General features: G+C 62.8%; 50 protein-coding genes, 3 pseudogenes and 1 riboswitch (2 of these 54 cut by a window edge). Of the genes and pseudogenes, 27 read left to right on the forward strand and 26 right to left on the reverse strand.

The features are described 5' to 3' along the window. Positions 1-138, forward strand: the 3' end of a protein-coding gene (gene metE / locus L8U58_RS05350) for a 5-methyltetrahydropteroyltriglutamate--homocysteine S-methyltransferase (protein ID WP_269954857.1). The gene continues 2181 nt to the left of window position 1, outside the view; 138 of the gene's 2319 nt are visible here — the last part of the coding sequence; its start codon lies off the left edge, out of view; it ends in the stop codon at positions 136-138. A 356-nt stretch (positions 139-494) separates the two neighbouring features. On the opposite strand, the gene L8U58_RS05355 is transcribed toward metE, so the two are convergent. Together L8U58_RS05355 and L8U58_RS05360 are read right to left on the reverse strand one after the other, a co-directional pair. Beyond that, positions 495-1631, reverse strand: a complete 1137-nt coding sequence (locus L8U58_RS05355; RefSeq protein WP_269954858.1) for a nucleoside hydrolase — start codon at positions 1629-1631, stop codon at positions 495-497. A 70-nt stretch (positions 1632-1701) separates the two neighbouring features. After that, the gene (locus L8U58_RS05360) at positions 1702-2661 is read right to left on the reverse strand and encodes a histidine phosphatase family protein (protein ID WP_269954859.1); all 960 of its coding nucleotides are present in this window, start codon (positions 2659-2661) and stop codon (positions 1702-1704) included. Positions 2662-2730: 69 nt separating this feature from the next. Here L8U58_RS05360 and L8U58_RS05365 point away from each other — a divergent pair, with 69 nt between their 5' ends. From L8U58_RS05365 to L8U58_RS05375, 3 genes and pseudogenes are all read left to right on the forward strand, one after another. Further along, on the forward strand, positions 2731-3372 hold the full coding sequence (locus L8U58_RS05365; RefSeq protein WP_269954860.1) for a TetR/AcrR family transcriptional regulator: 642 nt from the start codon (positions 2731-2733) through the stop codon (positions 3370-3372). Between the two features lie 129 nt (positions 3373-3501). Further along, entirely contained in the window at positions 3502-4401 is a 900-nt protein-coding gene (locus L8U58_RS05370) for an SDR family oxidoreductase (RefSeq protein WP_269954861.1), read from the forward strand. A gap of 6 nt (positions 4402-4407) precedes the next feature. Further along, positions 4408-5127 (forward strand): annotated as a pseudogene (locus L8U58_RS05375) (acyl-CoA dehydrogenase family protein); the annotation flags it as partial. A 170-nt stretch (positions 5128-5297) separates the two neighbouring features. On the opposite strand, the gene L8U58_RS05380 reads toward L8U58_RS05375, so the two are convergent. Beyond that, positions 5298-5729 (reverse strand): pyridoxamine 5'-phosphate oxidase family protein, encoded by a 432-nt coding sequence (locus L8U58_RS05380; RefSeq protein ID WP_034969277.1) that lies wholly within the window; start codon positions 5727-5729, stop codon positions 5298-5300. A gap of 222 nt (positions 5730-5951) precedes the next feature. On the opposite strand from L8U58_RS05380, the gene nrdI reads away from it, so the two are divergent. Both nrdI and nrdF read left to right on the forward strand, forming a co-directional pair. Further along, on the forward strand, positions 5952-6395 hold the full coding sequence (nrdI, locus tag L8U58_RS05385) for a class Ib ribonucleoside-diphosphate reductase assembly flavoprotein NrdI (RefSeq protein WP_034969281.1): 444 nt from the start codon (positions 5952-5954) through the stop codon (positions 6393-6395). Positions 6396-6453: 58 nt separating this feature from the next. Continuing rightward, positions 6454-7470 (forward strand): class 1b ribonucleoside-diphosphate reductase subunit beta, encoded by a 1017-nt coding sequence (gene nrdF, locus L8U58_RS05390; protein ID WP_051873853.1) that lies wholly within the window; start codon positions 6454-6456, stop codon positions 7468-7470. Positions 7471-7481: 11 nt separating this feature from the next. On the opposite strand, the gene L8U58_RS05395 is transcribed toward nrdF, so the two are convergent. Then, positions 7482-8771 carry an adenylosuccinate synthase gene (locus tag L8U58_RS05395; RefSeq protein ID WP_034971680.1) on the reverse strand — a complete coding sequence of 430 codons (1290 nt, stop codon included), beginning with the start codon at positions 8769-8771 and terminating at the stop codon, positions 7482-7484. A gap of 160 nt (positions 8772-8931) precedes the next feature. Between L8U58_RS05395 and L8U58_RS05400 the strand changes: the two genes are divergently transcribed. Beyond that, positions 8932-9798: a hypothetical protein gene (locus L8U58_RS05400; protein ID WP_269954862.1), complete on the forward strand. Its 867-nt coding sequence runs from the start codon at positions 8932-8934 to the stop codon at positions 9796-9798. Between the two features lie 12 nt (positions 9799-9810). On the opposite strand, the gene L8U58_RS05405 is transcribed toward L8U58_RS05400, so the two are convergent. The 12 genes from L8U58_RS05405 to gcvP all read right to left on the reverse strand — a co-directional run bounded on the left by L8U58_RS05405 (position 9811) and on the right by gcvP (position 26720). Next, positions 9811-12627, reverse strand: a complete 2817-nt coding sequence (locus tag L8U58_RS05405; protein WP_269954863.1) for a Rib/alpha-like domain-containing protein — start codon at positions 12625-12627, stop codon at positions 9811-9813. A gap of 113 nt (positions 12628-12740) precedes the next feature. Further along, complete coding sequence (locus L8U58_RS05410; RefSeq protein ID WP_269954864.1) at positions 12741-13979, reverse strand: FUSC family protein; 1239 nt, start codon at positions 13977-13979, stop codon at positions 12741-12743. Positions 13980-13989: 10 nt separating this feature from the next. Continuing rightward, on the reverse strand, positions 13990-14934 hold the full coding sequence (locus tag L8U58_RS05415) for an endonuclease/exonuclease/phosphatase family protein (RefSeq protein WP_035002728.1): 945 nt from the start codon (positions 14932-14934) through the stop codon (positions 13990-13992). A 53-nt stretch (positions 14935-14987) separates the two neighbouring features. Beyond that, positions 14988-15482, reverse strand: a complete 495-nt coding sequence (locus tag L8U58_RS05420; protein WP_269954865.1) for a DUF3151 domain-containing protein — start codon at positions 15480-15482, stop codon at positions 14988-14990. Positions 15483-15496: 14 nt separating this feature from the next. Further along, entirely contained in the window at positions 15497-16531 is a 1035-nt protein-coding gene (gene fbaA / locus L8U58_RS05425) for a class II fructose-bisphosphate aldolase (RefSeq protein ID WP_269954866.1), read from the reverse strand. Between the two features lie 111 nt (positions 16532-16642). Beyond that, positions 16643-17740 carry a glycoside hydrolase family 76 protein gene (locus L8U58_RS05430; RefSeq protein ID WP_269954884.1) on the reverse strand — a complete coding sequence of 366 codons (1098 nt, stop codon included), beginning with the start codon at positions 17738-17740 and terminating at the stop codon, positions 16643-16645. A gap of 1236 nt (positions 17741-18976) precedes the next feature. Continuing rightward, positions 18977-19660, reverse strand: coding sequence for a TrmH family RNA methyltransferase (locus L8U58_RS05435; RefSeq protein WP_070550753.1), 684 nt, complete (start codon positions 19658-19660; stop codon positions 18977-18979). Between the two features lie 8 nt (positions 19661-19668). After that, positions 19669-20226, reverse strand: a complete 558-nt coding sequence (gene pyrE, locus L8U58_RS05440; RefSeq protein ID WP_187401850.1) for an orotate phosphoribosyltransferase — start codon at positions 20224-20226, stop codon at positions 19669-19671. Positions 20227-20274: 48 nt separating this feature from the next. Further along, positions 20275-22026: a type III secretion system chaperone family protein gene (locus L8U58_RS05445; RefSeq protein ID WP_269954867.1), complete on the reverse strand. Its 1752-nt coding sequence runs from the start codon at positions 22024-22026 to the stop codon at positions 20275-20277. A 25-nt stretch (positions 22027-22051) separates the two neighbouring features. Next, on the reverse strand, positions 22052-22435 hold the full coding sequence (gcvH, locus tag L8U58_RS05450; protein WP_034974814.1) for a glycine cleavage system protein GcvH: 384 nt from the start codon (positions 22433-22435) through the stop codon (positions 22052-22054). A gap of 91 nt (positions 22436-22526) precedes the next feature. Continuing rightward, a complete protein-coding gene (gcvT, locus tag L8U58_RS05455; RefSeq protein ID WP_035007564.1) occupies positions 22527-23696 on the reverse strand; it encodes a glycine cleavage system aminomethyltransferase GcvT in 1170 nt (389 codons plus the stop codon). Between the two features lie 48 nt (positions 23697-23744). Then, positions 23745-26720, reverse strand: a complete 2976-nt coding sequence (gcvP, locus tag L8U58_RS05460; RefSeq protein ID WP_269954868.1) for an aminomethyl-transferring glycine dehydrogenase — start codon at positions 26718-26720, stop codon at positions 23745-23747. A gap of 48 nt (positions 26721-26768) precedes the next feature. After that, positions 26769-26878, reverse strand: a riboswitch (glycine riboswitch). 227 nt (positions 26879-27105) lie between these two features. Between gcvP and L8U58_RS05465 the strand changes: the two genes are divergently transcribed. Continuing rightward, positions 27106-28014, forward strand: a complete 909-nt coding sequence (locus L8U58_RS05465) for an SDR family oxidoreductase (protein ID WP_269954869.1) — start codon at positions 27106-27108, stop codon at positions 28012-28014. 37 nt (positions 28015-28051) lie between these two features. Here the strand turns inward: L8U58_RS05465 and L8U58_RS05470 are convergent, their stop codons facing one another. The 4 genes and pseudogenes from L8U58_RS05470 to L8U58_RS05485 form a co-directional block, all read right to left on the reverse strand. After that, positions 28052-28510 (reverse strand): hypothetical protein, encoded by a 459-nt coding sequence (locus tag L8U58_RS05470; protein ID WP_035007566.1) that lies wholly within the window; start codon positions 28508-28510, stop codon positions 28052-28054. Positions 28511-28543: 33 nt separating this feature from the next. Continuing rightward, positions 28544-29026, reverse strand: a complete 483-nt coding sequence (locus L8U58_RS05475) for a PTS glucose transporter subunit IIA (RefSeq protein ID WP_034971642.1) — start codon at positions 29024-29026, stop codon at positions 28544-28546. A gap of 11 nt (positions 29027-29037) precedes the next feature. Then, positions 29038-29925 carry a sulfurtransferase gene (locus tag L8U58_RS05480; protein WP_187401855.1) on the reverse strand — a complete coding sequence of 296 codons (888 nt, stop codon included), beginning with the start codon at positions 29923-29925 and terminating at the stop codon, positions 29038-29040. Between the two features lie 20 nt (positions 29926-29945). Beyond that, positions 29946-31297: pseudogene (locus L8U58_RS05485) on the reverse strand (sodium/glutamate symporter). Between the two features lie 318 nt (positions 31298-31615). Between L8U58_RS05485 and L8U58_RS05490 the strand changes: the two are divergent. Then, on the forward strand, positions 31616-31993 hold the full coding sequence (locus L8U58_RS05490) for a DUF4333 domain-containing protein (protein ID WP_034969335.1): 378 nt from the start codon (positions 31616-31618) through the stop codon (positions 31991-31993). A gap of 593 nt (positions 31994-32586) precedes the next feature. On the opposite strand, the gene clpB is transcribed toward L8U58_RS05490, so the two are convergent. Further along, entirely contained in the window at positions 32587-35250 is a 2664-nt protein-coding gene (clpB, locus tag L8U58_RS05495) for an ATP-dependent chaperone ClpB (RefSeq protein ID WP_269954870.1), read from the reverse strand. Between the two features lie 260 nt (positions 35251-35510). Between clpB and L8U58_RS05500 the strand changes: the two genes are divergently transcribed. From L8U58_RS05500 to L8U58_RS05515, 4 genes are all read left to right on the forward strand, one after another. Continuing rightward, positions 35511-36638, forward strand: a complete 1128-nt coding sequence (locus L8U58_RS05500; RefSeq protein WP_034969341.1) for a TRAP transporter substrate-binding protein — start codon at positions 35511-35513, stop codon at positions 36636-36638. Continuing rightward, complete coding sequence (locus L8U58_RS05505) at positions 36635-37252, forward strand: TRAP transporter small permease (protein WP_034969343.1); 618 nt, start codon at positions 36635-36637, stop codon at positions 37250-37252. The genes L8U58_RS05500 and L8U58_RS05505 overlap by 4 nt, the downstream gene beginning before the upstream one ends. Positions 37253-37255: 3 nt before the next feature. Continuing rightward, complete coding sequence (locus L8U58_RS05510; RefSeq protein WP_269954871.1) at positions 37256-38542, forward strand: TRAP transporter large permease; 1287 nt, start codon at positions 37256-37258, stop codon at positions 38540-38542. 103 nt (positions 38543-38645) lie between these two features. Next, positions 38646-39296: a hypothetical protein gene (locus tag L8U58_RS05515; protein ID WP_070551272.1), complete on the forward strand. Its 651-nt coding sequence runs from the start codon at positions 38646-38648 to the stop codon at positions 39294-39296. 4 nt (positions 39297-39300) lie between these two features. Here L8U58_RS05515 and L8U58_RS05520 read toward each other — a convergent pair whose 3' ends face one another. After that, positions 39301-40074, reverse strand: a complete 774-nt coding sequence (locus L8U58_RS05520) for an IclR family transcriptional regulator (protein ID WP_269954872.1) — start codon at positions 40072-40074, stop codon at positions 39301-39303. A gap of 150 nt (positions 40075-40224) precedes the next feature. Between L8U58_RS05520 and L8U58_RS05525 the strand changes: the two genes are divergently transcribed. The 3 genes from L8U58_RS05525 (at position 40225) to L8U58_RS05535 (ending at position 43845) form a co-directional block, all read left to right on the forward strand. After that, positions 40225-41391, forward strand: a complete 1167-nt coding sequence (locus L8U58_RS05525) for an acyl-CoA dehydrogenase family protein (RefSeq protein WP_269954873.1) — start codon at positions 40225-40227, stop codon at positions 41389-41391. 63 nt (positions 41392-41454) lie between these two features. Then, a complete protein-coding gene (locus tag L8U58_RS05530; protein ID WP_034981666.1) occupies positions 41455-42561 on the forward strand; it encodes a CaiB/BaiF CoA transferase family protein in 1107 nt (368 codons plus the stop codon). Between the two features lie 105 nt (positions 42562-42666). Then, the gene (locus L8U58_RS05535) at positions 42667-43845 is read left to right on the forward strand and encodes an FAD-binding oxidoreductase (RefSeq protein WP_269954874.1); all 1179 of its coding nucleotides are present in this window, start codon (positions 42667-42669) and stop codon (positions 43843-43845) included. A gap of 25 nt (positions 43846-43870) precedes the next feature. Here the strand turns inward: L8U58_RS05535 and L8U58_RS05540 are convergent, their stop codons facing one another. Next, entirely contained in the window at positions 43871-44785 is a 915-nt protein-coding gene (locus L8U58_RS05540; protein ID WP_034969364.1) for a carbon-nitrogen hydrolase family protein, read from the reverse strand. Between the two features lie 264 nt (positions 44786-45049). On the opposite strand from L8U58_RS05540, the gene L8U58_RS05545 reads away from it, so the two are divergent. Continuing rightward, positions 45050-45292, forward strand: coding sequence for a hypothetical protein (locus L8U58_RS05545; RefSeq protein ID WP_237744130.1), 243 nt, complete (start codon positions 45050-45052; stop codon positions 45290-45292). Then, positions 45289-46656, forward strand: coding sequence for an alpha/beta hydrolase (locus tag L8U58_RS05550; RefSeq protein ID WP_269954875.1), 1368 nt, complete (start codon positions 45289-45291; stop codon positions 46654-46656). The genes L8U58_RS05545 and L8U58_RS05550 overlap by 4 nt, the downstream gene beginning before the upstream one ends. Here the strand turns inward: L8U58_RS05550 and L8U58_RS05555 are convergent. Beyond that, positions 46653-47141: a methylated-DNA--[protein]-cysteine S-methyltransferase gene (locus tag L8U58_RS05555; RefSeq protein WP_269954876.1), complete on the reverse strand. Its 489-nt coding sequence runs from the start codon at positions 47139-47141 to the stop codon at positions 46653-46655. The two genes, L8U58_RS05550 and L8U58_RS05555, sit on opposite strands and share 4 nt — an antisense overlap. An 89-nt stretch (positions 47142-47230) precedes the next feature. Between L8U58_RS05555 and L8U58_RS05560 the strand changes: the two are divergent. Next, positions 47231-48110 (forward strand): annotated as a pseudogene (locus tag L8U58_RS05560) (LLM class flavin-dependent oxidoreductase). A 141-nt stretch (positions 48111-48251) separates the two neighbouring features. After that, positions 48252-49745, forward strand: a complete 1494-nt coding sequence (locus tag L8U58_RS05565) for an amino acid permease (protein WP_034974959.1) — start codon at positions 48252-48254, stop codon at positions 49743-49745. 35 nt (positions 49746-49780) lie between these two features. Here L8U58_RS05565 and L8U58_RS05570 read toward each other — a convergent pair whose 3' ends face one another. Together L8U58_RS05570 and dnaJ are read right to left on the reverse strand one after the other, a co-directional pair. Further along, entirely contained in the window at positions 49781-50206 is a 426-nt protein-coding gene (locus L8U58_RS05570; RefSeq protein ID WP_043012036.1) for a heat shock protein transcriptional repressor HspR, read from the reverse strand. Further along, positions 50203-51411: a molecular chaperone DnaJ gene (dnaJ, locus tag L8U58_RS05575; RefSeq protein WP_269954877.1), complete on the reverse strand. Its 1209-nt coding sequence runs from the start codon at positions 51409-51411 to the stop codon at positions 50203-50205. The genes L8U58_RS05570 and dnaJ overlap by 4 nt, the downstream gene beginning before the upstream one ends. A gap of 285 nt (positions 51412-51696) precedes the next feature. Here dnaJ and L8U58_RS05580 point away from each other — a divergent pair, with 285 nt between their 5' ends. The 7 genes from L8U58_RS05580 to L8U58_RS05615 all read left to right on the forward strand — a co-directional run. Then, on the forward strand, positions 51697-52803 hold the full coding sequence (locus tag L8U58_RS05580; protein ID WP_269954878.1) for a hypothetical protein: 1107 nt from the start codon (positions 51697-51699) through the stop codon (positions 52801-52803). A gap of 399 nt (positions 52804-53202) precedes the next feature. Continuing rightward, positions 53203-53391 carry a hypothetical protein gene (locus tag L8U58_RS05590; RefSeq protein ID WP_034971614.1) on the forward strand — a complete coding sequence of 63 codons (189 nt, stop codon included), beginning with the start codon at positions 53203-53205 and terminating at the stop codon, positions 53389-53391. A gap of 80 nt (positions 53392-53471) precedes the next feature. Further along, the gene (locus tag L8U58_RS05595; RefSeq protein WP_034971611.1) at positions 53472-54782 is read left to right on the forward strand and encodes an enterochelin esterase domain-containing protein; all 1311 of its coding nucleotides are present in this window, start codon (positions 53472-53474) and stop codon (positions 54780-54782) included. A gap of 149 nt (positions 54783-54931) precedes the next feature. Further along, entirely contained in the window at positions 54932-55249 is a 318-nt protein-coding gene (locus L8U58_RS05600; protein ID WP_269954879.1) for a hypothetical protein, read from the forward strand. Beyond that, positions 55246-55983 carry a Fe2+-enterobactin ABC transporter substrate-binding protein gene (gene fepB, locus L8U58_RS05605; protein ID WP_269954880.1) on the forward strand — a complete coding sequence of 246 codons (738 nt, stop codon included), beginning with the start codon at positions 55246-55248 and terminating at the stop codon, positions 55981-55983. Before L8U58_RS05600 ends, fepB begins: the two co-directional genes overlap by 4 nt. Next, positions 55976-56992: a FecCD family ABC transporter permease gene (locus tag L8U58_RS05610; RefSeq protein ID WP_034971609.1), complete on the forward strand. Its 1017-nt coding sequence runs from the start codon at positions 55976-55978 to the stop codon at positions 56990-56992. The genes fepB and L8U58_RS05610 overlap by 8 nt, the downstream gene beginning before the upstream one ends. Next, on the forward strand, positions 56989-57671 hold the 5' portion of the coding sequence (locus L8U58_RS05615) for a FecCD family ABC transporter permease (RefSeq protein ID WP_269954881.1). The gene runs 418 nt beyond the window's last position; the window shows 683 of its 1101 coding nt (coding positions 1-683); its start codon is at positions 56989-56991; its stop codon lies off the right edge, out of view. Before L8U58_RS05610 ends, L8U58_RS05615 begins: the two co-directional genes overlap by 4 nt.

A 57671-nucleotide genomic window follows, 5' to 3' on the forward strand; every position in this document is an offset into this window, starting at 1 on the left:
GCCGCCCTGGGTTCCGTGGATCCCTCTCTGCTGTGGGTCAACCCGGACTGCGGCCTGAAGACCCGTGGCTGGGAAGAGACCACCGCCTCCCTGGAGGTACTGGTCGCGGCTGCCAAGAAGGCTCGCGCGCGCGTCTAGCCTGGGGTGCTGGCTGGGCTTTTGCAGACCAGCCCACACTAAGCCTAGGCACCTGAGCTGGGCTTTTGCAGACCAGTCCGCACCTAACTGGGTTTACCAGGGTTGAATAGCCCTGGGGAGGGACAGAAAGTCCCCTCCCCGGGGCTAAATGTCGTTAGAACGGGATTCTGCAAGCCCCAGATCCGGAGCCCCAAAAACAAAAACGCCCTGACCTGCACCTTTATATAGTTGACAACCATACCCGTTAACAGATTCCCGTTTTAGCGACATTTGGCCCAGCAGAGCCCCCGCCAGATCCCCGAATCAACGCCTTCAACTCCCAACTCAGCCACCGCAGCCCCCTCGCAGCCTCAGCGCTACCCAAACACAACCCGCTCGAACTCTGCGAACACGTCCAGCGGGTCCAACCCCTGGAGGATCTTCGCGTTCGCCGGCTTTTGCCAGTACCCGCCGTCCCAGTCGACCAGCGTCGCACCCCGCGTCAGCGCAGATTCCGCCTCGACTTCGACGGCCCCGGCGCGCACCGAAAACGGCACCCGCCCCAGCATCACCATCGCGGCGGCAAGGTCATGTATCTGCGCGCAATACCCCACCCCTACTGTCTGGTGAAACTCAAAGTAGAAGCGCAGCGCCTCGGAAAGCAGGTGCTTTAACTGCTTTCTTGTTGACGCCACCTCTTCCCCCTCCGAACCTTCCAGCCAACGTTCAAGCCGATCGGGGTACAAAAGCACTGTCTCAGTGACGTTAAGGGGGCACAAGGTTGGCAGGCCGGCCGAACCCTGCGGCTGGCGCCGCTGCGAACGCTGCGCCAGCCCCCGCTGCAAACGCTGCGCCAGCCGCTCCAGCGAGTACCCGAGCGCATGCGGATCCACCCAAGCGTTCCACTCCGCCAGCGGAGTAGTGTTCCCTGGATAGTTAAAAGCCCCGGTCATGAGGCAAATCTCAGTGCCGTCCAGCACATCGGGGCAGTGCTCCAGTGCCCACGCAAGGTTCGTAGCCGGCCCCGCAATCAGGAGGTAATCGGCGCCCTCCCAGCTGGCCACAGCCTCTTCGACATTCGGTGGATAGCCGGCGGGGTCTGCACTGGTGATGTAGTGGCCAAGTCCTGTGGGGCCGTGCGTCTCCGGGGTGGTCACCAGCTCCACGCTCACGGGCTGGGCCGCGCCCGCGAGGACTGGCACGTCCACTCCGCACGCAGCCAGTACATCCGCGCTGTTCGCGGCTGCTTGCGCTGCGCCGCAGTTGCCGGCGCTCGTTGTGACGCCAAGTTCGATCCGCCCCGAAGCATGCAGATAAGCTAAATAGGTCAGAGCCAGGGCGTCGTCGATGCCCGTGTCCACATCCGCGACTACTTTCACCCGGTTCGCCGGGTTGCCTGTGGCGTTTACCTGTTTCGCCGAGTTCGCCGAGTTCGCCGGGGCGCTCACTGGGTTCGCGGGCGCGGTCGGTGACTTAGTTGTATCTGCCGAGCGTGAGGTCATGATGCCAATCATGCCAATCCAACGATTCGCGCGGCACCCAAGCACTGAACCAGCGCTGAAAACAACCCGGCGCGAAAAATTTTTAGCGGTAGCGGCGGAGTCGGCGGGCGCCGGATAGGTCGGGGTAATCCAGGTGAGCATGCTCGTTGAAGCTCAGCAACTGCGCTGCAGTGTCAGCGGCGGTATCAGTGCCGGCGGTGTCAGCGGCAGTATCAATGCCGGCGGTCTCAGCCGCGGTGTCAGTGCTGGCAGTGTCAGTGGCAGCGCCCGCGGCTGGGCCCGAAGCAGCTGCGCCGCGGGTACTGAACACGCTCACCGAGGAAGTGAAGATGTTGTTGATCATGTGCGTCCAGTCGGCGCCGATCAGCGCAGCGGCACACATGGAAATCGGGCCAGCGGAGGTGACAACCACGACTGATCCGTGTTGGGCGGCGAGGAGGGTGGCGTCCGAAAATCCTTGCCTTACCTGCGCGGCGAAGGAAGCGAATCCCGGGGTTGAGCGCCACTGCCGTAGGGCCGCATCGATAGCCTGGCCGAGCAGGCGGTTGTGCTCCTTCATCCCGCCTGCGACCTGTCCTGAACCTTGCTCTGGACCTTGCCCTGAACCTTGGCTTGCGTGCCCTGTGCGCGCGGCGGCGTATGCGCGCCGGATCTGCGCGAGCTCGTCAGGATGGGCGCGGAAATAGGGTGCGAGCACGGCATCCGAGCTGAACTCCCGCCACTCTTCGACCGTCTCTACGGGCTGCGGATCCAAGCCAGCTGCGACCATCTCGGCGTGGATCTCCCCAGCCGTACTGAGCTGTCGACCCAGCGGGCCGGACAGAATGATGGGGCGCTCGCCACTGCATCTTCCGCTGCCACTTCCACTGCCACTGCCGCTGCCGATCCGCTCCGCCAGCGCGCGGCCCGTCACCCGCGCCTGTTCGTGCCCTAGTTCAGTGAGCTGATCGTACGTCGCCTCCATCTCCCCCTCTGCGACGTTATCGGTGTGCAGCCCACCGGAATTCGCCTGACCGTGGCGCACTAGATAAAGAATCCCCATTGCTACCGCTCCCAAAACAAACTCGCAAAAACCTGGTGACGTGAAAATCGAGCTTATAACATGTCGTACATGCCACACGGGACAAACCGAGCCACTCGCAATACCGGCCTCACCCCACGCGCCCGAGAACGACGAGCAACCATCCTCAACGCGGCGCGCGAAGTTTTCGTGCGCGATGGCTACCACGAAGCGAAGCTCACCCAGATCGCCCGCGAGGCACATTGTTCCGTCGGCACGCTCTACACCTACTTCGAAGACAGGGATGACCTCCTGGCCGCGGTGCTGAACCAGGTGGAGGAGGAAATGCGTGGTAGCGGTGGCAAACACCTCAACTTCCACAGCGCCTCCGCGGTGCGTCGTTCCATCACGGAGGTCAACCGTCAGTACCTGGCCACCTTCCAGCGCAACGCCCGCGAAATGGCGCTGATGGATCAGGTAGCGCAGATCGACCCGAATTTCCGGGAGCAACGACGCCAACGCGCCCGCCGCTTTGTGGATCGAAACACTCGCATGATTGAGCAGCTGCAGCAGAACGGGGTTATCCCCGTCGCCGAGGATCCAGAGATGCTCGCCGCTTCCCTGTCCGGCATGGTCAGCCGTTTGGCGTACAGCATGTTCGTTGAGAAGTATTTCGGGGAGCCCAACCAGCGGACGCTCGACCGCGTTCTGGCTACCGCCAACAAGGTCTGGTTCACAGCGCTCGGGATCTAGTGCGCTGAACAGGTAAAACGCCACAACTTTTTCCACGTTTCCCCGAACGCCATCTATTGAATCAAATTTCAATTTATGATGGGGATCACACCAACACCCGACACTCGAGCACCCCGAAGGATCCCCCTCATGAGTTCTTACGATTTCACCGGGCTCACCGCCATCGTCACCGGCGGCACCCGCGGCATCGGCCACGCCACCGCACTGAAGCTTGCAGCCAGCGGAGCGAACGTGGTCATCACCGGACGCAAGCCAGAAACAGTCACCCCCGCCGCCGAAGAGCTGCAGGCCGAAGCGCAGAAGCTCAACCCCAATGCCGGCCGCGTACTGGGAATCGCCGCGCACGTAGCCGACCCAGAGGCAGCGAAGATGGCCTGCGCCAAGGCCGTTGAAGAGTTCGGCCGACTCGACGTCCTCATCAACAACGCCGGCACGAACCCCGCCTTCGGCCCAGTACACAAGCAGTCCGCGGACATCATGGCGAAGGTGTTCCAGATCAACACCATCGGCCCGGTCATCTGGACCAGCGCCGCGATCGAGGCAGGCCTCGGCCAGGCCGCCCGCGACGGCGCCGACGGCAGCCCCGGCGCCACTGGCGGCCCCACAGGCGCGGTCGTGAATGTCTCCAGCATCGGCGCCCTGACCATGGAGGACTACATCGGCGTGTACAACGCCTCCAAGGCCGCCCTGCTGCACCTGTCCAAGCAGATGGCGCGCGAACTGGCTCCACGCATCCGCGTGAACAGCATCTCCCCCGGCGTGGTGCGCACCAAGCTCTCGGAGGCGCTATGGAAGGAAAACGAAGACTCCACCTCCACCCTCATCCCCGCCGGGCGCATCGGCGAACCAGAGGACATCGCAGACGCCATCGCATTCCTTGCCGCACCGACCAGCTCCTGGCTGACCGGCGAAAACCTCGTGGTCGACGGCGGAATGCTCGTCGGCAACAAGACGATCGACGTCACCACACCCGGACAATCCAACTCCGCTGACACGCCGGCCGGCGGACGATCTGGCGTCGAAAGGTAACAAACAGTGGACTTCCAACACAGCGAACGATCCCTGGAATACCAGGGCAAGCTCACCGAGTTCATGGACGAATGCGTCTACCCGGCGGAGGCGGTGTACGAACAGCAGATGCGCGAATCGGGCGACCCGCACCACTTCCCCGCCGTCCTCGCGGAGCTGAAGAACGAGGCGAAAATGCGTGGCCTGTGGAACCTCTTCCACCCTCACCTTGGCGCTGGCGGCGCGGACGCAGCAACCACCGGCGGCGATAGCAACCGCCCCGGCCTGACCAACGCCGAATACGCACCCCTCGCAGAGATCATGGGCCGGTCCATCCACCTCGCCCCCGAGGCCTGCAACTGCAGCGCCCCCGACACGGGCAACATGGAGGTCTTCGAGCTCTACGGCACCGACGAGCACCGTGAGAAGTACCTTGAACCCCTGCTCCGGGGCGATATCCGCTCTGCCTTCGCCATGACGGAACCCGGGGTTGCTTCTAGCGACGCCACCAACGTCCGCATGAGCATGGAACGCACAGACGGCGGCTACGTACTCAACGGCCGCAAGTGGTTCACTTCCAACGGCATGCACCCGCACCTCAAGGTCATGATCGTGATGGGCAAGACCAGCCCGGAGGCGGAGATCCACCGCCAGCAGTCCATGCTCGCCGTCCCCGCGGATGCCCCCGGCGTGACCATCGTGCGGAACCTGCCGGTGTTCGGCTACCACGACCGCGAGCGGCAGGCGCTGGCCTACTGGCACGTCCTGGGTCTGTGGAAGGTGGCGATCATCGTCGAGGGCGTGGTCCGCCGAGTAATGAACAACCCCTCCAACCAGGCGATTTCCGGCGCTCCGACCCAGGAGATGGTGGAGTGGATCGTCAACCAGGCGGCTATCACCGCCCGCGAGTACGGTTTTTAGTCCACCATCAGGGACTCGTCATCGCTGGCCAGCAACCGGCCAGCGTTCTTGCCGAGCATGAGCGTGTAAATCTGCTCGATGTGGATCAGTACCGCCATCTTCGGCGGGTTATGCCCCATCTCCTCGGCGTACTTCACCGCTGCATCCCACACCGGCCCTTCGTGGAATAGCTCCGCCGGTCCGATGAACCGGTACCCATCTAGCTCTGCCCAATCCACGACCGCGACGGCGGCCTTCGAGCCAGCCCGCAGGTTTTCCAGGTGCTGCCGACCGGTGTTTTCGTTGTAGATCAGCGTCTCGTCATCCCACACGCGCAGGCTGCGCTTCGGACCGATGTCCGGCAGCAGCGTCTCGCCGTCGGTCACAGTCGCCAGGTACGGCAGCTGTGCATCAATCATGTCTTTCATTTCTTGGGTTAGCTTCGCCATGAGCTCTGTCCTTTCTTTTTCTGGTTTTCTCTGGCGGTTTTTCCGCACCGCGCTGTCGGTCGCGCGATGTGAAGTTGGCTACACCGCGCACTCTACACAAAAGTTCAAGTCATTGTTGTTGTAAAGTTCGTATTATTGAACTTTGGACGCCACCTTCCCGTGGCCGGCTACCCCAGCCAACAACACGACCAACTACCCAAGCCGTAAAGGACCTCTCCCCCAATGCAACCAACCGCGGTCTCGCAGCCGCGCATCGTCTATTTCTCCTCAGCCTCCGAAAACACCCGACGATTCGTCGACAAGTTGGACATTCCCGCCCGCCGCATCCCCTTGCGGCGCAAGGAGCCGGAGCTCATCGTTGACGAGCCCTATGTGCTCATCACCCCCACCTATGGCGGAGGTGACCCGCGGAAGGCGGTGCCCAGGCAAGTCATCAACTTCCTCAACGATCCGCATAACCGCTCCCTCATCAGGGGTGTGATCACCAGCGGAAACAGAAACTTCGGCACAGCCTACTGCTGCGCCGGACCAACCATCGCCGCCAAGTGCCGGGTGCCGGAGCTCTATCGCTTTGAGCTACTCGGCACAGCCCGCGATGTTGCCCGTGTTCGGGAAGGCATCCGGGAGTTCTGGAATCGGACTGGCGGGGAGATGTGGCGTCCATAAGACAGAGCAAGAGAACACGAGCAAGAAGACACGATCGAGAAGAATCAGAAAGGAAACAATGAGCTACCTCACGCGCTCCCAAACCCCACCCCAATGGCCACACGACCCCGCCCGGCCACTGCGGCCGGTGAATTGGAACCGGCTGGACGACCAAAAGGATCTGGAGATCTGGCAGCGGCTGACCAGCAACTTCTGGCTGCCGGAAAAAGTACCGCTGTCCAACGACCTGCCGACCTGGAACGCACTGACGGACGCAGAACGCGAGCTGACCACCAAGGTATTCACCGGGCTCACACTGCTGGATACTGTGCAGGCGACCGTTGGCGAGATCAGCCAGATCCCGGATGCCCGCACCGAACACGAACAAGCGGTCTACGCCAACATCGCCTTTATGCAGGCCGTTCACGCGCGCAGCTACAGCAGTGTGTTCAGCACAATGTGCAGCAGCGAGGAGATCAACGCCGCATACACCTGGGCTGTTGAGAACCCCGCACTGCAGCGCCGAGCGACGGCGGTGATGCAGCACTACTACGGGGATGATCCGCTCAAACGGAAGGTCGCGGCCACACTGCTGTCCTCCCTGCTGCTGTACGCCGGGTTTTACCTGCCGTTGTGGTTTAGCTGCCGTGGCACGCTGATGAATACAGCCGACATGATCCGACTGATCCTGCGGGACAAGGCCGTCCACGGGTACTACTCGGGATACAAGTTCCAGCGGGGGCTGGAGGCCCACCCGGAGCGCACGGCAGAGCTCGAGGAGTTCACGTTCGCGCTAGTGGAGGAGCTGCTAGAGCTGGAGAAGGAGTATTCCGGAGACCTGTACGGCGGAACCCTACCCGGCGAGAAATCGCTGATCGACGGCGTGATGGCGTTCGTGCATTACAACGCGGATAAGGCGCTAATGAATCTGGGGTATCCGCCGCAGTACGAAGACGAAGCAGCGAAAACGGAGCCGGAAATCATCGCCGCCCTGGCGCCGGATTCCAACGAGACGCACGACTTCTTTAGCGGCTCCGGGTCCTCCTACGTGATTGGGCGGGCGGAGTCGACGGAGGAGGACGACTGGGATTTCTAGCGGCGCTAGGCCTAGCCCTCCGCGACGTCGTTGATGACGATCGTCTGGTCGCGGCCCGGGCCAACGCCGATGTAGGAGATCCGGCAGCCGGACAGCTCCTCCAGGCGCTTGACGTAGTCCTGCGCCTTCTGCGGCAGCTCCTCGAAGGTCTTGCAGTCCGTGATGTCCTCGTCCCACGCGGGCATGGTCTCGTAGATCGGGGTGGCGTGGTGGAACTCGGTCTGCGTCATTGGCATTTCATCGTGGCGCACACCGTCCACGTCGTAGGCCACGCAGATCGGGATCTCGCCGATTCCGGTCAGCACGTCCAGCTTCGTCAGGAAGTAGTCGGTAAAGCCGTTCACGCGGGAGGCGTAGCGGGCGATCACGGAGTCGTACCAGCCACAACGGCGCTTGCGTCCGGTGTTCACACCGACCTCGCCGCCGGTGGTCTGCAGGAACTCGCCCCACTTGTCGAACAGCTCCGTCGGGAACGGACCGGCACCCACGCGGGTGGTGTAGGCCTTGATGATGCCCAGTGATGCCGTGATGCGCGTCGGCCCGATGCCGGTGCCCACGCACGCGCCGCCGGTGGTGGGGTTAGAGGAAGTCACAAAGGGATACGTGCCGTGGTCCACGTCGAGCATCGTCGCCTGGCCGCCTTCCATCAGCACAGACTTACCGGCGTCCAGAGCCTTATTCAGCTCCGTCGTAGCATCGATCAACATCGGCTTGAGGCGATCGGCGTAGGACAGGAAGTAGTCCACAACCTCATCCACGTCAACGGCGCGGCGGTTGTAGATCTTCACCAGGATCTGGTTCTTCTGGTCCAGCGCCGATTCGATCTTCTGACGCAGGATGGATTCGTCCAGCAGGTCCTGGGCGCGGATGCCCACACGGGAGACCTTGTCGGCGTAGGTCGGGCCGATTCCGCGGCCGGTAGTGCCGATGGCGCGCTTGCCCAGGAAGCGCTCTGCCACGCGGTCGATGGCCACGTGGTAGGGCGCCACCAGCTGTGCGTTAGCGGACACGCGCAGGCGGGAGGCATTCGCGCCACGAGCCTCCAGCCCGTCGATCTCCTCGAACAGCGCCTCCAGGTTAACCACGCAACCGTTGCCGATGATGGGTGTGGCGTTTTCGGAAAGCACACCTGCGGGCAGCAGCTTGAGCTCGTACTTTTCGCCGCCGACGACGACGGTGTGGCCCGCATTGTTGCCACCGTTGGGCTTGACTACGTAGTCGACCTTTCCACCCAGAATGTCGGTAGCTTTGCCCTTACCTTCGTCGCCCCACTGGGCACCCACGACAATGATCGCTGCCATGAAACCTAAAACACGTCCTCTGCTTTTGTACTGCTGTACTCATGGTTGTGACCCCACGCGACACATCTTCACAGGCTGTCATTGATCGGGCGGGGCACTAAGACGTTTAACTATTCTAGTACGTCGCCGGTGGTTGTGGCACTCGCTATGGTGGGTTTCTATGTTGTTCTTGTTGCGTTGCGATATTCCCGCCAGCGATCGGCTGCGCGATCCCGTGTTGCCGGGCGAGGCCGTGGAGTGCCTCGATCTTTCCGCCGTCCCCACCCGCAAGGAGCTGCGCTTCTTGGATGATCTGGAGCGCTTCGTGGTGGGTTCTACCCCGTCGTTGGACGAGTTGATGCAGCGCCCCGACGCTCCCCACTTGGGCACCCCGCAGCCCGATCCGCACCAGGTCAGCGAGCGTGTGCGCGTGGTCGTGCATGGCAGCGATGCCGCGGTGGCCGCCGTGGTCTCTAAGTTGATGCGTATTGATGCCCTCTGGGTCGAGGTTGGGTTTATCCCTTCCGGCGCTTCGTCGGTCGCTCTTTCTTGGGGTCTGGACGCCACCTTCTCCCCTGCCCAGCACCTCACCTTCGCGCTCGCCTCCCCGGCTGTGCCAACTCCGGTGATCCGCGACGACCACGGAGTGGTGACGTTGGGGGTCGCGGAGGTGACCGGTCCCGTTGACTCGACCGGCAAGGCTGTAAAGGAAGCCGAGATGATCGGCGAAGTGATTGTCGATTCCGAGGTTCTGTACGAGCAAAACAAGGCCGGAACCAGCGACTTCAACAACGGCGTGCGCCTGGTCCCCACCCCGGATGCTCCGGGGTTGGCGGCGGTACAGCGCCCACCGTTGCCCCGTAAGGGTTGGTTTGGGCGCACGAAAAAGCCCCGCAGCACCGTCTCGCCGACGGTGCTGCGGGGTCGGGCTTTACAGGCCGGAGGGGTGGATCTGGCGGTCACCCGCGATGGGGTGCGCCATCCCCGCCCTCTGAAGTCGGTGACGTTTTACCGCCACCTGCGGGATGGGCAGTTCGTGCGCAACTAAGCTCGCCCGCAGTTAGCGGACGTAGCCGTGGGCGCGAGCCCAGTTGTACAGGCCGAACAGACCAGCGCCGATGGCAATCGTTCCGAACAGGGCTGCGAAGAACTTACCCAGCGGGCTGGAGCCAGTGACTCCGCTGGAGCTGCTGGAACCGTTGCTGGATCCGGAGCTTCCGCTCGGCTTGTCCTGCTTTTCTACGTTCACCTTCAGCTCCACGGTGGAGGTCGATCCATCCGGGTAAGTGACTACGACCGGAACGGTGTAGTCGCCCGGCTTCACATCCTTGCCCGGCTTCAGGGTCACGGTGCCGTCCGGGGTGACGGTGGCCCACTCAGGTGCACCCTCACCAGCGGTGAACTTAGCACCTTCTCCGGTATCACCCTGCACCTTGGAGGTGACGGTCTCGCCTGGCTTCACGGAGACATCCTCGAAGGAAGGATCGTGGATCTCGTTAGCGGGCTTCACGGTCACGGTGATTTTCACGGTCGTGTCGTCACCGGAACCGTCCTTGTAGGAGACCTTCACCGGAACGGTGTACTCCTTGGCCTCAACATCCGTGCCCGGCTTGGCGGTTACGGTGCCGTCTGCGTTGACGGTGACCCACTCCGGAGCACCCTCGCCCTTCTCGAAGGTCGCACCCTCAGCCACATCCGTCGGCGCCGGAGCGGTCACTTCGTCGCCCTGCTTCACGGTCACGTCCGAGTAGGTCGGATCGTGAATCTCGTTAGCGGGCTTCACGGTCACGGTAACCACAGCAGTAGTGCGGTCAGCCGAGTCATCTCCGTAAATAACCGTCACCGGGATCTGGTACTCACCCGGCTTAACCTCAAGACCCGGACGTACCTCGAGGCTGCCATCTTTGTTCAGAGTGACCCAGTTCGGTGCGCCTGCACCCAGGGAGTACTCGGCGTCCGCAGTGCTACCCTCAGGAGCAGTAACAGTGGCGGACTCTTCCTGCTTTACCGCGATCGGCTTGTAGGTCGGATCATGAAGCTCGTTGATGGCGCGCTCCGTGACAGTGACCTTCAGCTCGGCATTGTCGGTAGTGCCATCGGGGTAGGTGACGGTAACCGGGACCGTGTAGTCCTTCGCATCAACCTCGCCGCCCGGGTTCAGCTGGACAGCGCCCTTGTCGTCAATGGACGCCCACTCCGGAGCACCCTCAGCCAGGGCGAACTTGGTACCCTCCGGCAAGCCCTCGATGGCAGGAGTCTTTGCGGAGCGGTTGGCCTGCACGGTGATGCTGCCATACTCCGGGGAGTAAATCTGGTTGTCCGGCTTCCTGGCGACGGTCACCTTGGCAGTTGCTTCGTCGGTGGACCCATCGTCGTAAGTGACGACGACCGGAACGGTGTAATCCTTGGGCTCGGTCTCCAGGGTGGGCTTTACCTCGATGGAACCGTCCTCGTTAACGGTCACCCACTCCGGTACGCCTTCACCAGCGGTGACCTTCGTCCCCTCCGGCAACCCCTCTGGGGCAGGGATGGTGGCGGTACTCTCCTGCTCGACGGTGGCCTCGCCGAACTGCGGATCGTGCAGCTCGTTGGTGTGGGTGACCTTCACGTGGACGTTAACCACGGTGTCACCCTTGGACTGGTCCGGGTAGCTGACAACGACCGGAACGGTGTAGTCGCCCGGCTTCACTGCCCGGCTGGGCTTTACGGTGACGGTTCCATCCTCAGCAACAGTGGCCCAGTTCGGTGCATTTTCTCCAGCTGCAAACGTTGCGCCTTCGGCAATATCCTTTGGAGCCTCGACAGTCTCGGTATCCAGCTGCTTAACAGTCACTTCTGCGTACTGCGGATCGTGCCGTTCCGCCAGGGGCTTCACCTTCACTGTCACGTTCACTACGGTATTGTCCGCGGAAGAGTCCGGGTAGGTGACAACAACCGGAACCTCGTAGTTGCCGGGTTCCACATCCAGGCCAGGCTTAACGGTGACGGTGCCGTCCTGGCCGACAGTCGCCCATTCCGGAGCCCCCTGACCCGCCTTGTAAGTGGTTCCCTCTGGAGCCTGCGCGGTGTTCTTCGCAGTAGCCGTATCCTGCTGCTTGACCTCAATGTCCGCGTATTTGGGTTCGTTGAAGTCAGCCAAAGGTTTCACGGCAGTAACACCGAGTCGAGTATATCGATCAGTCAAACAAGTAATGCGCAAGCCAGGGGTCGAAAACAAGACCGTTCCTGCAATCCCCTCTCCATGAAACATGTTGTTGCTACGGACACGGCCAGAACCATCCGGCGTCCTGTAGGCCTCAGGAGTTTGAACTTCAACCGCCCCAGACGATTTAGCTTTGAACTTCAGTTTCAGCGGTGCGAAAGCAATTGTTACCGTATCCCCAGACCTGCTCGGCTGCATCATCTCTTCGACGGTAAGAACGCCTTTGTCCAGAGTAGCCGGAAGGCTCGAGTCAACCAGCTCAACATCGCCCTTCACGGCGAACCGAATCTTATTATTTGCATTTCCTTCAGCAAAGGAAGGGGAACCTCCCAGCTTCTTCAACAATGGGTGCGATGCCGCCAGTGGATCAATGTTCACACCGGCTTCAAAAACTTCATCGACTGCAGCTCGTTCGGGCATAGTCACATGAAATTGACCCGTAAATTCCCTATCTTCTTGGAATCCATTCCCGATAATCGGGATTTTCTGCTTAGGTCCACCTGCCGCGAACACGGTGCACTTAATTGGCAGCTTCGTATCCTGCGTCTTGTTGGCCGTGGCGGCCTGGGCAGCTACCGGAGAGAACGGGGACTGTGGGACAGCCGTGGCGGTCAGCACCAGGCTGGAGGCAGCCGCGACAGCAATCATGGCGCGGCGGGAACGGAGAAACATCATAGGAGACACCTCATATTCGAGTGAGACGACATTAAGTCGGAGCGGGAAACAATTCCCCAACTTCTTTAAGAATCTACTATCGCCACTCTTAAGGTTCCACTCGTAGCCCCCGCTTATCCCTCCTGGTCGCCCCAGACTTCCGGTGGCTGCCACGGCCTATCCACTGTCGGCCGCAGGAACGCCATAGCCGACTCCCGCGAATAGCCACAGACCTGCAGGGCGTCAACAATAATCGACCGGCACTGCGCCAACACGACCATGCCCGACAAGCCCGTACCCTCAGCAACCTGTAGGTCCGCCTCCGCGCCCAGCTTCTGCAGTGCGCGGACGATCTCCGGGATCTCCACGGCCTCGTCGCGAGTGCCGCGCGTGCCGCCCTCCGCGAACAACGCGCCTAGCTGCCCCAGCTCGTTGGAGATACTGCGTATCAGCTCGACCATTTCCTCCGGGGGATCGACCTCGTCCATAATCATGATCTCCGCCCGGCGCGCCAGCACACGCGTGTTGCGCATGACGTTATCGACGGGCACCAGGATGCGGCTCATCGTCCTGGCATGCCGCCTGGCCGTCCAATAGATCGGCGAGACCGCCACGACCTCCGACCCGCCGCCCACACTGGTCAGCAGCGCATTGACGTTCGTCTGCGTACCGCGCGCGATCTCCAAAGCCTTGGTGATCTTGGAGGCATCGCGTTCGGCAATCCCCTGCGCCACGTCATCCATCACCAGCGAGGCCTTCGACACCAGCACGGATACCTCCCGCCTAGCCGGGCGCAGCGGTGAGTTCGGCACCATCGCCAACACCACAATGCCGATCACTCCACCGATCAGCGCGTCTATCATGCGGTCCCACGAACCAGAAGACCCGGGCGGCAGGATCGTCGCCACCAGCACAGCGGAACTAGCGGCCTGGAAAGCCACGGAGACTGATTTATCCACGAATGTCGCCGCCAGAATGGCGAACAGCACCACCACCGAGACCTGCCAATAGCCACTGCCAATGTTGCTGATCACCAAATCGCCGATGCCCACACCCACGGAGGCTCCCAACACCAGCTCGAAGCCGCGGCGCAGGCGTTTACCGGCGCTCACCCCCAGGCTCAGCACCGCTGCGATGGGCGCGAAGAAAGCCTGCTGGTGGTCAAAGATCTGTTCCGCGATAAGCAGCGCCAGGCCAGCGCCGATGGCGCACTGAATCGCGAAGACTAACCCCTCGCGCACGCGGATTGCGCCCTGCACCGGGGCGATCCGGCGCAGGTTCCGGGCTGCGGCGCGCACTCCGGGGCGCAGGCGGTTGGCCGGCTCGCCCCACATTTCTTTCGCGGTTCGTGGCCGCCGTCGTGGTTCTGCCATGCCCGCCAGTTTAGGTGGTCACGTCCGCCCATACCGCCAGATGGTCGGTCCCTGGGATCCGCTTCGTCCCGCCGCCCAGACACTCGCCGGTAGTCATGATGTGGTCCAGGCGAATCACCGGGAATACCGCCGGCCACGTCGGAGTGTGCGCCAGGTGCCCGGTGCAGTCGCTGAGTTCAAAGTCGCGGTAGCGCGGGTGGCTGCGCGTGGCGTTGAAGTCACCGGCCAGCACCAGGTGGCGCCGCGAGTTCGCCCAATCGCTGAGGCTCGCCAGATCCTGCTCCCACGCCTTGCGGTCGTCCTTCGCAGGCGCCACCGCATGCACGCCCACGAACTCACTGTTGCCGTGCAGCGGCGCATTCACGCGCGGGGTTTGGAAGCGAGTCAGCCCCCGCACCATGTTGCCGTGCGCCCCTGTTTTTTCTTTAAATGACGCCGACACCAGGCCCACAACATTATCCGCCCGATCGTTGCCAGGGCGCGGCTTGGTTAAAGGTTCATAGCCGGATTGTTCCGCGACCTTTTCCACTTCCTCCGCATTCGTTTCGATGAGGAAGACGACATCGGGTTTGAGCTCCTCGATGGCACGGGCAATTCGCTTGTCGTCGGCTTGTCCCCAGTAAGTGTTGAGGGAGAATACTCGGGTGGAAGTGTGGGCGTCCGAAAAATTGGGCGCAGGTACGCGCGGGACGACCAACACCGCCAATAAAGCTAGAACCGCGCACAGCGCCGCGCGGCGAATAGAGCGGAGGATGCCGATGCCGGCCGCGGCGAGCACCCCGGCGACCCACGAGCTCGCCTGGATTTCGGCGACGAAGGGCCACGCGGCGGTGGTCTGCGCCGGCCAGAGGATGCTGGACAGCCACACCATGGCCACCACCACTGCGGCTATGCAGAGGTTGCGATTCGCCACAGGGTAGGGCGTTGGTTGGGAGAATGAACGGCGCTTGCTCATTTCCTTATTCGGAGGTTCCTTAACAATTCAGCCTGGCTATCCAGTTGTGCCAGTTAGCTTGCCGAGCTATCCAGCCCCAGAGCCGGGGCTGCTGCCGGGTCGCAGTCGTGCAGGAGGTTCAGGCAGCGCACGACCTCATCGTCCTCGCCGAGGGCGCGGGCGGTCTGTACGAGGGCACCAATGGCCCGCAGCACACCCTGGTTGGGGACGTGATCCCACGGCACCGGGCCGGTTCCGCGCCAGCCGTTGCCACGCAGGGCATCCAGGCCGCGGTGGTAGCCGGTGCGGGCGCAGGCATAAGCCTGAACGGCTTGCCCTTCGGCCAGCAGCACCTCCGCCAGGGCTGCCCAGGCGCCGGAATCCTTCAGGTTGTCAGAGACAACAGCTTCCAGCGCTTCGCGCGACTGCGGGGTTGCTGCGCCTGCGGCATCAGCGTCTGCAGCTGCGGCCTCCGCGGCGGGAACCGAGCTTGCTAGCTCCTGCGGCAGGCGCACCTCCGGGTGCTCCGCGCCGAAGAGGTCTCGACTACGACGAATCTGTTCTGCCATGGTGCCGGTGAAGCCTACTTAGCTACGGAGGTGCCAGCGGAGTGCAGGTCGTTGCAGGCCTCCACCACGCGAACGGACATAGCTTCCTCTGCCTTCTTCAGGTAGGAGCGCGGGTCGTAAACCTTCTTGTTGCCGACCTCGCCGTCGATCTTCAGCACACCATCGAAGTTGGTGAACATGTGGCGGGCAACCGGGTTGGTGAACGCGTACTGGGTGTCCGTGTCAACGTTCATCTTGATCACGCCATAGCGCAGGGACTCCTCGATCTTCTCCTTCTCAGAGCCGGAGCCGCCGTGGAACACGAAGTCGAACGGGTTGGAACCCTCAGCCAGGCCCAGTTTCTTCTCTGCAACCTTCTGGCCCATGTCCAGAACCTCCGGGCGCAGCTTCACGTTGCCCGGCTTGTACACGCCGTGGACGTTACCGAAGGTAGCGGCCAGCAGGTAGCGACCGTTTTCGCCGGTACCCAGGGCATCGACAGTCTTCAGGAAGTCCTCTTCGGTGGTGTACAGGTTAGCGCCAGCCTTGGCCTCCACGCCGTCTTCCTCGCCACCGACAACGCCGATCTCAACCTCGAGGATGATCTTGGCCTTCTGTGCATCCGCCAGCAGCTCCTGGGCGATCTGCAGGTTCTCGTCGATCGGGATGGCGGAGCCGTCCCACATGTGGGACTGGAACAGCGGGTTCTCGCCAGCCTCCACACGCTTGCGGGAGATCTCCATCAGCGGGCGAACGTACCCGTCCAGAACTTCCTTCTGGCAGTGGTCGGTGTGCAGGGCAACGTTCACGCCGTAGTGCTTAGCAGCCTGGTGAGCAAACGCAGCCAGCGCCTCCGCACCCGCAACCATGTTCTTCACGGCCAGACCGGAACCGAACTGGGCACCGCCGGTAGAGAACTGGATGATGCCGTCGGACTCCGCATCCGCAAAGCCCTTCAGAGCAGCATTGATGGTCTCAGAAGAAGTGCAGTTGATGGCGGGGTATGCGAAGCCGTTTTCCTTCGCATTGTCCAGCATGTCGCGGTACACGTCGGGGGTTGCAATAGGCATTTCAATGCTCCTTAGATATGAACCTGAATAAGTCCGGTTTGTCTCCGCCCACAATTATGCCCACAATTCCCACGCCGTGCAGTCACTCCAGCTAGAGCGCCCCCGCAGCACTCACCCGCGCCCCGCAGCACTCACCCGCGCCGCCGCCTCCATCAGCATCCACCCGGAAAGCTGCACAGACAGATCCCGCTCCGCAATGTCGGAGCTCGCCACCGCCCCCGCAATCGTCGCGCCAACCAGCCCACCGGCCTGCGGCATCGTCGCATCCTTCGTCCAGTCAGCAGAGAACACCGGCAGGCCATCGACCTCCAGTCGGAAGCGCCACACCTGCTCGGCTGTCGCCAACACAATTCGCCGGGCTATGGCTACAGATTCCGTGCCGTGCCGACCTGGCGTCGGCAAACACTCAACAACAAGAGAAAGATAACGCGCAAGAATGCCATTAAACAGCCCGCCGTCGCCACCGCCAGTGCGCACATTGATCGCGCCGTCGTGATCCGTCATGTGGTTCTCGATCGCGCGGAGCAGGCCATGAATGCGGGTTATTTCTTTGACGCCCACATCTGAGACCTCCTCATCCCCCACACCAGCTGCACGCCTGCGCGCGCGGGCGAGCTCCACGCATGCGCCCAGCATCACGCCCTGGCAATAAGGGTGCAGCGCGGTGACGGGCTCCGGGCCGGCCATCCGCATGTGGATGCCGTCCATGACCAGGCCGTCTTCGTTGATGAGGTTGTCGAAGGTCCAGTCGACCAGGCGCTCCGCGGTCTCGATGTCGCCATTGCGGGCAGCCAGGATCGCGGCGGGGCCGTTGGTGGGGACGTTGTAGAAAGTCTCGTTCGTGCGCCACGGCAGCACGCCCGTGAGGCTGTCCACACCCTCGAAAATGTTTTCTACCAGCGGTTCCAGGTCGCGGGCGGCGTTGAGCTTGGCGTTGATTTTCGGCTCGTTCGCAGCGCGCTGGAGGGCGAGGGCGAGCCATGCCTTGTCGTCGTAGTAGTTATTGGCAGACAGGCGGGAGATGTTGCGGATGCGCATGGCGCGGAGGTGGCGGCGGATCGCGTGAATCCGCGACGTGGTGGGGCGGCGGACGGCTGCATCGATGAGGTTGTCGATGTAGTGAGCCTGCCACCAGTAGTGCCAGCGGACGAACAGCCGGTCGCGAGTGGTCGGCGGCCAGGCGATAATCCCCAGCGTAGTGCGGGGGATGCCCCAGAGCCGGCTGGCGTGGCGCTCGTAAACCGCCTGGTAGGCGAGGTCTGCGCGGTGATCCCAGCGCTCCCTGAATTCCTGGGTGGGGTGGGTTGGTTGAGGTGTGTGGGTGAGTTGGGTTGGTTGGGTTGGTTGGGTTGTAGCCGCAGCCTGCTCTTCCGCCGGTTTGCCAACCCCAGCCTGCTCTTCCGCCGGTTCAGCCGCGACCTGCCCCTGCGCCACGGCCTGCTCTCCCGCCGGGTCACCAACCGCGGCCTGCTCTTCCGCCGGTTCAGCCGCGACCTGCCCCTGCGCCACGGCTACACTCTCCCCCACTTCAGAACCCTTTTGACCTGCAGAAATAGTCGACTCTTCCGCAGGAACCTGAGTCTCCTCTGCAGGGCTCCGGCCTCCCTGAGCCGGCTTGCTATCCCGCTTACCCTTGCCGGGAAGATTAAACACTTTGCACACCTCACTCGGTTGTAGCGCTTTGCGAACCAGTCTAGCCATCATCCTGCTGGCTCTATCTGGCGTGGAATGTCGCTAGATCGGGATTGCGCGAGCCCACGGGGTAGCAAATGTCGCTAGATCGGGATTTCATCCGTCCGCAGAACGGCAAATGTCGCTAGAACGGGAATCCGTTAAGGGCAACCCTTTTCATTTACTCAAACATGCAGGTCAAAGCGTTTCTAATTTTCGGTGCCAACCTTTTGCTTCCACAGATTCCCGATCTAGCGACATTTGGCGAGCTAGATCCCCATTTCCACCTCCTCAAAGCCGACAGATTCCCGTTCTAACGACATTTGGCACTCGAATAGTCCAATGCAGCCCCATGCACGCCTCGCAAACACCCCATGCAAACCCAAGCAAGCCCAGGCAAGCCCATATAGAGACCGGAATGTCGGAAATCTTGCAACCCAGGAGACTTAAGTGTCGGAAAAGTTGCAGAATAGGCAGCGCAGAATGGCTAAGTGTCGGAAAAGTTGCAAAACGTTATTGGTGACTATTCGCAGTAATGTAAATGTGCAGGTCAGAACGTTTTATTCGGTCGAGTCTCGGCGATGACTCCGAAGAAATACCACTTTTCCGACATTTTGGACATCCAGAACCTGACTAGGCGGAATTAGGGGAAGACTGACAGACTGGCAGGCCAGCAGCAGGGCACTAACAACCAGGCTGCTGGGCCGGGCCACCGGGCCGCCGGGCTGGGCTGAGCCGGGCCACCAGGCCCAGCTACCAGACTGCCGGGCCCGGCTACCAGGCCTGAGACAGATCCGCGTGCTGGCGGATCCACGCATGCATCGCAATCCCAGCCGCCACACCTGCATTAATGGACCGCGTCGAACCAAACTGAGCAATAGAGACCGTCATCCGCGCAGCGTCCTGCGCCTCCTGGGTCACACCCGGCCCCTCCTGGCCAAACAGCAGCAGGCACCGCTCCGGCAATTCAGCGGTCTCCAGCGGAACGCACCCCGGGGTGTTATCCACGGCCACCACAACTAGCCCCTCCTGGGCGGCGAATTCCAGCACCTCCCCGACCGTCGCATGGTGCTGTAAGTGCTGGTAGCGATCGGTGACCATCGCTCCCCGCCGGTTCCACCGCCGCCGCCCAACAATGTGCACGGTATCCACCGCGAAGGCATTCGCAGTGCGCACGACGGTGCCGATGTTCGAGTCGTTTTCGAAGTTCTCGATGGCAATGTGCAGTGCGTGCCGGCGCGTATCAATGTCCGCAATAATCGCGGACTGCTTCCAGTACCGGTAAGCATCCACCACGTTGCGCGTGTCCCCGGCATCCAGCAGCTCGGAGTCGAAGCGCGGATCCGTCGGGCGGGGCTGGCCAGGGTGTTCATCTTCCCAGCTGCGCACCCCGCGAGGATGCTCCAGCCACTCCGTCGGTCCGGGTTTATCGTGTGATTCGGGGGAGGTCGGCGTCATAAAAATTACTAGGCAAGCCCCAGGTCGGACAGGCCCAGCAGAGAGCGGTACTCGACTCCCTCGGCCTCAATAACATCCTTGGCGCCAGTCGCGCGGTCAACGACGGTGGCCACGCCAACAACGGTCGCGCCAGCCTCGCGAGCTGCAGCGACAGCGGTCAGCGGGGAGTTGCCGGTGGTCGTCGTATCCTCGACGATCAGCACGCGCTTGCCCTCAATGTCCGGGCCTTCGATGCGGCGCTGCATGCCGTGCTTCTTGGCTTCCTTGCGCACGACGAACGCGTCGATGTCGCGCCCTGCCGCGCCCGCCGAACCCGCGTGCATAATCGCCGTCGCCACCGGATCCGCCCCAAGGGTCAGCCCGCCGACGTGGTCGTAATTCCAGTCGGCGGTCAGCTCGCGCAGCAGCTCGCCGATCAGCGGCGAGGCCTCGTGGTGCAGAGTGGCGCGGCGCAGGTCAACGTAGTAGTCGGCCTCCTTGCCGGAGGAAAGGGTCACGCGCCCGTGCACCACCGCCAGCTCCTTTACGAGCTCAGCGAGGCGCTGCTTCTTGGCTTCATCGATCATTGCGGTTGCTCCTTCTGGTCTGTGCCGTTGTCTTTGCCCCGGTGGGGCTTACTGCTGGTCGTCTTCGACGACCTCGCCGTCGACGGTTTCGTACTCGATCGGTTCGATGGGTTCGGGGCGGGCGTGGCGTGCCTCTGGTGCGCGATGACGCCCACCGCTCCGCCGACGCTGCGTCACAGGAGACAGTCGAATTGCGGTGGACTTGGTTTCCTCGACTTCCTCGAAAATGGTGGCCTCTTCCGCGTCATCGCGGATGACCTGCGCATATTGGGAGGCATGCGCGCTCATGTGCTCCGGGTCTTCGCCCAGGCGGGGGATGCCTCCGTCGCGGCGGCGTCTGCGTCCTGCGTGCACGTCGTCGTCCGCATCGTCGTAATCTCCCACGGCAAAGCTGTCGAAGCTGCCCGTATCGCCACCTTCCCAGCGCGCATGGGCGCGGGAGGGGAAAGCCACTGGCTCGGCGGGCCGGGTGATGTCGGGGCGCTCTGGGTTCGGCACTTCGGCGTGCGCGGCGGCTTCCTCGCTGCGCTCTGCGCGCCCAGCCTGCCCGGCTTGCCCAGCTCCAGCTTGCCCGGTCTGCGCGCCTGAACCTTCGCCAGCGGCGGACGCGTGGGCGTCACTACCTTCCGCATCCTCGGCACCATCCGGAACGGCCCGCAGGTGCGCGCGACGGGAGGACGTCTCGGCGGCCTGTTCCTCGATCTCCTCCTGGTTCAGAGGATCGTCGGTGTGCATCTGCAGTGGTCCACCGGGCTGGGGGCGCAGCTGGTCGGCGTAGAGCATCTCCAGCGGGGCGCTTGTCTGTGCCGGGGGCAGCACCATCGCTGCATCCACCAGGGAGCGCAGCCGTGGCAAGATCGCCTCCCACACGTGGAAATCCAGCTTGCGAGATACGCGCACGACGGTCCAGTTCTGTCCCCATGCCACGTCGGTGGCTACCTGCGACAAGGCGGCGAGGGCATCTTCCACGCGGGCGTCCAGCATGCGGTCCAGAGCGCGGACGTCGGTGGTGTATGCGGCGAACGGCGGCTGGTCTAGCAAGTCGGTTCGGCGCATCCCTGCGGGCTGCGCACTTCCCGCGGAATACAGCACCTGAACTGGGGATTCCTCCACCCGACGCATCGCCATGAGCGTGGAGGATCCCATGTCGCCAATGTGCACCTGGTGGCCGTCGACGAATCCGCTGACAACCTCTCGCAGCATAGGCACGCGGCCGTGCTGCGCGCCGGTGATGGCGACGGGCCAGGCGCGCGCCAGCTCGCTGTCTTCCTTCGTGTATTCGAAGCCGTTGTCGATCGCCCATTGACGACGCCGCCTCCGGGGAAAACCGAAACCCGCCATCCCGGACGTGGACGCGGGCGTGGCTGCGACTACCTCTGATCCAGCTTCTTCGGGCTCAGCGTTATCTTCGAGGTCGCCCTCATAGTCGGTGCCGTCATACTCGGCGCCATCAAACGCAGCGCCGTCGTATTCTTCGTACTCCCCACCCTCGTACTCGGCGTAGTCGCCATCGTCATATTCGGCGTCGGTGTCATCAAACGCAGCGCCGTCATACTCGGCGTCATCAAACGCAGCGCCGTCAAACTCGGCGCCATCAAACGCAGCGCCGTCCTCCCCCTCGGGCTCGTAGTCAGCGCCCGGGTAGTAGTCAGCATTGCCTTCGGCGGAATGCTCGGCATGCGCGGGCGGCTCGAGCCCCTCAACGGAGGGATCCCCAGCAGCTTTTGCGCGCAGCAGCAACCACACGGCAAGACCCAGCAGGGCCAAGCCGACGATCAAAGCGACAATGGAACCGACCATAAACTACGGAATACGGAGAGGGTTTTTATTCGTTGGCCGCCTGGTAAGCCTCGGCGTCCATCAGCTCGCCTGCCTCGGTCACCTTAACCTCGTACAGCCAGCCCTCGCCGTAGGGATCCTCGTTGATCAGGCCTGCGTTGTCTTCCAGAGCCTCGTTAACAGCGACGACCTCGCCGGAAACCGGTGCGTAGATGTCAGAGACGGACTTGGTGGACTCAACCTCGCCGAAGGCCTCACCGGCCTCAACCTCGGTACCGACCTCGGGCAGTTCGACGAAGACGATGTCGCCCAGAGCCTCAGTAGCGATGTGGGTGATGCCCACGCGCACGGTCTCACCCTCCACGACAGCGGAGGTGTTAACCCACTCGTGCTCCTCGGAATACAGGAAGTCAGTTGGCAGTGCAGTCATTTTCTTTAGCCTCTCGTTTAAAAATTTTCTGTAGTTATCTGCCCAAACCATACACCAGCGGGCAGACTCCCCTTTTGGTTACTTCTCGCGCTTACTTCTCGCGCGAGTAGAACGGCAGCGCCACTACCTTGTATTCGTAGCGCTTTCCGCGGATATCCACTTCCACCGTCGCGCCCTCGGCAGCGGCGCCGGAGTTCACGGCGGACTTCGATACATATGCCATGGCCACCGGGTGGCCCAGCGTCGGCGACAGCGCGCCGGAGGTTACGGTGCCGATGGCCTTCTCGCCGTCCGCTGCGAACACTTCGTATCCGCCACGGGCAGCACGGCGACCTTCGCCAGTCAGCCCGATCAGGGTCTGCTCGGTGCCCTTGTCTTTGGCGGAGACGATGGCGTCCCGCCCCACGAAAGAGTCCTTGGACTTCGTCGCCGCAAGAATCCCCAGGCCTGCATCAACAGGATTGAGCTTCAGCGACAGCTCGTTGCCGTACAGCGGCATGCCGGCCTCCAGGCGCAGGGTGTCGCGGCACGCCAGGCCACACGGCAGGCCACCCAGCTGCGCGGCCTGATCCATCGCCTTGGTCCACACGGCCTCCGCACCGTCGTTGTCCACGATCAGCTCGAAGCCGTCCTCGCCGGTGTAGCCGGTGCGCGCCACCAGCACGGGCTGACCTGCGGCGATTCCCTTGAATGCCGCGTAGTAACCCAGCCCCTCGATGGCCTCGGCGACGGTCTCGCCAGCGCCGGAGGCCTCGGGAGCCTCCACCACGTTTTCCACGATCTCCAGCATCGCCGCTGCTGCCTTCGGACCCTGCACGGCGATCATGGAGGTCTGATCGGACTCGTTGTTGATCTCTACCTCAAAGCCATCGGTACGGCTCTGCAGTGCGGAAACCACGTTGTCGACGTTGCCCGCGTTGGGCACGATCAGAAACTCGTTCTCGCCCAAGCGGTAGGTGATCAGGTCGTCGATGATGCCGCCGGATTCGGTGCAGATCATCGAGTACTTCGCCTTGCCGATCTTCACTGCCGACAGCTTGGAGATCAGCGCGTGGTCCAGGTACTCCGCCGCCTGCGGGCCGGTCACGCGAACTTCGCCCATGTGGGATAGGTCGAATACGCCCACGGCGTTGCGCACCGCGTGGTGCTCGTCGAGCTCACTGCCGTACTTCAGCGGCATGTCCCAACCGCCGAAGTCGGTGAAGCGCGCATCTAGCTTCTGGTGCACGCCATACAGCGCGGTCTTTTTAAGTTCGGTCATCTCTTGCTCTCCTTCTTCTCTTTGTGACGCCCTCAGCTCCAGCTATCCCTAGTCTTCGTTGATCGCGAAGTCTTCCAGGGGCGGGCAGGTGCACACGAGATTGCGGTCGCCATAGGCATTGTCGATACGACGCACGGGGGTGAAGTACTTGGTGTGCCGCAAGCTTGCCACCGGGTAGGCGGCCTTAGCGCGGCTGAAGTGTCCACCGGATACAGCTTCCTCGAAGTCGTCCCGCACAACAGAATAAGCGGTAAACGGCGCGTGGCGCAGAACGGACTGCTCGGCGGTGACCTTGCCGTCGATAACCTCCTGGATCTCGCCGTGGATGGTGATCATCGCCTCGATGAAGCGGTCCAGCTCTTCCTTGTCCTCCGATTCCGTCGGTTCAACCATGAGGGTGCCGGCGACGGGGAAGGCCAGGGTCGGGGCGTGGAAACCGAAGTCCATCAGGCGCTTGGACACGTCCTCGGCGGTGATGCCGGAGGCCTTCGTCAGCTCGCGCAGATCCAGGATGCACTCGTGGGCCACTAGGCCGGTGTCGCCCTTGTACAGCGTGGGGAAGTACTCCTCCAGCTTGCGGGAAACGTAGTTGGCGTTCACTAGCGCCATGCGGGAGGCCTCGGTCAGCCCCTCGTCACCCATCAGGGCGATGTAGGACCAGGTGATCGGCAGCACGCCAGCGGAGCCGTACCGGGCGCCGGAGACCGGCTGGCCGGTCTGCAGTGCGGCGTCGCCCTCAACCACATCGGCGTTCGGGTCGGTCGGCAGGAACGGGATCAGGTGCTCGGCAACACAGACCGGGCCAACGCCCGGGCCACCACCGCCGTGCGGGATGGTGAAGGTCTTGTGCAGGTTCAGGTGGGATACGTCGCCGCCGAACTCGCCCGGCTGGGCCAGGCCGACCAGGGCGTTCAGGTTAGCGCCGTCGACGTACACCTGGCCGCCGGCCTCGTGCACCTTCTGGCAGACGTCGCGGACCTGCTCCTCGAACACGCCGTGGGTGGAGGGGTAGGTCAGCATGATGGCGGCGGTCTGATCGCCGTACTTCGACAGCTTCGCTTCCAGGTCCGGCACGTCGATGGAGCCATCCTCGGCGTTCTTCACGGCCACAACCTTCAGGCCGGCGAGTGCGGCGGAGGCAGCGTTGGTGCCGTGGGCGGAAGCCGGGATCAGAACGATATCGCGCTGGTCATCGCCACGGGACTGGTGGTAGCGGTGAATCGCCAGCAGACCCGCGAACTCGCCCTGGGAGCCCGCATTCGGCTGGACGGAGACCTTGGCGTAGCCGGTGATCTTCGCCAGGCGCTCCTCCAGATCCTCGATGAGCTCCAGCCAGCCCTGGGCCTGCTCGGCCGGGACCTGCGGATGGATGCCCGCGAAGCCCGGCCAGGTGATCGGCTCCATAGAGACGGCCGCGTTCAGCTTCATGGTGCAGGAGCCCAGCGGGATCATCGTGCGATCCAGCGCCAGGTCGCGGTCAGCCAGCTTGCGCATGTAGCGCATCATCTGGGTCTCGGAGTCGATGGAGGTGAAGATCGGGTGGGTCAGGATCTCCTCGTCAGCCGGGCGCAGCACGCCAGCCTCGGCCAGCGGGCCGGCGGTGATGTCAAAGCCTGCGGAGGTGACCTCGCCGGTGCGGGATCCCAGAACCTCAATCAGCTTGGCGATGTCCTCGTCCGTGGTGGACTCGCCGACAGAGATGCCGACGAAGGAATCGTTAACCTGGCGCAGGTTGTAGCCTGCCTCGGCTGCAGCGCGCAGAGCCGAAGGGGCGTCCCCAAGAGAAGAACCAGACACGTCAACGGTGACGGTGTCGAAGAATGTGTCGTGCGCCAGCGTCAGGCCAGCCTCGGACAGACCGACGGCCAGGGCGGTCGCGCGAGCGTGGATACCCTCGGCGATGGCGCGCAGGCCGGCCGGACCGTGCCAGACCGCGTAGAAACCGGCGACGACGGCCAGCAGAGCCTGGGCGGTGCAGATGTTACTGGTGGCCTTGTCGCGGCGAATGTGCTGCTCGCGGGTCTGCAGGGCCAGGCGGTAGGCCGGGGTGCCCTCGGCATCCACGGATACGCCCACGATGCGGCCCGGCAGCTTACGCTGCAGCGCCTCGGTGCAGGAGATGAAGCCGGCGTGCGGGCCGCCGAAGAACAGTGGCACGCCGAAGCGCTGAGCGGAGCCGACGGCGATGTCCGCGCCCTGGGAGCCCGGGGAGGTCAGCAGCACCTGGGCCAGAAGGTCGCAGGCGACCGTTACCAGGGCGCCGGTCTCCTTTGCTGCTGAGATCAGGCTGGACAGGTCGCGCACGCGACCCGTGGAGCCCGGGTTGGACAGCACCACGCCAACCGGGTTTTCGTAGTTTTCGAACACGGCGCCAGCGCTATTGCCGTCAGTGTCATTGTCGTTGTCGCCGTCCAGGTCAACGACCTCCACCGGAATGCCCGCGGCTTCGGCGCGCGCCAGAGTGACGGTGATGGACTGCTGGTGCAGGGAGGAATCCAGCAGCACCGCGCCGCCCTTCTTGAAGGCCTTCGCATTGCCGCGGGCCATCAACTGCACGGCCTCGGCCACAGCGGTGGCCTCGTCCAGCAGCGAGGCACCGGCGACCGGCAGACCGGTCAGGTCCTGCACCATCGTCTGGAAGTTCAGCAGAGCCTCGAGGCGGCCCTGGGAAATCTCCGGCTGGTAGGGGGTGTAGGCCGTGTACCAGCCCGGGTTCTCCACCACGTTGCGGCGGATCACGGCCGGGGTGATCGTATCGTAGTAGCCATTGCCGATCAGCTGCTGCTTCTGCACGTTCTTATCAGCGAAAGCGCGCAGGGCGGCCAGGGTGTCCGTCTCATCCAGAGCGTCCGGCAGGCCGATCGGGTCGGCCTGGCGGATGGACTTCGGCAGGGCATCGTCAGCCAGCGCGGCGGTGGATTCGTAGCCCAGGTAAGACAGGATCTCCTGGGTATCAGCCTGGTTCGGGCCAATGTGGCGCTGGACGAAGGGGGCGGAATTGCGGCGAGTAGCTGCAGTTGACATGGCTTTTAGGGACTTTCCGGTCGTAAGTGCACGGTCGTTAAAGGGAGCCCTCCCCACTCTGTCGCTTGTGCCTGAGAGCTTCACCCGGGAAACCCGGCTTTTCTCCTTCGGCGCCCGCGTGCACACGACTGCGCGCAGGTCTTTCCAGAGTTGCCTCACTGCGACGGTACTTGGGGCCTGAGAGTGTCCCGGGGAGGAATTGCTCCGTCGGCGGCCGGCGCGCGTCGGGCGCCGGGCCTCTCCCACCACAGCTAAAAGCGGCAAAAGTATATGCAGTTTTCTCCCACATCATAGCGGTCGTGTGGCGGATCACTAAAGAATCCAGACAATGAGGAAAATCGCATTCCGGCAACATACCCCCACCACAGCCGCCAAAATATTGAGCATGGCAAAACTTCCTAGCTTCCTTCCCCACACCTCCCTACCCGCCGTCAACGGTGGCGTGGCGATTGTCACCGGGGCCTCCTCCGGCATCGGTCGCGCGACCGTCGCCGCCCTTGCCCAGCTCAAAGCCAGCACCCACACCGGCGCCCGTTCCAGCACCCACACCGGCGCCCACTCCTACGCCCCCGACCGCATCATCGGCACCAGCCGCAACCCCGACACCATCACCGACCCCGTCGACGGGGTGGACTACCTCCCCCTCGACCTCGCCGACCCCGCCAGCATCGACGAGTTCGCCGCCAGCGCCCTCCGCTTCGGCCCGCCCACCGTGCTGGTTAACAACGCAGGCGAAAGCCAATCCGGCCCCCTGGAGGAGCTCCCCGACGATGCCCTGCACCGTCTGTTTGAGATCAACGTGCTGGGACAGGTTGGCGTCACAAAGAAAATCCTTCCGGAAATGCGGCAACGGGGGGCCGGGCGCATCGTCATGGTCGGCTCGATGCTAGGCAGCTTCCCGCTGGCCTACCGCAGCAGCTACGTCGCCTCAAAGGCCGCAATCAAGGGCTTCGCATTCGCCGCCCGGCGCGAGGTACGGCCGTACGGGGTGGGCATCTCCGTCGTCGAACCCGGATCCATCAACACCGGACTGTCCGCCCGGCGCACAAAATACGTCGACCTGGACGGCCCCTATGGCGCGGAGTTCACCACCATGCTGAAGAACCTGGATAACAACGAGGCCAACGGCATCTCCGCCGAGCGCGTGGCCGAGGAAATCCTCAAGCCCATCACCGCCGCGCGCCCGAAACCCTTGTACGCGACGGGCTCAATGGCGCCGGTGGTTTTCCCTCTCTCGCGCGTGCTGCCGACCGCAGCGATGCACTGGCTGATCAACCGGAAGCACGGACTGTAGAAGCCCGCCCGTAACCCGCCAGCCCCGAGCCCGCCCCCTAGGCGCTAAACGAGTTATCCCACACGTCCTTCACGGGCTCGTCCTCACGGGCGTAGGGGTCTTCCTCATCGGCAAAGCCGCGGCGGGTTGACCAGTCGTTCCACGGCGTAGCGAAGAACGCCAACACCCCCGCCCCGACGATGCCCGTAAACATCAACGACCCCGCCAGAGTGATCAACCAGATCGAAGAATACGCGTAGAAAACCAGCGCCAGCAGCAGCGTGCCGGCCAGACCGATGCTGCCCAGCCAGGTGTACATGCGGTTCACCGGGTGCCGCCGGTGCCCATAGTTGCCGCGCTGCGTTGTGAACAGTGGCCAGGCCTGCAGCGCCACTAGTAGCGCGAAGTAAATTCCAGCGACAATCTGCAGCTGCTGCGGGGTCAGCAGATCCACCGCACGGGACATCCCCAGCAGCATGCCAACGACCGAAAAGAAGCTTAGAAACCTACGCGCCATTGTGCGTTTATACCATTGTGCCTTGTGCGTCCCCTACACCCAGAACAGGTTGTCGCCGCCCATAACTGGTTCGCCGGGGATCACGTCTACTTTTATTTCGGACGCCCCCATCTGCAACCCCACCACCATCACTATCGGGTCGAACCCCATCCGGCCCAATTCCCTGGGGGTGTACGTACATATGGGAGTGCCTTGGCGGACGATGTCGCCCTCTTGGATGTGCAGGTCGAAGCCCTGGCCGTTCAGGCGACCCGTGTCCACTCCCAGTTGCATGAAAACCGACGGCTGGCCGTCGCTGCCGTCGTCCCCCTCCGCGCGCTGGGTCTGGATCACGAACATGTGCGGCGCCACCCGCCTGGCCACCCCGCTGACGGGCGCGACCACTTGCACAACTTCCACGCCAGCATCCGGAATCACCGCAACACCAGCACCGATGGTACCGGTGGCGAGAACGGGATCGGGTACGGAGGAAAGACTGGTGGCGGTTCCCGGCAGCGGGGTCACAACAGGATCCATATCCGCAGAGTCTAGTCGCGCTCGATGGGGCGCGAGGAAGAAGCGGACCATTGCGACCATCCGCCGACGAAGTTCTTTGCCCCGGGCAGGCCTGCGTATTCCATCGCTGCGATAAACAGCGAGGAGTGCAGCCCAGAGCCGGAGTACACGCACACGTCATCGCCACTGGTCACACCGTTGTCCGCGAGGATCTGGCGGATCTCCTCCGGAGTCTTCACCCGGCCACTGGCGCTACTATCGCGCGTGCTGTGATTGTTGAAAAGCTCCTTGACCGGGATGTTGATTGCCCCGGGGATGCGCCCCGCCTGGTGGTCGAAGCGTTCCTTCTGGCCGGAATAGCGGGAGCGCTCGCGGGCATCCACCAAGATGCGCTGTTCACGCCACTCGTCCACTTCCTCGAGGTTCAGGGTGGGCATGCTGCCCGGGCGAACTTCCACGTTTCCGCGGCCGCGCAGGGCGCCGATACCACCGGCAACGTCCCCGCCCGCGGCCTCCCATGCGCCGGTGCCGCCGTCCAGGATGCGGACGTTCTGCACGCCTGCCCAGCGGAAAATGAACCATGCGCGAGCCGCATAGAGGTTGGCGCCGGCGTCATAAATGTACACAGGGCGACCATCCGTAATGCCCCAATCATCAAAGCTCTTCTGCAGTCGCTCAGGCTCGGGCAGCGGGTTGCGGCCCTTGTGGCGGGACGGGATAGAGGCCAAGTGCACCAAGGGGTTGCAGAACATGGCGCCGGGGATGTGCTGCCCGACGTAGGCTTCCCAGGCGCTGTTTTCGGTGCGCGCCCAGTGCGAGTCGATCACGGTCATGCGTTCGCCCCGCTGGAAAGCCTCCAGCATCTCCTCACCGGAGACGAAGGGGCTGGCGGGCTGCTGTTGCGCAGAAGAGTTGCTCATAGTTGCCAAGTCTAGGGCCCCTAGTGCGCTGATGCCTTTCCAGGCCGTCTGCCGGTGCGTTTGGGGAACCATCCCCGGAAAGCGGCGAAGAGGATAACCGCTATCGCGAAGACGGTTGCGATTCCGCCGATACCCCAGGTAAACCCGGCGATCACGGCGATGGGGGCAACGATGTTCATGCCAATTTCAAAGGGTGCGAAGCCCACGTAGGCGATGCCGTATTCGTTCATCGTGCCGGACTTCAGGTCCGGATCCACGATCTTCAGCAGCGCGATACCCGTGGCCACGGCCGCGGTTGCCCAGCCCCAGCCGAAGATGCCGCGCTCCAGCCACTGGTCGCCGAAGAACAGCGGGGCGAAGACGAAGAAGAAAACACAGCAGTATGCAATGCCCAGGACGAACAGGATCAGCAGCGGCACTAGGAAGTCCGCCACCGCGTCCGGCTTAATGGAGGCGATACCGAAGGCGATCATGAAGTCCGTCGACGCGCCTGAGATGGACTTCACCGTCTGCTGGTCCAAGTACTTCGGGCGCTTAATGACGTGCAGGAACACCTTGCCGCCAATGCCCACCACAAAAGCCAGGGCGAACAGAGGCACCGATACTTCCGGGAAGAAGTGGCCAATGATCTGCTGGCCGATGTAGGCGAACATGACGGTCACGACGATGAAGCCCGCGTGCAGAGCCAGCGGCTCAATCGAGGAGGGGTTCGTGGTGGCGCGGCCAATGGAGGGCTGCTTGTCCTCATCCTCGATATGGCCAGAGCGCAGCTCCCACGGCAGTTTCTCTGGCAGCGTGGACGTCCGGCCTGTGCGGATACCCCAGTTCGCGAAGATAATTCCACCAATGATGGCGGCCAGCGTGCCGACGGTCGCTGAGGTGAAGCCCAGGGACATGGCGGCGTCCGCACCCATATCCCCAAACGCGCCACCGACGGCCGCGGCAGTACCGAATCCGCCGACGAAACCGACGGGCAGCATCATGCCGAACCACTCCGGGGTGCCGAATACCGGAGCGAAAAGCAGCAGGCCAAGCAGGATAAACAGCCCCCACTGGCCCAGGAACATGGAGGTCGAGAAGACCCACATGTTCTTCGCCTTCGAAGCATCCTTGGAGGCGAAGGTCATGCTGTATGGCATGGAGGCGAACACCACCGCGATCAGCACCGTGGAATAATCGCCCAGCGCGCCGGAGAACGGCATCCACCCCAGCACCTCCGGGCCGAAGATCAGTCCTAGCAGGCCTGCGGTGATCGGAGCGGGGATAGCAGGTTGCGGAACCACTCGAAGTGGCGCCTCATGAACGTACCGATAATCAACAGCACCGAAATCATGCCGACGTCCATCAGTAGGTCAAAGACCGTAAAGTCCATGCAGGCTCCCCTTTTCTATTCTGTGTGTATTCTCTTTTTGCTCTGCGCGCCTTGTTGGTTCTGGTAGCTTATCGCACCTTATTCTTGACGCCCCCTCGTTCCACCCGGCCGACACCCCAGCGGCGGTACTGGTGGAGCCCCGGTGCTGCGAGCTTGCCGAGCCCCGGTGCTGTGAGCTTGCCGAACCCCGGTGCTGAAGCTGTGTGTGCGGTAAGTTCGGACTGTGTAGCAGTTCACACTCGAGGAACATAACGCCAGCGCCTGGCATCCCACACCACGAATGCTTGACCACAAACAAGAGAAAGAGACCGCGACCCCATGAACATCACCCGCACCTTTGCCGGCACTTCTTCCCGCACTTCTGCCGGCATTTCTACCCGCATGTCGAGGCGCATCGGCGCAGCCTTCCTTACCGGCGCGCTGGCTATCACTGGCTTGAGTGCCTGCTCCTTGCTTGGCGATCGGGAAGTCGCCAAGGAAGAAGTGGAGAAGGGTATCTCCGATTCCCTAGAGAAAGAGGTTGGTCGCAAGCCCGAGCGCATCGAGTGCCCTAGCGGACTGAAGGCAGAAGAGGGCGCGAAGTTAGAGTGCAAGCTGCATCATTCTGGCGATTCCATCAGCGTTGATGTCACCGTGGACTCCGTTGATGGCGACAACGTCCACTACAACGTCGAGGTCGCTGACCACGTGGACTAATCCCAGTCACCACGCGCCAATTAGCCCCCAACCCCGCCGCCTCACCGCCCCACACCTCACCCCTCCGGAACCGCACTCCACCTTTGGTAAATGTCGGAAAAGTTGCAGAACGCTATTGGCATAACTTGTCATTAATGTAAATATGCAGGTCAGGGAGCTTTCAGGTCCTTCTTGCCGGTACGCCTCCGAGCATTTTGCAACTTTTCCGACACTTAACCCCACCGAGGCGTCCAACTTGGGACCAGTTCGACACAGCCTGGACGCCAATCCCCCATGCACGCCTGCAGATGTCGCTAGATCGGACTTCTTTACCCGCAGATGTCGCTAGAACGGGAATACGTTAGTGGGGTCCATTTTTATTACCACATAAGTGCAGGTCAGAAGGTTTTGGATTCTAGAGAGCCAGCGACGGCGCCGACGCATTCCCGTTCTAACGACATTCTCCTCCTCCACACCCCTCCGCACCTCCTCCACACCCCTCTGCACCCCTCTACCCCGCCACCCCCCACAAGCCTCTTCTGCCAAAACAGAGCAAAACGCCCCACCCGAAACAGGTGGGACGTTTGCGCAGGTCAGAGGCTAATAACCAGTCATTAGGCCTCGCCGTCGGTGGCTCCCAGGGAAGTGATGGCCAACCCCGGAGCGCCAGCACTACCGCCAGCCACACCAGCACCACCGCCAGCCACGCCAGCCACACCAGCACCACCACCAGCCACACCAGCCTCGCCGCTGCGGTCAACGTCCACGCGCACCGTGTCGCCATCGCGCACCTCGCCGGCCAGTAGCTTCTTGGCCAGCTGGTCGCCGATCGCCTTCTGGATCAGGCGGCGTAGCGGCCGGGCGCCGTAGGCAGGATCGTAGCCGTGCTCTGCCAGCCACGACTGGGCGTCATCAGTAACATCCAGGATCAAACGACGGGCCGCAAGGCGCTCTGCCAGAGCGCCCACCTGGATAGACACGATGGATTTCAGCTGGTCAGACGACAGGGGCTCGAAGAGCAGCACGTCATCCAGTCGGTTGATGAACTCCGGCTTGAAGGCGCGCTTCACAGCCTCCATGACTTCCTCGTCGGTGCCGCCGGCGCCAAGGTTCGAGGTCAGGATCAGGATCGTGTTGCGGAAATCCACGGTCCTACCCTGGCCGTCGGTCAGGCGACCTTCGTCCAGCACCTGCAGCAGCACGTCGAACACGTCCGGGTGAGCCTTCTCCACCTCGTCGAACAGCACCACTGTGTATGGGCGGCGCCGGACTGCCTCGGTCAGCTGACCACCAGCGTCGTAGCCAACGTATCCCGGAGGGGCACCGACCAGGCGGGCGACGGAGTGCTTCTCGCCGTACTCCGACATGTCGATGCGCACCATGGCGGTCTCGTCGTCGAAGAGGAAGTCGGCCAGAGCTTTCGCCAGCTCCGTCTTACCCACGCCCGTCGGGCCCAGGAACAGGAAGGAACCGGTCGGGCGGTTCGGATCCGCTACCCCGGCGCGCGCACGGCGCACCGCATCGGACACCGCGTCGACCGCACTGTTCTGGCCAACTACGCGGCCACCCAGCACAAGCTCCATGTTCAGCAGCTTCTCGGTCTCGCCCTGCAGCATCTTGCCCGCGGGCACGCCGGTCCAGGCGGACACCACGTCGGCGATCGTATCCGGCGTGACCTCCTCAGTCAGCATCATGCCTTCCTGCTGCTCGGCCACGGTCTCCTCAGCCTCAGCCAGCTTCTTCTCCACGTCCGGGATGTGGCCGTAGCGCAGTTCGGCAACCTTGGCGAAGTCGCCCTCGCGCTCAGCGATCTCGGATTCGCGACGCAGGTTATCCAGCTCTTCCTTCAGCTCGCGCAAGCTATCAATGCTGCCCTTTTCGTTTTCCCAGCGCGCGGTCAGGCCGGCCAGCTTTTCCTTCTCGTCGGCCAGCTCGCTGCGCAGGCGCTCGAGGCGGTCCTTCGACGCAGCGTCGGTTTCCTTCGCCAGCGCCATCTCTTCGATCTCGAGGCGGCGGACGACGCGCTCCACGTTGTCGATCTCCTCGGGGCGCGAGTCGATCTCCATACGCAGTCGAGACGCAGCCTCGTCCACCAGGTCAATCGCCTTATCCGGCAGGAAGCGGCTGGTGATGTAGCGGTCCGACAAGGTCGCGGCTGCCACCAGCGCGGAGTCCTGGATGCGCACGCCGTGGTGTACTTCGTAGCGCTCCTTCAGGCCACGCAGAATACCGATCGTGTCCTCCGTCGTCGGCTCCCCGACGTAGACCTGCTGGAAGCGGCGCTCCAGCGCGGCGTCCTTTTCGATGTACTTGCGGTACTCGTCCAGCGTCGTCGCGCCGACCAGTCGCAGCTCGCCGCGGGCCAGCAGCGGCTTGATCATGTTGCCCGCGTCCATCGCGGAATCGCCGCCTGCACCGGCACCGACGATGGTGTGCAGTTCGTCGATGAAGGTGATGACTTCGCCATCGGCCTCCTTGATCTCGTCCAGCACAGCCTTCAGCCGCTCCTCGAATTCGCCGCGGTATTTCGCGCCGGCGACCATGGAGCCCAGATCCAGGCTGATGAGCTTCTTGCCACGCAGGGACTCGGGCACATCGCCAGCGACGATGCGGCGGGCCAGGCCTTCGACGATTGCTGTTTTACCGACGCCAGGCTCTCCAATGAGCACAGGGTTATTCTTCGTGCGACGGGAAAGTACCTGGACGACTCGCCGGATCTCCTGGTCACGTCCGATGACGGGGTCGATTTTGCCTTCGCGGGCGCGTGCAGTCAGGTCGGTGGAGTACTTCTCCAGCGCCTGGAACTGGCCTTCCGGCTCCTCGGTGGTGACCTTTCGGTTGCCGCGGACGGATTCGAAAGCGCCGCGGATGGCCTCGAAGGTGGCGCCTGCCTCGTGCATCACCTTGGCCGCGTCGGAACTCCCCTTGGCGATGCCGGCCAGCAGCACCTCGGTGGAAACGTAGGTATCGCCCAGCTGCTCAGCTAGCTCCTGCGCTGCTGTCAGTGCGTTCAGTGCGTCACGGTTGAACTGTGGGTTCGCCATCTCGCTGCCGGTGGCCTGGGGGTATCCAGCGACCAGGTTCTTAGCTTTGGTGGCGATGACCTGCGGTTGTACGCCAGCGGCCTGCAGTACGGGCAGGGCGATGGAATCTTCCTGCTCGAGCAGCGCAACAAGCAGATGCGCCGGGCGGATATCCGGGTTGCCCTTGGCGGAGGCATCCTGGAGTGCAGCCTGCATCGCAGACTGGGTCTTTGTGGTGGGGTTGAAGCTCGTCATTTCTACATCTACCTCCTACGGCTTCTTGCCGGTCGCGCTTGCACGCCCCCGACTTTACTTGAGTACACCTCACTCAACCACCACAACCTTGAGTCTATTCCGCTCAATTTACGTATATCGGTGTGATTTACCCCACATAATCACCCCCAAATCTACTTTTCCCCCCAAAAGCTACCGCACCACACACTCCGGGAGGCACCATGTAGTTATCCAAATCGGAAACTCATTACTTATATCTGTAACGAGAGAGTGAAGGGACCATGTTCAAACTCCGCCGGATCACTTCCACTATCTCCGCAGCCGCCATGGTGGCTGCCCTCCCCTACGCACTGTCCGCCTGCTCCACCTCAACGGAACCATACGCCCCCGGTAGCACCGCCGAATTGAAAATGGCGGACAGCTACTCCCTCACCCACCCCGTCGGCAAGGGCGGCACCAAACCCTTCCTCGACAGGATCGACAAGGATCCCTCGGTAAAAATCGAGTACTTCGCCTCCGGACAGATGGGCAAGCAGGCCGACATCCCCTCCGTCGTACGCAGCGGCGTGGTCGACCTCGCAGTCATCTCCCCCTCCTATGTCAGCTCCAGCTTCCCACTCAGTAGCGTGGGCGACCTTCCAGGTTTCAGCTCCGACGCCTGTGTGACCGCCTATGCCCTACGTGACCTGGTGAAACCAGGGGGCGTCCTCTATGAAGAAGAGCTCAAGCCCATGAAGTTCATGCCTCTATGGACCGGCTCCATCCCCGGATACGAAGCCATGACGGCGGGCAAGGACCCCTCCCACCCCAATAGTTTCAAGGGCGCAGTACTCCGTTCTACCGGCGGCGCACTGGACCGTGTGATCGACGAAATCGGCGCAGCAGGCGTGGGCATGCCCATCGGCGACATGTACGAGGCAATGTCCCGCGGCACCGTCGAAGGCACTCTGGCCAGCCCGATCTCCATCACCCCCTACGGCCTGGAAGACGTGGTTCACGCCAGCACCTACGGTGCCCAGCAGGGCAACTTTACCTTCTTCTACGGCATCAACCTGGATACCTGGAACCGTCTGAACGACCAGCAGAAGAAGGCACTGACCGACTCGGCGGATAAATCGCAACAGTCCGTCTGCGAAGAACTCAACGCAGCACGCGAAAAGTCGGTGAAGAAGATGAAGGAAGCCGGCGTGCGCTTCTACGACGTCACCGACGGCAAAACGGCCAAGGAGTGGAAGAACATTTCCCAACCTGTCCTGGATAAGTGGATCCAGGTCGCAGAGTCCAAGGGGCACCCCGCCCGGCGGGTCGTCGACGACTTCAAGGACGCGCTGAAGCGCCATGCTGGTCGCGCCGGTGCGGGCGTCACTAATCCAAAAGCCCGTGCGGAAGCAAAGGAGCAGCAGCCATGACCAGCAGCAACTTCGTCCACCCTGGCCACCACGGCACCGCCGAGCGCAGCAAATACGGCTACCACACCGAGGACCACCCGGGCTTCGACAAGATCCAAAACATGGTCTCCGCGGTGTGCGCCTGGATCGCAGGCGGGGCCATCCTGGGCCTAGCCCTGGTTACTTTGGCGGAGATCGTAGCGCGCGAGTTCTTCAGCTCTCCGCTCGGATGGAACATCTCCGTCACCGAGCGCTACCTTTTGCCGATCACCGCGTTCTTCGGGCTGGTCACCACGTACCGCACCGGCACACACATCGCCGTGGAGTCGCTGTTCACCAGGTTTCCGCTGCGAATGCAGAAGACCATCCTGCTGCTGATCCACATTTCTGTTGTGATCACCATGATTTTCGTCGTCATCGGCGGATGGAATCAGACCTACATGGCGTTCTCGCTGGGCCACGCCACGTTGCCCGGCATGGCCGACCTGGCCACTCCAGACTGGACCTACCGGGTGATCGTGCCCATCGCCGCCGCCTTGTGCGCCTTCGTCGCTGCGTTGGACTTCGTGCGCGAAGTGATCACCCCGTGGGATCGCCCCTACACCGACTATGACCCCGGCGAGGAAGAGGTTTAAACCATGCTTGCGCTTACTATCGTTGTGCTGCTGGTCGCGCTGATTATCCTGCGCGTCCCCGTCAGCTTCGCCATCTTCGGCACGGCCACGGTCGGACTCATCGTCCTCGGCGGAGTCGAGCTGGCCATCGCCACCATGGAGACCTCGCCGTTCGCCGCCGTGCGTTCCAACTCTTTGTCCGCCGTGCCGCTCTTTATTCTGATGGCGCAGCTGATGTTGATGTCTGGTCTTTTGGGTTCTATTTTTGACGCCGCCAAGGCGCTCGTCGGCCGCATCCCCGGAGGTACCGCCATCGCCTCCATCGGCGCGGGCACCGCGTTTGCAGCCGTCTCGGGTTCTTCCACCGCCGCTGCGGCCACGCTGGCGCAGACTTCCTCCACCCGCATGATCGAGGAGGGCTACCACAAGGGCACCGCCACCGGCCTGGTTGCAGTGGTCGGCACGCTGGCGGCGATGATCCCGCCGTCGATCATCTTGGTCTTCTACGCAATCACCGCGGAGGCTCCCGTGGGCGACGTGCTGGTCGCGGGCTTCTTCCCCGGCCTGGTAGTAGCCATGGGTCTGGTGCTGGTGATGTACATCGGCTTCCTGAAGGACCGCTCCCGTGCCCCGCAGGGCGAGCCGGTTCCTTTCAAGGAAAAGGGCATGCAGCTGCTGAAGTCTTCCCCACTGCTGCTGATCTTCCTGGCGGTGGTCGGCTCCATCTTCACCGGCATCGCCACGCCCACAGAGGCCGCCGCCCTGGGCGTGCTGGCCGCGCTGATCCTAGTGATCGCGAAAGGCCGCTGGGATACCAAGAAGTTCGGCGAAACTGTGCTGGAGACGGTGAAGACCACCGGCATGATCTTCGCCATCATCATGTCCGCGCACGTGCTGGGCCACTTCCTCACCGAAACGCGTGTCACCCCGAAGCTGGTCAGCGCTATCGGCGAGTCCTCCCTGCACCCGCTGGTGATCATGGCTCTGATCGGCGCGGTGTACCTGATCCTGGGGTTCTTCATGGATCAAATCGCCATTATCGCCCTAACCGTGCCGGTTACTCTGCCCATTGTCGAATCACTGGGCTACGATCCAGTCTGGTTTGGTATCTTCATCGTGCTGCTGGCCGAGACCGGCATGGTCACCCCGCCCATGGGCCTGAACGTGTTCGTCGTCTCCAAGGCCGTGCGTATAAACCCGATGATCGTGTTCAAGGGAGCATTCCCCTACGTCGTGATCATGCTGGTTATCGCCCTGGCCTTCCTGCTGTGGCCCGAGCTGGTGCTGTGGGTGCCGGAGTTAGCCGCTTAGGCTGGGCGCGCCCGTCGGATACAGCGTTCCTCTCCAAAGCGCTAGAGAACGCCTAGTGCTCAAAACCTGTTCAACCTGCAGAACATCCATTAGCGTTTAGCCCATGCACAAAGATCGCTACATTATCCTGCAAGCATCCACCTTCACCGAAGAGAATGTGGATCCCGACCTCTTTTTCGACCGGTTTCGCTGGGCCGAATTATCCCTGGGTTTTTCCTACACCGGCGATTCCGACGGAAAGGTAATCCCTCTTAGCCTTTGGGAAATTAATGATGCTACCCACGACACTATTGAAGATCTGCAGACTATTCGCGCACACTTAACCGTGCGATCGAAAGAGGATCGCTTCCCTCTTCGCCCGTTATTTGCCGTGTGGGACTCCGCATTGCCAAGTTCCGCGCTCTCAGCTCTCCACTCCATCAGTATGAGCGCGATTTCCGACTTCGGCATACCTTCAGTTTCCGATATCGAAGCTATCTCCGCTTGCGAGCGAAGCGTCAACGCATATGAACAGGACGAACCTTGGGCCAGCTCCGTCAAATCGCTCGAACAGACCATCTCTCGTCACCACATGAAGCAACGAGGGAAGATCACCGCATTCTCCGGTGGAAAAGAGGTTTCCAAGGAGGCGTACTACGCGGAAAGCTTTCGCCCCGCACTAATCTCCAGCGCCTTTGAAACCATCTTGCACACCCTCCCCCAGGGAGAGGACTGGCGAATCACCGCCACTTCTTCAACGACGAACTCAGCTTAAGCTGCTAACGGTTCCAGCGGGCGCTGTGGCGTCTTAAAACCTCAATAATCCGATCCGCGTCGCGCGCGATCTGCTCGGTCGAGGCAATGACGGACACCGAGGCCACCGCCACCCCCTGGCTCTCGACGCGCACGGCCACACCATCCGCACCGTTCAAAGCCACGCCGGGGGCCACGCATTCGCCGGTCGCGCGCATGTCTGGGTACCAGCGCTGGAACTTATTGATGGTCTCCTGCGAGCTCTCGGACGCAGCCAGAATCCCCCAGACCTGCTCGTGACCCAGCCCGGAGAGGATCACCCACCCTGCCGACGTTTCGAGCGGCGGGCGCTGCAGACGGTTCTGCGCCAGGTACTCGAACTCGGGGTCCGACAGCGCGTAGTCGAGGTAGTAAACATTGTCGCCTACCAATGACGCCAACACGGCGATATAGCCCGTCTCTTCAACCACGTCTTCCAGCATCTCGTGGGTGACCTGATCCACGGGGCGACTACCGGCGAGGGTGCTCAGCAGGTACGGGGCCAGCCCCAGCCGGAAGGCTTTATCCCGTTCCTCCAGGTATCCGGCTGCGACCAGGCCATTCACCAGGGATTGGGTGGAACTTACCGGCGCGCCGATCGCCTTGGAAATATCCGTGAGTCCACGCGGCTGCGGGTTGCGGGCCACGAACTCCAGGATGTCCGCAATACGGTCTACGGTGCGGTGGTGGGACCTACCGGGCTGTTGGTCGACAGGAAAGGGGAACCGTGGCGCGAACTCGGGGTGGGGCGCGTCGGGCATCGGGGGTCCTTTCGGCTTGGGGCGGCAGCTAACTATGACGATCTTAGAGGAAGTTTCCGCGAAAGCCTTTCGGAACGAAACTACTTCCCCTACACTCATAGGTACGCAAATCAGTATTGAAATACTTATATACGTAAGGAACTGACTGGCATGACTTCCTCCCCGCTGGATCTCACCTCCTTCAACAGCCTGCTCTCCGACGAAGAGCGCATGCTCCAAGAAGCCATGGCGGACTTCGCCAACAAATCCCTCAAGCCCAACGTGCAGGAGTGGTTCGACAAAGGCACCCTGCCCGCCAAGGAGCTCGGCCCGCAGTTCGGACAGCTCGGCGCACTGGGCATGCACCTGGAAGGCTACGAGTGCCCCGGCGCCTCCGCCGTCGCCTACGGCCTGGCCTGCATGGAAATCGAAGCAGTGGATTCGGGCCTGCGCTCCTTCGTCTCCGTCCAGGGCTCCCTGGCCATGTTCGCCATCCACCACTGGGGCTCCGAGGAGCAGAAGGAAAAGTATCTGCCGAAGATGGCCGCCGGCGAGTACCTGGGCTGCTTCGGCCTGACGGAACCCGATGCCGGTTCCGACCCGGCGTCCATGAAGACGCGCGCAACCCGCGACGGCGACCAGTGGGTCCTCAACGGCACCAAGATGTGGATCACCAACTCCCCCGTCGCCGACGTGGCTGTCGTGTGGGCCCGCACCGCGGATGGCTTCGCTGGCTTCATCCTGGAAAAGGGCATGGAAGGTTTCACCGCCCCGGAGATCCACAAGAAGCTCTCGTTGCGCGCCTCCATCACCGGCGAGATCGTGCTGGATAACTGCCGCGTGTCGGATTCCCAGCGCCTACCGAAGATCGACACCCTCCGCGGCCCGCTGACCTGCCTGAACGAAGCCCGCTACGGCATCATCTGGGGCGCCCTGGGCGCTGCCCGCGACAGCCTGGAAACCGCCATCGAGTACACCCAGACCCGTGAGGTGTTCGGCAAGTCTCTGTCCAGTTACCAGCTCACCCAGGCGAAGCTGGCCAACATGTCCGTCGAGCTCAACAAGTCCGTCCTGCTGGCCCTGCAGCTCGGCCGCCTGAAGGATAAGGGCGAGCTCGCCCCGCACCAGGTTTCCGTCGGCAAGCTGAACTCCACCCGTGTGGCCCTGGAGATCGCCCGCGAGTGCCGCACCCTGCTGGGTGCTTCCGGCATCACCTTGGAGTACTCGCCGTTGCGCCACGCCAACAACCTGGAGTCCGTGCTGACCTACGAGGGCACCGCCGAGATGCACCAGCTAATCATCGGCCAGGCCCTTACCGGCAAGGGCGCATTCCGCTAAGCCAAGCAGCCCAGCCCCTACCCCAACCCACTCCCCGCCCCGCTCCCAACCAGAAAGGCACACATGGGTTCCCCCCTCGAAGGCATCGTCGTGGCCGATTTCTCCCGCGTCCTGGCCGGCCCTTACGCGACCATGATGCTGGCAGACATGGGCGCACAGGTCATCAAGATTGAGCGCCCTGGCGTCGGCGATGACACTCGCTCGTGGGCGCCGCCCGTCAACGCGCAGGGCATGTCCACCTACTTCGCCGGTGTGAACCGCAACAAGAAGTCCGTGGAAATCGACCTCTCCACCGAAGAGGGCCGCCAGCAGGCCCGCCGCATCGCCGAAGAGGCCGACATCCTGGTGGAGAACTTCCGCCCCGGCACGATGCAGCGCATGGGTCTGGACTACGAAACGCTCCGCCAGCACAACGAGGGGCTGATTTACGCCTCCCTCTCCGGCTTTGGCTCCGGCAAGGGTGCGGACATCGGCGGTTACGACCTGATGGTGCAGGCCGTCGGTGGCCTCATGTCCATCAACGGCGAGGAAGGCCGCCCCGTCAAGGTCGGCGTGGCTCTCGTGGATGTCCTCACCGGCCTGCACATGGGCATGGGAATCCTCGCCGCCCTGCATTCCCGCACGTCCACCGGCAAGGGCCAGCACATTGAGATCAACCTGTTGCACACCCTGCTGTCCTCCCTGGCCAACCAGGCCAGCGCGTTCGTCGGCGCGGGCGTGATCGGTAAGGCCATGGGCAACACTCACCCGTCCATCGCCCCCTACCAGGTCTTCAAAACCCGGGAGGGCGACCTCGCCATCGCCGCGGGCAACGACTCGCTGTATCACCGGACCTGTCGGGTGCTGGGGCTCGAGGACTTAATTGATGACGCCCGCTTCACCACCAACAGCGACCGCGTCGCCCACCGTGCCGAGTTGGCTGAGATCATCGAGGGTGCGCTGGCGCGGGCCGGCGCCCAGGAATGGTTCCAGAAACTGCGCGCCGCCGGGGTGCCCGCAGGCCCTGTAAACAACATCAGGCAGGCCTTCGAGTTCGCAGAATCCTTAGGCCTGGATCCGATCGTGGAGATCGAGGGCATGCGCAGTGTCCGCAATCCCATCAACTTCTCGGAGACTCCGATCGAATACCACACCGCCCCACAGCAGCTCGGCAACCAGGCTTTTCAATAGGAAAGTTTCTATTCACAGGTTCGGGTGCGACAATGAGGAGCAACCAACCGGCCCCTCACCCGGTTGCCTCAGCCCGCCCCTGCAGAACAAGGAGACTTCGAGCCCGTGGCACGCCACTCTTCTTCCGAGGAATACACCTTCGCAGAGTTGCTCGCGCTCATCGAAGAACATCGCCACGACCTGGTCGAACTCACTCGGACCAAGCTGCACGACATGCACCTGACCCCCACGGTCGTCCACTTTCCCCACCCCGCGGACGCCGAGTACAGCAACCCCTCCCCTAGCTTCTCGGAGACGATGGAACTGGACGAGGCCTACCTGGATCGCACCATCCGCTTCATCCTGCGCGGCATCACTCACGGCGGCGAATTCGCGCCCGCCCAGGGAGAGTTCCTGGTCGCCACCGGCAAAGACTTCCGCAAGTTCGGCGTGGCCGCAGAGCATTATGCGGCGCTTGAGTCCGCGTTGGTGGAGGCTGTGGGGGAGCATATCGGCGTCACAAAAAAGCTCAGCGACACAATCAACCTCGGCTGTAGCCTGCTTGCCTACGGCGCGATCGAGGACGAAGAGGCCGCGGTGCCTGCGACTTCGGCCGCGCAGGTGCTCGAGGTGCTGCATCCTTGTGACGCCATCGCGGTCATCCGCGTGCAGATGGATCCGCCGTTGCCGTATTGGTCGGGCCAGCATGTGGAGGTGCGTACGCCACATACTCCGCAAATGTGGCGGGCGCTTTCGCCGGCGATTCCTTATAACGAGGACGGTTTGGTGGAGTTTCACGTGCGCGCGATCGGGCCATTCTCGCGGGGAATCGTGGAGAACACGCAGGTCGGAGAGCAATGGGTGGTGGCTAACCCGTACGGCGAACTGCAGATTTCGGGCAACAAGCCGGTGGTGATGGTGGCGGGTTCCACGGGTCTGGCGCCGGTGCGGGCGATTCTGCTGGAGCTGGTCCAGTCGGGGGAACGCCCGCCGATGGTGCAGCTTTTCTTCGGGGCGCAGAACCCGGAGGAGCTCTACGAGTGGAAGGGCCTGTTGGGCTTCGAGGATGCCTTCGATTGGCTGGACCTGTACCTGGTGGTGGAGGATAACGCGCCCACCCCGGAGGGTTTCGATGCTTACACGGCGCGGGGGTTGGTGGGCGATGTGGCCGCCGAACGTGGCGCGTGGCGCGATGCCGAGGTGCTGATCACCGGCGGACCGCAGATGAAGCAGCACACAGTGGAGGCTTTCCTCCGCGCCGGCGCGGACCGCGACCAGCTACGCTTCGACGTGCCTCACAGTTAGCCGTACCAACGCTGTAAAAACGCAGCTACTTCTTTTCGATATCGCCGACGACATCGACCCCCAGGCCGAGCTCACGGTCGGTGTGGTGGCCTTCCAGCACGGGCAGCGACTTGCGGATCTTGTCCACGTAGTTCGGGTCGATGTCGATGGTCAGCACCTGTGCCGCGTAGCCGGTTTCCGCCAGCCGGGCGCCATTCGGACCGATCGCCACGGAGTGCCCGATCCCCGTCGGACCATCCGCAGTGCCGTAACGCTCCGGGGAGCCCGGCCGCGCCATGCCCGCAGCAATCAGGTAGCTAGTGGAATCCAGCGCGCGAGCCGCCGTGAGCTCGCGCCACTGCTCCAGTTTGCCCGGCCCATCCGCCCAGCTAGAGGGCACTACCATCACCTTCGCACCCGCAGCAGCCATCGCTACAAAGTGGCCCGGGAAGCGAATGTCGTAGCAGGTAGCCAGGCCCACACCCACGCCACCGACGTCGATAACCACGCGCCGGTCGCCGGGCTTGACGGTATCGGACTCCCGGTAGCCGAAAGCATCGTAGGTGTGGATCTTGTCGTAGTGCGTCACATAATCCGGCCCCGCGACCAGCAGCGTGTTGTGCACGCGTCGGAACTGGTTGGCTTCTGGCGAATCGCTGGGCTGCTCCTCCACCAACTGGCCACTTGGCGAGCGGTAGACGGTATCGGCCGGGGTGAACATACCCACCACGGCGATGGTTCCGTGCTTCTTGGCCGTATCGATAATCGCCTGGGCGAAGGGCCCATCCAGCGGTTGGGCGACGGTATCCAGCCGCCCATTATCGAAGGGGAACATAGCCGCTTCCGGGAAAACGACCATGTCGGCACCATTCGCCGCGCCGGACGCAATGTACTTCAGGATGCGAGCCAGGTTGGCTTCCACGTCCGGTTCGGCCTTCATCTGGATGACTGCGATACGCATACAGCCCACCCTAGCGACATTGCCGACATCGCGCCCCCTTTTGTCCCCTCCGCGCCGGTCACCCTGTGGATAAAACTGAGTTATCCACAGCCCCTCCATCTTTTTCTTTATTGACGCCCCTCGCCTCCCTACACTCACTTCTCACAAGCGAGTCACGCAGCAACAGGGACAGGGGAACACATGCAATATTCGACGCTGAATTACTTGAACTATCTAGACACAATGCAACTCGACGTATCGGCAGTTCAGGCACGGTGCGAAGACTTGACCGAAGACGGAGTGCAGTGTGCTTCCGCTGGATACGAGGTTGCCAATGCGGAGGCGCCCGGCGTTCCAGGCGGGTCGACCACGCACTCGATCGCCCAGGCGGCGGATAGGCTCCATGCCTCCTTCACCGGCTTTGGCCGGCAGCTACAGAAAATGAGCCAGTCCATCAGTACCTACGCCGACAATGTGGACAGCGCCGATAATGCTGGCTCCGCAGCCCTCACGGGGGCGAGCCGATGAACATTTTCGCAGGCACCACCGCCAGTGGCTCCGCTAACATCAGCGGCTCTACCGCCAACACCCGCGGCTCCACCACCGTCACCGTCCACGCCGTGGAGAACGCAAATGTGGAGGCACTCCGCACAGCCGCCGACCTGTTCAAAGACAAGGGCGGAAAGGTATCCCAGCATGCGGCTGATGCTCGAAACAAGGCCAAGTGGGGCGAGTCCTGGTCGGGGCAGGCTGCGGATGCTGCCAACCACGCCACGGATTCCGCAGCTAACCAGCTGGATACGGCGGGTTTCAGCAGTCGAACCATCGGGAGGGTCGCAGGCACCCACGCCGACCTTCTAAGTCCAACTCGAACTACCGTGCGCACGACCGCGGGGTTGGCGCGTACAGCACTGATGTCCGTCAGCGCCGATGGCGAGGTCTCCGCCCAACACCTGGCTTTCATCCCTGGAGTCGGCGGTGCGGCGCAGAGCCTGGCCCACACTCTGACCCAAATCCTGCGCGGGGCGTTGAAGTTGGCCAGGCTGCTGGACATCGCTTCCGGCGGCACCATCTCCACGATCAGCAGCTCGGTCGCGCCACCCCGAAGTGATGTGGAGGTAGATGGGGCCGAGGGGGCGTCAGTACCCAATTCCCCACAAAGCCTGCCTCCGGTGGAGCGCATAGAGACACCGCATGGGCCGGTGGTCACGGCGGGCAATGTCGAGAGCGCCGATGAGGTAATCACGCTGGTCAGTGGCGTGGGATCCAGCAGTCCGGAGGCGCTGGCGCGCACCGAGGCCTGGGCGCGGGCAACCGCGGCCGACGCGGCGGCACAGGGCAAGAATGTGGCGGTGGTGGCCTGGCATGGTTATCCGGCGCCGGGGGATCTGACCAGTGCGATCTCCAAGGACGCGGCCAAGGTTGGTGCCCCTGCACTGCGGGAACACCAGCGGCAACTGCGGGAAAGGAACCCGCACGCGAAGCTGCAGGTGGTGGGCTATAGCTACGGCTCGGTGGTGGTCGGCGAGGCCGCGGCGAAAGGCAGCGACGGGCTAGTTGCCGATGAGGTGCGACTGTGGGGGAGCCCCGGCGTGCACGCGGAGAAGGCGGAGGATCTGCAGCTCGACGCGAAGGACGGCCAGGGCGAGGTGCACAACGAACACGTTCCGGGCGACATGATCCGCCTGACCACCACCCCGGAGTTCGGAGTGCACGGAAAGGATCCTGCCGCGCCGGACTTCAACGCTCCTCCCCGCGGAGCTGATGGAGCCAGTGAAGGCAGCTGGAGCAGCTACGGCTGGGGCAAAATCCTGGACCTATACCTGATGCAGCGTGGCGAAACCGACGCGCACAGTTCCTACATGTGGTCCCCGGAGGTCAACGTGCGCTAGTCACCAGCGCCACCCCGTTCCATTTCCAACAGTGCTGCCTTTAATTCCCTGCCGCCCCGGTATTCCCCGAAGCTTCCGTCGCTGTGGATCACCCTATGGCAGGGATACAGGATCGGCAGCGGATTGCTTGCACACGCCGAAGCCACTGCGCGTACGGCACGGGGATTCCCCGCAGCCTCCGCCAGCTGGGCGTAGGTGATGGTCTGCCCATATGGAATCTGCGCCAGCGCCTGCAGGACTCTCCGCCGAAAAGGCGTGGTCACGTCTACCAGATCAACGGGCACGGTGAAAACCTGGCGCTGTCCGGCGAGGTACTCCTCCAGCTGCTTCTCCGCCTCAGCCATGTGTCGGCTTGCTTGGCCTGTCGCGGGCCGCTCTCCCACAGGCCAATCTCCGGCACTCAAATCCTCGCCGGGGAAAACGATGCGCCGCACGCCCTGATCGGTGGCGAGCGCAGTGAAGGTCTCTTCCATGGCTACTCCCATGGCGACCTTTGTACCTCAAACCCCCAGCCCTAAATACCCCAACCCTGAATCTAGTTGACACATCAACTACCTGTGCGCATACTGACACCATGAAAGCCTTCGGATTCCTCAGCTTCGGCCACTACTCTCTCCACGCCCAACCAAACCACACCCAGCCAAACCACGCCCAACCAAACCACCCACACACGCTCGGCGCCCACGACATGCTGCACCAGTCGATCGAGCTCGCGGTAGAAGCCGATCGCTTAGGTGTCAACGGCGCCTACTTCCGCGTGCACCACTTCGCACCCCAGCAGGCCGCCCCCATGCCCCTGCTCGCCGCGGTCGCCGCCCGCACCAAGAACATAGAGGTCGGCACCGGAGTCATCGACATACGTTACGAAAACCCCCTCCACCTCGGCCGAGAAGCAGTACCCGCACATGTACAAGCCCGGCTCATCGATCCCTGTCCTCCCGCACTCCCCCAATTTGGACCGCCGCGTCTGGTGGGGCGCGGGTACACGCGAAACGGCCAAGTGGGCTGGCCAGGTGGGCGTCAACCTCATGAGCTCCACACTCCTCACCGAGAGCAACGGAGACAGCTTCGGCGACCTACAAGCAGAGCAGCTCCAGGTCTTCAAGGAATCCTTCGCCAGTAGCGGCCACGGCTGGACCCCACGCACCTCCGTCTCCCGCAGCATCTTCCCCATCGTCAGCGCCGAGGATCGGGCGATGGTCGGCACTCACGGAATGACCCGCGACCACTTCGGCGTGATTGATAGTTACCGCTCAACCTTTGGCCGTACCTATATTGGTGAACCCGACACACTCATCGAAGACCTTCTTAATGACGCCGCAGTGGCAGAGGCCGACACCTTGATGCTCACTATCCCGAATCAGCTGGGCGTAGAGGCCAACACTCGTCTGCTGAAAAACTTTGCCACCCACGTGGCCCCCTCGTTGGGTTGGCAGCCTACAGCTAACAACTAACTAACAACTAAAGCCCCAGTTGGTCTAAACCACCGGCGACGTTGTACGGCACTAACCGTGAATATCTCTAATAATGGGGATACCCCATCTACCCAGGGCGCTGGTGACGCTTACCACCCCCAGGTCTCCACTGCCGAGGTCCTGGTCAAGGACGACCCACGCACCGTACGCATGGGCACACTCGTCAGCCTCATTATCGGCTCCACCGTCGGCGCCGGCATCTTCGCGCTGCCGCAAAACATAGCGTCCGTGGCCTCGCCCGGCGCGGCGCTGATCGGCTGGGCCGTCACCGGCGTGGGCATGCTGTGCATCGCCTACGTCTTCCAGGCACTTGCGCTCCGCAAGCCGCACCTGGATTCCGGCGTGTACTCCTACGTGCGCGCGGGTCTGGGCGACTTCGTCGGCTTCGCCTCCGCATGGGGCTACTGGCTGGGCACCATCATCGCCCAGGTGGGTTACGCCACCTTGTTCTTCAGTTCGCTGAGCTTCTTCTTCCCGATCTTCGGCAGCGATCATCCACTGGTGCAGTCGATCTGCGTGTCCGCGCTGACGTGGGGCATCTTCCTGGTGCTTTCCCGTGGCGTGCGCCAGGCGGCGATCATGAACGTCATCACCACTGTGGCGAAGATCCTGCCGATCCTGGCATTCCTAGTGCTCGTGGCCTTCGTCGGATTCAACACGGACGTGTTCACCTCTGACTTCTGGGGCCGCGCCGCCACCTTCGGCGAGAACCAGGATCAGGCTCTGTCCATCAGCGACCAGGTGAAGGGCATGATGCTGTTCACCGTCTGGGCCTTCATCGGCGTGGAGGGAGCCTCCACCTACTCGAAGCGCGCACGCCACCGCAAGGATGTCTCCCTGGCCACCTTCCTGGGATTCGTCTCGGTGTTCTTCCTGCTCACCGCCGTGAGCTTCCTGTCCTTCGGTGTAGTCTCCCGCGAGGAGCTCGCCGCGATGGGCGACAACTCCATGGGCACCGTCCTGGAGCACGTCGTCGGCCCGTGGGGCGCAGGCCTGATCTCCGTCGGCCTGTGCATCTCCGTGCTGGGCGCCTACGTCTCCTGGCAGATGCTGTGCGCCGAGCCGATCACCCTGATGGCCCAGGATGGACTGCTACCAAAGGCAGTGGGGCGCACCAACGACATGGGTGCCCCGTATGTCTCGCAGTTCCTGTCCGCCTTGGTGATCCAGGCGTTCATCATCGTCTTCTACCTCAACGAATCCACCTACACCACGATGGTGCAGCTGGCTACGTCCCTGTACCTGGTGCCTTACGTGTTCTCCAGCCTGTACCTGCTGTTCCTGGCCACCCGTGGCCATGGGTTCAAGCACCCGGATGCGGGCTCGAAGTTCGACATTTCCGGCCCCGAGGTCGGCAAGAAGACCAACCGTATGCACCTGCTCATCAGTGTCGTGGCTTTCGGCTACTCGCTCTGGCTGCTCTACGCGGCCGAACTGCAGTTCGTGCTGCTAGGCACGCTGCTAATCGTGCCGGGCCTGGCGGTTTATGTCGCCACTCGCCTCAAGGCCGGCGGGCGCGTATTCAACAACTTCGAGTGGATCATTAGCGCCATCGTCGTCGCCTCGGCGATCGGTGCCCTCTACCTGATCGTCACGGGGCAGGTAAGCCTGTAGCACGGGTCAGGTCAGCCTGCACCACTCTGCCCCAACTACCGGCGTTTCTGCCGGTCCCACAACACCACAGAGGTAGAGCGCGGGACGTGCACAATCTCACCTCGCGGGCGACCACCGGCGCCGCCTCTACCCTCTGCCCTATCTAGGCGCGCCTGCACGTCCGCCAGGCGGCGGCGCAGAGCCGCGTTTTCCTTCTCCAGCTCGTCCATCCGGTTCTGCTGGTCAATGATCGTCTTGATGCCTGCTAGGTTCACGCCCTCCTCGTGAGAAAGGCGCTGGATCTCCTGCAGCTGCTCAATATCCTCGCGCGAGTAGCGGCGCCCTCCGCCGCTGGTGCGTTGGGGCGTCACTAAACCCATACGGTCGTACGTGCGCAGCGTTTGGGCGTGCATTCCAGTAATCCGCGCGGCGACAGAAATCACGAAGACTTCGCGTTCGCCGCCATTCTTCGCAGCACTCATTCGTTACCCTCCCATCCTTCGCGGGGGTCAAAGCCCGAGCGCTTTTCCTCTTCCGAGTACTTGCGCAGCGCGCTCATCGCGCCCTCGTCCAGGTTCTTCGGCACGGCCACCTTCACGGTCACCAGCAGGTCGCCGCTGGCACCGTTGCGCTTGTTCACACCGTGGCCGCGGACGCGTAGCGTGGTGCCGTCCTGTGTGCCGGCGGGGATGCGAACCCGCACCTTGGAGGCCAGGGTCGGCACCGTCACCGCGCCGCCGAGCACCAGCTCGGGGTAGCTCACCGGCACCGTCAGCTTCAGGTCGTCGCCGTCACGGCTGAACACCTTGTCGGGCTTCACGTGCACCGTCACGAACAGGTCGCCGGCCGGCTTGCCGCGCTGCCCCGCCGAACCTTGGCCGGCCAGGCGCACCTTCTGCCCATCAACCACGCCCGCGGGCACGCGCACAGTGATTGTGCGGGACTGGGTCGTGCGCCCCGTGCCGGAGCAGTCCGCGCACTTGTCCTTAATCACCGAACCAGTGCCAGAGCAGTCCGCGCACGGGCGCGAAAACCCGAAAGCGCCCCTGTTCTCGCTGACCATGCCGCTGCCGTCGCAGCCCGCGCAGCTCTGCGACGAGGTGCCCGCCTTCGCGCCAGAACCGTGGCAGTTTTCACACGGCTCCGGCTTGGTCAGGCGAATCGGCACGGTCACGCCTTTCGTGGCCTCGCGGAACTCGAGGGTCAGCTCGGTCTCTACATCCGCCCCGCGGCTGCGCTGAGTACGTTGGGTGCGCTGGCCACCCCTTTCGCCAAAGAGTCCGCTGAATACGTCGCCAAACCCGCCACTGGTGGCGTCATCTCCAAAAAGATCAGAAACATTAAAGCCGCTGCCAAAGTTGCCGCTACCAAAGTTGCCGCCGAAGTTAGCGCCGTAACCTGCACCGCCCGCGCCGAAGCTCGAACCATAGCTCGAACCGCCGAAACCGCTTGCGAGCATACGCTTCAGCTCGTCGTACTCCGCGCGCTTTTCCTTGTCCCCCACCACGCTGTACGCTTCGGAAGCCTTCTTGAAGCGCTCCTCCGCCGCCGTGTCGCCCGGGTTCGCGTCCGGGTGATTTTCGCGGGCGATCTTGCGGTACGCTTTCTTGATCTCCTCTGCCGATGCGGTGGAGGACACACCGAGGTCTTTGTAATAATCCTTCTCGGCCCATTCACTGTGCGCCATGTGTCGCTCCTTCCTGCTTGCGCTGTTCACGCGGGGTGTCGCTCATCAACCTTGAGTCTACCGCGCTGAACTTTCGTTATCTAATCTTCTTAACGACGCCCCTACGCATTTATTCCCTCCCCGCATCACTTCGGGCGTTACAGTGTGCGCTAATTGAGACTTGCTATCCCGAAACTAGCTAGGGTGGGAACCATGTCACCTAAAAAGCGCAGCTGGTTTAGCCGCCTTTTCGGCTCCCAGGACTCCCACAACTCGCATGCCCCCAACCCCTCACACAACCCCAATATGCCTGCACAGCCTCAGGGTTTCCAGCAGCCTCAGGGTTTCCAACAGCCGGGCCCCGAGGATCCACCCGTGCCGCTACCCGGGCTGGACTTGCACCAGTCGACCACGATGATCCGGCAGATTGTGCAGGTACTCAATCGGTTGGGCTATGGCGCGAATCCCACGCCAGAGGTGGTGTATTACAGCAAGCCCGGCGATATCAAGAAGCCGCTGAGCTACCCAGGCCCAACCCCCGGACCCTATGGGGGACAACTCCCCGCTCCGGACTATGGCGAAGGTGGGAAACTGGGGCTAGAGAACATCACGAAGCAGTGCGCCAACGCTGAGGATTTCGGCAGAGAAATGCCCCAGCTGGTGGAGGGATTCGTCACCAATTTGATCAGGTCGGCCGAAGCAGATCTATCCCTACTGTCGCTTCCCGATGCACAGTTCTACCCGCACCTACGAGCGCGTTTGATGGCGATCGATCTCCTACCGATGGATGCGCGCGCAGATGCATACGAGTTCAACCCGAACTCGCCGATGCGACCATTCTCTGACGACCTGTGCATCCACCTGGTTCTGGATACGCCAGAGTCAGTGATGACCCTGTCGTCCCACTCGCTCGAAGGCAGAGGCCCCATCGAGGACCTGTTCCGAATCGGCTACCGCAACCTGTGGCAGGAGCTGGTCGATGCAGAACTAGTGGCACAACCCATTCGAGCAAGCGAAAGCAACCCCGGGGAACGCTTTTGGGCGATCGAAAGCAGTTCTTTCTATACGGGGTCGATCCCTCTTCTGATGGACGAGATCCTCGAGCGCTGCTTACCACAGATCAACCCAAGCGAAGGGCTAATTTTTTCTACGCCAAATCGCCACACCACCTTGATTCGCGAAATGAGTGAAGGCATTGAACTGTTGGGCTCCATCAAGATGATGGCGGCCGTGACCGCTCAGGAGTTCTCGAGGCAAGCGGGCGCACTGAGCCCTCGGGTGATGTTTTCACACATGGGCGAAGTCATCACCTTCACCGACATCAAGCAGACGGAAACAGGCAAGGCGGAAATCGAGATCCAGCCCCCGGCGTACCTCCTAGAGAAGCTCAACCGAGACAAGAACGAGGGCTAGCAATTTCCCTGCGGCACCCCTGCGACACCTCTGCGGCACCTCTGAGGCATCTCAGTGACACCCAAGTTGCCCCACACCTAGAACGGCGGCTCTTCTCCCGGGTCGCGATTTTGGTCGGGATCCTGGTCGCGCCCCCGCTTCCGTTGGTTGTGTTCCACCACCCTTCGAGTTCGTTTCACTGCCCGGTGCCGGAAGGTAAATCTCCCCAGCGGCCCATTCGGCGTGGTGATCACCGTGTGGCCATCCCCAAAACTGGTCCAGGTTTCCACACCGTCGGAACCGATGGTCACATCCCACGCTCCGGTCGTTTTCGCGTTGTGATGCTTGGTGCAGATGCAGTGGAGGTTACTACTCTTGTTAGGGCGATGGTCCACGCCGGAGGGCAGGCCTGGACGGGCAGTGCGCAACACCGGCCAGTTGCCACAATACCTGGTGGAAAACGCCATCCACGCCATCATCGACCGCGACACCTTCACCGCTGTGCAAACCGAGATCGCTCGACGTCGCGAGCTCGGAGCCCGCGCGAACTGGTCCATAGAAACTGTGGCGTTGACGTCGAAGATCAAACGCGTGCGGGGAGCAGCCTGACGATGTGAAAGAGCTGCATCCCAGCCTGAACCACCAAGCCGCACAACCCCGGAACCTTAGATTATGTTAATCTAACTTCTATGATGAACGACTCGCTTACGCCCACCGAAGAGTCGATCCGACGCCGCGCCGCAACACCACCGCACAATGTGCGGCCATGGCCGCTCCCGCGCGCGCAATCTCCCCGCGTTGAGCAATGGCGATCGCGCCTCGCCGCCGCAGGCGACAATCGGGCCGCCATCGACGAGGCCGTGCAGGCAATCACCGGCGAACTGCATACAGAGGGCACCCCGCTCATCGAACCGGGGCCATCCAGCGCCACCTCGCTGGTGACCTTCGTCTGGATTGGCGAGGCGCCTCACGGCATCGCCCTGCAGCTCAACCGCATGACCGATCCGATGGATCTCGCCGACACCATCCTCGAACCCCTCGAGCACTCGCCCATCCACACACTCACTCTCGAACTGCCCCACGATTGGCTCGGCAGCTACCTCTTCGTGCCGCTAGCGGACAAACCGGTGGTGCGCCTACACCGGGGCGTCGACAAGCAAGAACGGGGACGAATCATCGCCGCAGCCCGGGCCGATCCGTTCGCGCGCGAACACCTGCCGAGCAAGTCGCTGCTCTTCGGCAACGGGCAAGCGCCACAACTGGCCGCAGCCAGGGCACAGCGAGCGAGCAACACGGCACTCTGGCACGATTCTTCGGCCAGCGTCGAACGCCTCGCGGATGTGTCGAGCGCCGTCAACGGCGAACCCCTGCGGCTGTGGCGATGGTCGCATCCGCGCGCGACCGCCTCGAGCCCGACATTACTGCTGTGCGATGGCGAGGTGTGGCGCACCCAATTCCCGATCCACGCAGAGCTGTCGCGACGCATCCATGCCGGCAGCCTCACGCCGCTCAACCTGCTGTATCTCGACTCAGGCGGCCCCCGACAGCGCCACCTCGACTATCCGTGCAGCGCCAACGAGTCGGCCGAACTTCTGGGCAGAATCCGCGACGCGGCCGGGCCCCTGGCGCAAGCAGGCCCGTGGCTCGCGGCCGGGCAGAGCCTCGGCGGACTTTTCACGATGCTCTGCACACTGCGACACCCTGACCTTGTTGCGACTGCCATCGCACAATCACCATCACTTTGGTGGCCGGCGGCGCCGCCGCACGAACCACAGCCCGGTTGGTTCGAAGAGGCCGCGACTGCAGAACCGGCAGGGCGCGTGCTGCTGGAGGCCGGCAGCTATGAGTGGGACCTCGTCGAGCGCGTGCGTCACGCCGCGGCGGTCTTGGCCGCGCGCCGCGAGCTCATCGGCTTCGAGCAGTATCCGGTCGGGCACGATGTGCTCGCGTGGCAGTCACTCTTGCCCGATGCAATCGAACGCGCACTTACCGACCACTGACCAGGCCAACATCACCGCGGCCATCCAGCACCGACCCCTGGCTCGGCATCGTTCAACGACACCGCCGCATTGACCACCCCACCCACACTTTGGTAAAGATAGACTGACCTAAGTTCTAGGTTGACGTTGTATTCACGAAGGGAAACTCAATGCACGGTTCACTCGAACAGCTAGTGCGTTCCACCACAGGCACGAGCGGCGCCAAGCGTGGCCGCTGGCGCACCACACTCATAGGCGTCGCGGTGGCCGCACTGGCACTCACCGGTTGCGCGGGCAGCAATGGTAGTGACGCCGGCGAGGCTACTACCAGCACGTCGACGCAGGCAGCCAACGAATCGGCTGTCAAGTTCCCCTACACCTTCCAGAACGCCGACGGCACCACCACCGAAATTCCCAAGCAGCCCCAGAACATCGCCTCCACCTCCGTCACAGTGACCGGTACGCTCTCTCGTTCGGCGCCCCGGTGAAGGCCTCCGGCGCCGCCGGAAACGGTGAGTTCTTCCCGCAGTGGGCAGACGAAGCCGCGAAAGCTAACGTCGAAACCCTCTGGTCAGCAGGCCAGGTCGACCTTGAGGCGGTCATCGCTGCCGACCCCGACCTCATCGTGGTTGCGAGCACCGGCAACGACTCGGCGATCGATAACCTCGCCGACTTCCAAGACATCGCCCCCACCATCGTGGTCGACTATGGCGGTGAAAGCTGGAAAGACCTCACGCTGCAGCTCGGTAAGGCCACCGGCATGACGCAGGAAGCGCAAGAGACGATTGATCAGTTCAACGCGCATGTTGCGAAGGTGAAGGAACAGATCAAGATTCCTGAGGGCGAGACCAACATCGTCTCGTTCAACGGCCCCGGTGACAACAACCCGATTGGCCGTGCTGGCGGACCACACGCAGAGCTGCTCACTGAACTGGGCTTCACGATCGAAGACCCCGACCCCTCGTGGCACAACCAAGCCAAGCTGCGCAATGACTTCGTATGGGCGAGCTACAAGAACCTCACCAAACTCAAGGCAGATACCACATTCATCCTCTCCCAAGACAACGAGGGCGCACAGAAATTCGTCAAAGATCCCACGCTCGCCAACCTGCCGAGTGTGAAGAACGGGCAGGTTTACGGTCTGGGTAAGAGCTCGTTCCGCATTGATTATTTCTCTGCGACCGAAATCGTCAATGGCGTCCTTGAAAACTTCAATGCCTAACAAGCACAAGCCGAGCGCCCACTCCGGCGTGTGGTTGCTGGCAATCGGCGTGATAGTAATCGCACTATTGCCAGTTTCGATCATCGTCGGCACCGTCGATATCTCCCCGCGCGAAGCGTGGCACGCGTTCTTCGCATTCGACCCCGGCAACACGAAGCACTTGCTCGTGCGTGAGATTCGCATGCCGCGCACTGCGCTCGCGATCATCGTCGGAGTGGGCCTCGGCGCCGCTGGCGTCGTCATGCAGGCCATCACCCGGAACCCACTCGCTGAACCGGGCTTGCTCGGCGTGAACTCGGGTGTGACTCTCACCGTGACGGTCGCCATCGCGTTCTTCGGTTACAGTTCGCTGGCGGCCTCGATGGCGTTCGGTTTCTTAGGTGCCGGGTTGACCGGCACGCTGGTTTACGCGCTCGGCGGTGTGTGGCAGGGGGCCGGCCCAGTGCGGCTCGTGCTCGCGGGCGCCGCGGTGAACGTGGCACTACTTGCCAGCGCCCGGATTATTCTCGTCAACTCGGATACGGATGTATTTGATCGCTTCCGCACCTGGACGGTTGGCTCGCTCGAAGGACGTGGCACCGAGCTGCTGCTCCCCACCGGCGCCGCCGTGCTCGCTGGGTTCGTGATTGCCTACACGATCTCAGGCGCGCTGGATGCGAGCGTGCTCGGCCACGACCTCAGCCGCTCGCTCGGCATCAAGCCGGCGGTGGTGCTCAGCTTCGCCACCGCGGCAATCATCTTCATGTGCGGTGCCGTCACTGCGGCGGCGGGCCCGATCAGCTTCGTTGGACTCACCGCACCGTTCATTGGCCGCGCACTCGTGGGGCTGAGACATCGGCGGCTAATTCCCGCAACAGCGCTCATCGCCTCCGCGGTGGTGCTCGTTGCTGATATCGCCGGCCGACTCGTTGTGCCCTCCGGTGAGATCGGAGTGGGGATCATGGCGTCGGTCATCGGCGCGCCGGTGTTCATCGCCATCGTGCGGCGCAGAAAGATCCCACAGCTATGACCACCCCACCCAAAACCACGAAAGCGGCCCGCACCGGCCACTGCATGACAGCCGACAGTCGCATCCTTTCAAGCGCCCGTGTGCTGCGAATCGGCCGCGTATCCCTGGTGGTGTCTCCCCGCACCGTCACGGTTACAGCCATTCTGTTTGTCGGGATGCTGTTGCTTGCGGCGTTTGCGATGACGCTCGGTCGTGTTTCGGTGCCGCTCGATGACCTGCTGCCGTCAATGTTCGGGCTATCAGAAACCCGCAGCCACAACGTTGCCGTGCGAGACATCCGCTTACCACTCCTGGTCGCAGCGATGGCTGCCGGTGCCGCGCTGGGTGTTTCTGGCACCGTGTTCCAGTCGGTGTCGCACAATGCGCTCGGCTCCCCCGACATCATCGGGCTCACCACGGGTGCGGCCACTGGCGCAATCAGCCAGATCGTTTTCTTCCAGGCTGGGCCGGTGCAGGTGACTATCGGCGCACTCGTCGGTGGTCTTGGCACCGCGCTCACTATCTACCTGCTCGCGCTCAAAGGGAGGGTCACTGGCGAGTTTCGCCTGGTGCTCGTCGGAATCGGTGTTGGGGCACTCATGTCGTCGTTGAATCAGGTCATGATTGTCCGCGGTGACGTCGATAGCGCCTTTACCGCCAATGTGTGGATTTCGGGTTCGCTGGATGACATCAAGTGGGC

The organism is Corynebacterium macclintockiae, from assembly GCF_027570165.1.
GTDB lineage: Bacteria > Actinomycetota > Actinomycetes > Mycobacteriales > Mycobacteriaceae > Corynebacterium > Corynebacterium macclintockiae.

Bases quoted from the DNA above. Each gene is read 5' to 3' on its own strand.
- L8U58_RS05355 (WP_269954858.1), bottom strand. From the start codon at position 1,631: ATGATTGGCATCATGACCTCACGCTCGGCAGATACAACTAAGTCACCG.
- L8U58_RS05360 (WP_269954859.1), bottom strand. From the start codon at position 2,661: ATGGGGATTCTTTATCTAGTGCGCCACGGTCAGGCGAATTCCGGTGGG.
- L8U58_RS05365 (WP_269954860.1), top strand. From the start codon at position 2,731: ATGCCACACGGGACAAACCGAGCCACTCGCAATACCGGCCTCACCCCA.
- L8U58_RS05370 (WP_269954861.1), top strand. From the start codon at position 3,502: ATGAGTTCTTACGATTTCACCGGGCTCACCGCCATCGTCACCGGCGGC.
- L8U58_RS05380 (WP_034969277.1), bottom strand. From the start codon at position 5,729: ATGGCGAAGCTAACCCAAGAAATGAAAGACATGATTGATGCACAGCTG.
- nrdI (WP_034969281.1), top strand. From the start codon at position 5,952: ATGCAACCAACCGCGGTCTCGCAGCCGCGCATCGTCTATTTCTCCTCA.
- nrdF (WP_051873853.1), top strand. From the start codon at position 6,454: ATGAGCTACCTCACGCGCTCCCAAACCCCACCCCAATGGCCACACGAC.
- L8U58_RS05395 (WP_034971680.1), bottom strand. From the start codon at position 8,771: ATGGCAGCGATCATTGTCGTGGGTGCCCAGTGGGGCGACGAAGGTAAG.
- L8U58_RS05400 (WP_269954862.1), top strand. From the start codon at position 8,932: ATGTTGTTCTTGTTGCGTTGCGATATTCCCGCCAGCGATCGGCTGCGC.
- L8U58_RS05405 (WP_269954863.1), bottom strand. From the start codon at position 12,627: ATGATGTTTCTCCGTTCCCGCCGCGCCATGATTGCTGTCGCGGCTGCC.
- L8U58_RS05410 (WP_269954864.1), bottom strand. From the start codon at position 13,979: ATGGCAGAACCACGACGGCGGCCACGAACCGCGAAAGAAATGTGGGGC.
- L8U58_RS05415 (WP_035002728.1), bottom strand. From the start codon at position 14,934: ATGAGCAAGCGCCGTTCATTCTCCCAACCAACGCCCTACCCTGTGGCG.
- L8U58_RS05420 (WP_269954865.1), bottom strand. From the start codon at position 15,482: ATGGCAGAACAGATTCGTCGTAGTCGAGACCTCTTCGGCGCGGAGCAC.
- fbaA (WP_269954866.1), bottom strand. From the start codon at position 16,531: ATGCCTATTGCAACCCCCGACGTGTACCGCGACATGCTGGACAATGCG.
- L8U58_RS05435 (WP_070550753.1), bottom strand. From the start codon at position 19,660: ATGACGCCGACCTCCCCCGAATCACACGATAAACCCGGACCGACGGAG.
- pyrE (WP_187401850.1), bottom strand. From the start codon at position 20,226: ATGATCGATGAAGCCAAGAAGCAGCGCCTCGCTGAGCTCGTAAAGGAG.
- L8U58_RS05445 (WP_269954867.1), bottom strand. From the start codon at position 22,026: ATGGTCGGTTCCATTGTCGCTTTGATCGTCGGCTTGGCCCTGCTGGGT.
- gcvH (WP_034974814.1), bottom strand. From the start codon at position 22,435: ATGACTGCACTGCCAACTGACTTCCTGTATTCCGAGGAGCACGAGTGG.
- gcvT (WP_035007564.1), bottom strand. From the start codon at position 23,696: ATGACCGAACTTAAAAAGACCGCGCTGTATGGCGTGCACCAGAAGCTA.
- gcvP (WP_269954868.1), bottom strand. From the start codon at position 26,720: ATGTCAACTGCAGCTACTCGCCGCAATTCCGCCCCCTTCGTCCAGCGC.
- L8U58_RS05465 (WP_269954869.1), top strand. From the start codon at position 27,106: ATGGCAAAACTTCCTAGCTTCCTTCCCCACACCTCCCTACCCGCCGTC.
- L8U58_RS05470 (WP_035007566.1), bottom strand. From the start codon at position 28,510: ATGGCGCGTAGGTTTCTAAGCTTCTTTTCGGTCGTTGGCATGCTGCTG.
- L8U58_RS05475 (WP_034971642.1), bottom strand. From the start codon at position 29,026: ATGGATCCTGTTGTGACCCCGCTGCCGGGAACCGCCACCAGTCTTTCC.
- L8U58_RS05480 (WP_187401855.1), bottom strand. From the start codon at position 29,925: ATGAGCAACTCTTCTGCGCAACAGCAGCCCGCCAGCCCCTTCGTCTCC.
- L8U58_RS05490 (WP_034969335.1), top strand. From the start codon at position 31,616: ATGAACATCACCCGCACCTTTGCCGGCACTTCTTCCCGCACTTCTGCC.
- clpB (WP_269954870.1), bottom strand. From the start codon at position 35,250: ATGACGAGCTTCAACCCCACCACAAAGACCCAGTCTGCGATGCAGGCT.
- L8U58_RS05500 (WP_034969341.1), top strand. From the start codon at position 35,511: ATGTTCAAACTCCGCCGGATCACTTCCACTATCTCCGCAGCCGCCATG.
- L8U58_RS05505 (WP_034969343.1), top strand. From the start codon at position 36,635: ATGACCAGCAGCAACTTCGTCCACCCTGGCCACCACGGCACCGCCGAG.
- L8U58_RS05510 (WP_269954871.1), top strand. From the start codon at position 37,256: ATGCTTGCGCTTACTATCGTTGTGCTGCTGGTCGCGCTGATTATCCTG.
- L8U58_RS05515 (WP_070551272.1), top strand. From the start codon at position 38,646: ATGCACAAAGATCGCTACATTATCCTGCAAGCATCCACCTTCACCGAA.
- L8U58_RS05520 (WP_269954872.1), bottom strand. From the start codon at position 40,074: ATGCCCGACGCGCCCCACCCCGAGTTCGCGCCACGGTTCCCCTTTCCT.
- L8U58_RS05525 (WP_269954873.1), top strand. From the start codon at position 40,225: ATGACTTCCTCCCCGCTGGATCTCACCTCCTTCAACAGCCTGCTCTCC.
- L8U58_RS05530 (WP_034981666.1), top strand. From the start codon at position 41,455: ATGGGTTCCCCCCTCGAAGGCATCGTCGTGGCCGATTTCTCCCGCGTC.
- L8U58_RS05540 (WP_034969364.1), bottom strand. From the start codon at position 44,785: ATGCGTATCGCAGTCATCCAGATGAAGGCCGAACCGGACGTGGAAGCC.
- L8U58_RS05550 (WP_269954875.1), top strand. From the start codon at position 45,289: ATGAACATTTTCGCAGGCACCACCGCCAGTGGCTCCGCTAACATCAGC.
- L8U58_RS05555 (WP_269954876.1), bottom strand. From the start codon at position 47,141: ATGGGAGTAGCCATGGAAGAGACCTTCACTGCGCTCGCCACCGATCAG.
- L8U58_RS05570 (WP_043012036.1), bottom strand. From the start codon at position 50,206: ATGAGTGCTGCGAAGAATGGCGGCGAACGCGAAGTCTTCGTGATTTCT.
- dnaJ (WP_269954877.1), bottom strand. From the start codon at position 51,411: ATGGCGCACAGTGAATGGGCCGAGAAGGATTATTACAAAGACCTCGGT.
- L8U58_RS05580 (WP_269954878.1), top strand. From the start codon at position 51,697: ATGCCTGCACAGCCTCAGGGTTTCCAGCAGCCTCAGGGTTTCCAACAG.
- L8U58_RS05595 (WP_034971611.1), top strand. From the start codon at position 53,472: ATGATGAACGACTCGCTTACGCCCACCGAAGAGTCGATCCGACGCCGC.
- L8U58_RS05600 (WP_269954879.1), top strand. From the start codon at position 54,932: ATGCACGGTTCACTCGAACAGCTAGTGCGTTCCACCACAGGCACGAGC.
- L8U58_RS05610 (WP_034971609.1), top strand. From the start codon at position 55,976: ATGCCTAACAAGCACAAGCCGAGCGCCCACTCCGGCGTGTGGTTGCTG.